Consider the following 56074-nt stretch of genomic DNA (forward strand, 5'->3'; position numbering starts at 1 on the left):
GGCTGTACCGTCTAGATTTTGCTACCTTTCAAAAATCTTCAATGCTTCAGTATCTTAAACTCCTCAACATATATTTTTCTTGACTTTATTCCTATTTCCTGTTAACACTCAAACCAGTTGATGGAGCGCCGGGAGGCGCTGGGCCCTGCCTTATTGGGCCCGCGCGCCTCCCAAAGGAAAGTCGTGCACGGCTTTCTTTTGCGAGGCGCGCGGCGGCCGTCCGTCAATCGGCCGCCAAAGGGCGTCTCGCAAACGCCCTGGCGCCATCGCAAGTCGGGTTTACCCGACTTGCGCACGATTGATTGGCTGATCTCGGGTAAACCCGAGATCAGCGGCGCTCCATTCCTCTTTTGAGGAAGGAAAAAAGGGAAAGCAGACGCGCCCGCGTCTTAAAGAACAGGGCGGGCGGAGCTTGAGCAAAAGCGCCCCAGCCTTCGCAACAGCGTCATCAGAACAGCCAACAGACTTAATTGCAACTCATTCGCAATAGCAATACGATGCCTGGAAAAGAACAAGCCATTCAATCTCAGAAGCAAAGAAACTAACCCTCAGGGAGAAACATCATGCGTCCGGGACTCATGCCGCTGCTCTGCCGCATCATCGTCGTGATGGCGCTTCCACTCACCGCCTTCATGTCTGCCGCTAACGCCGCCGGCGATCTCTCGCGTCAGGATCCGATCACGGTCACCGTCGATCTCGGTTCACCCGGCACGCATGAATTCATCCCGAACAAGCTGCGCTTCGAAACCGGCAAGCTCTATAAGCTCGTGCTGCGCAATGCGAGCGACGCCCCGCATTACTTCACCTCGCATGCGTTCTCGCAGTTGATCTTCACACGCAAGGTGCAGGTCACGCAGGAGCGCGACGGCAAGATGGTGACGCTCGCAGAAATCAAAGGCGCGATCCGCGAGATCGAGGTCTATCCGGGCCACAGTGCGGAATGGTGGTTCGTGCCGGTGGCGACCGGTCGCGTCACCGATCTGCATTGCGGCGTTCGCGCCGCCGACGGAAAGACGCATGCCGAGCATGGCATGACCGGAGAGATCGTGATCGAGTGAACACGACGTGACAACGACAAACGTCGTCACATTCCAGCTTGACAACGCATCATTGCGCTCTAAAGCCTGCTCTCGTATCTTTTTACATATGCGGAGGGGCCAATGCCTTACACATTCGAAATCTACAAGGACAAGAAGGAAGAGTTTCGCGTTCGCTTCAAGGCGTCCAATGGCGAGAAGATGTTCTCGTCGGAAGGCTATTCGTCGAAGGTCGCTGCTAAGAACGCGATCAAGTCGATCCTGAAAAACGGCCCGACCGCCGAAGTGGTCGACAATTCCAAGGCCGTGAAGAAGGCCGCTGTGAAGAAGCGCAAATAAGCGTTTCGCAACTCGTATCGTGACATGACCCGCCTCATCGGCGGGTCATGTCATTTTCGGAGAAAGGCTTGTCTGCTCAGAAACCCCAATAGGGCAATGCGCGCCAATAGTCGTGGATGCGGCGGCCGCGTTTCAGGTCGGTCCAGTCCCATGCTTCCGGCGAGGTGAATTTTGGCGCGCCTTTCAGATGCTCGTCGCTGACATCGAATTCATAGCCGCCAAGACGGTCGTTATACGTGAACAGACACCAGGGCAGCGGATAGAAGTCGTGCCCCTGACCCATAAAGCCGCCGGCGCTCATCACCACATAGGCGATGCGACCGCTGACCTTGTCGATCATCATGTGCTCGATGCGGCCGACACGCTCGCCATTGAGGCGGTAGACATTGCTGCTTTGCACCTTCGCGGATGAAATCAGCGCCGCCCGATCGTAAGCCTCCGTCCTGCGGTCCGCATGCATGAATGCGATGGTCATCTGCGCCCCTCTCTCCTGGCCGTCCTGGTCATCCTGCACCGTCGCCCGCACGGCATGGAGGTAACGGCATGAACGTCGTAAGCGCGGCGGCCGACACCGAACGCGTCATACACAGGAGAGTTCCAACGCTCCGGGCGATGGTACCGCGATAAAGCGTTTTCGAGCGAATGGGTACCGGTTCGCGTGACGAAAACGCGTCAATACAAAAAGCGTCTATTCCGCTTTGACGTCGCTGATCTGCACTTCGGCGGTCTCACTGGTGGCGCCTTCGGCCTTCGCCTCAACCTTCGGCCGCGGCGCGAGATCGGCCGCGCGCGTCACCGGTTCTATGATGATGCGCGTATTGGCCATGCCGCGTGTCTTCACGAGATCAAACAGCTTGGCCGCATTATTAGGATGCAGCCGCACACAACCATGCGAGGCGCGCTGGCCGAGCTTCCTGACCGCGTTGGTGCCGTGAATGGCGAAATGTCCGTGAAAGAAAATCGAATAGGGCATCGGCGCCATATTGTAGAGACGCGAGTGCCATTTGCGCTCCAGCCGCTGCGGCTTGAATCTGCCGGTCGGCGGGCCGCCGGCAAGACCGGTCGACACAACGAATTTGTGACGCACCTCGCCATCGACCAGCACATGCATGCGCTGCGCCGATTTATCGACCCGCACCACAATTTCAGCATGAGCCGCTGTCACCGCCGCAAGCGTCATGACTGCGGCGGTCACCCATCCGGATATCCGCATCGCTTCGCCTCAGCCCCTTTTTTGCACCCGGCTCGTTGTGCCACGCAGATGATTGCGCCAAACGCAATTCCGGTGACCCGATCCGGTATCGCTTGAGAGACATGCTAGCGCTGCCGCGTTCATGATCTGTCAACAGGCGCAGTTGCTGGATAACTTTGTCAATGCAGACGTCTTGAAGAACAATCGAGGCGTCTTCGTAAACCAGCAGTAACCGCAACGTCATCCGACCGTGTGCCATGACAACGTAAAGCGGGCTGACAAATCAGCGCTGCGAGGTTAAACGAGCTACATGGATTCCGGCCGACTCCTGCTGAAGCTTCTGCTCCTTTCTGCATTGTGCGGGCCCGCCGCCGCGCAGGATCGCGGCACGCTCAATCCAAAGCCCTTGCCGCCGCTGGCCAATCCGAACGATCCCGCAACGCCGGCCAAGGAATTGTTCGGCCGCAAGCCGACGCCCGCCAATCTGCAGGCGCGCTCGATCGGTTTCTATACCCGCGGCTGTCTCGCCGGCGGCATTGCCCTGCCGGTGAATGGCCAGAACTGGCAGGTCATGCGGCTGTCGCGCAACCGCAATTGGGGCCATCCAAACCTGATCGCTTTTCTTGAGCGGCTCGCCGCCAAGGCGCCGAAGGTCGGCTGGAATGGCCTTTTGGTCGGCGATCTGGCGCAGGCGCGCGGCGGCCCGATGCTGACCGGCCATGCCAGCCACCAGGTGGGACTCGATGCCGATATCTGGCTGACACCGATGCCGAACCGCGAATTGACCCGGCAGGAACGCGAAGAGACATCCGCCACCATGGTCGTGCGTCCGGACCGGCTCGATGTGGATCCGAAAGTCTGGACACCGGGCCATCTCGGCATCCTGCGCGCCGCCGCACAGGATCCGGCCGTCGAGCGTGTGCTGGTCAATGCGGCGATCAAGAAGGCTTTGTGCCGCGAGGCCGGCAGCAACCGCGCATGGCTGCACAAGATCCGTCCCGTCTACGGGCACGACTACCATTTCCACGTCCGCATTTCTTGTCCGAAGGACAGCCCGACCTGCAAGCCGCAGGACCCGACCCCCGACAGTGACGGTTGCGGCGAAGAACTCGCCTATTGGTTCAAACCGAAAATCCTGTTCCCGCCGCCGCCGGATCCGACCAAGCCACGCAGATACGCGACGATGAAGGATCTGCCGCAGGAATGCCGGCAGGTGCTGGTGGCGGAGTAATCAAATCGGCAGCACGTTCGTGTACTTCACCTGCTCCAGTGCGAAACTCGATTCAATCGAGGCAATGCCATCGAGCCGTGTCAGCTTCTGTTTGAGGAATTGCTCATAGGCAGCCAGATCGGCGACCACGACCCGCAAAAGATAATCCCGCGGCCCGGTCATCAGGTAACATTCCAGCACTTCCGGCCAGCGCGCGATCGCCTTGCCGAACTTGTTGAGCGCATCCTCGCGCTGGCTTTCCAGCTTGATCGATATGAACACGCTGACCGGCAAACCGACCGATTGCTGGCTCAGCACCGCGACATAGCGCGAGATGATCCCCGCCTTCTCCATGATGCGGACGCGGCGCAGACACGGTGATGGCGACAGCCCCACCTTGTCGGCAAGATCGGCCAGGCTCATGCGCCCGTCCTGCTGCAGCAAAGCCAGGATCTTGCGGTCGATGTCGTCCAGCCGATGTTGCATGATCCGACCAATATATCATCAAGAATGGGTTGAATATACCAATATTGATCGACTTATTGGTCGATTTTGAACACCCCTGCCAAAGGCGTCATGCGACAACTATGTCATCCCAACGACGCCTTGAGGATCGCGCCATGCAGCCGTCCCGTCTGGAAATTCTGTCCGAACTGGAAAAGAAGGTTCTGTGGCTCGCAAGCTGGACGATCCACAACGCCAACCACATCCGTGACAATGTCGACGGCCTGAAGGTCGGCGGCCATCAGGCCTCGTCGGCCTCGCTCGCGACGATCATGACCGCGCTTTATTTCGACGCGCTGCGGCCGCAGGATCGGGTTGCGGTGAAGCCGCATGCGTCACCCATCTTTCACGCGATCCAGTATCTGCTCGGCCACCAGACGCGCGCGAAGCTGGAGAATTTCCGCGGCTACAAAGGCGCGCAAAGCTATCCCTCGCGGACCAAGGATACCGACGACGTCGATTTCTCCACCGGCTCGGTCGGCCTCGGCGTCGCGCAGACGCTCTTTTCCTCACTTGTGCAGGATTACGTGCACGCGCATGGCTGGGCGAAGGACAAGCCCGAAGGCCGGATGATCGCGCTGGTCGGCGACGCCGAGCTCGACGAAGGCAACATCTTTGAATCGCTCCTCGACGGCTGGAAGCAGGGCCTGCGCAATTGCTGGTGGATTATCGATTACAACCGGCAAAGCCTCGATGCTGTCGTGCGCGAAGGATTGTGGGAGCGCTACGAGCAGCTCTTTCGCAATTTCGGCTGGGATGTCGTCATCGTCAAATACGGCTCGCTGCAGCAGGCAGCGTTTCAAGAGCCGGGCGGCGAGAAGTTGCGCGCCTGGATCGATGCCTGCCCCAACCAGCTTTACTCGGCACTGGTGTTTCAGGGCGGGGCAGCCTGGCGCAAGCGTCTGCTCGACGACATCGGCGATCAGGGTGATGTCACCGCACTGATCGAGCGGCGCAACGACGACGAATTGGCGCGGCTGATGAACAATCTCGGCGGTCACGACCTGCCGGCATTGACGCAAGCTTTCGCGAAAATCGATCACGACCGCCCGGTCTGTTTCATCTGCTACACCGTGAAAGGCTTCGGCCTGCCGATGGCCGGGCATAAGGACAATCACGCCGGACTGATGACGCCGGCGCAAATGGAAACATTCCGCACGCAGAACAATGTGCGGCCGGACCATGAATGGGATCTGTTTGAGGGGCTGACCTTGCCCGAACAAACGCTGCGGGACTTTCTGAAAAAAGTGCCGTTCGCACAGCGCAAGCCGCAAGGTCCGGCGCCGCAGCTTGAAATTCCCGACACACTTCCCGTTTCGATTCAACCGACGATGTCGACACAGGGCGGGTTCGGCGCGCTGATGAACGAGATCGGCAAGGCGAAGGACGATTATACGTCGCGCATCGTCACGACGTCGCCGGATGTCACCGTCTCCACCAATCTGGGCGGATGGGTGAACCGGCGCGGCCTGTTCGGACACGACACCGTGGCCGACACCTTCAAGAACGAACGCATCCCATCGACCTTCGCGTGGGAATTCTCGCCGAAGGGCCAGCATATCGAACTCGGCATAGCCGAGATGAACCTTTTCATCCTCTTGTCCGCGCTCGGACTGTCGCATGCGATCAATGGCGAGCGACTGCTCCCGATCGGCACGCTGTATGATCCATTCATCGCCCGCGGTCTCGATGCATTGAACTATGCCTGCTATCAGGACGCGCGTTTCATCGTGGTGGCGACGCCATCCGGTATCACGCTGGCGCCGGAAGGCGGCGCGCATCAATCGATCGCACAGCCCTTGATCGGCATGGCGCAGGATGGCCTCGCCTCGTTCGAGCCGGCCTTTGTCGACGAGCTGGCCGCCATCATGCGCTTTGCGCTGGACTATATTCAGAAGAACGGCGAAGGCGCCGCGTCGGAGAAAAACTGGCTGCGCGACGAAACCGGCGGCTCGGTTTACTTGCGTCTCTCCACGCGGCCGATCGAACAGCCGCAACGCACGATGACCGACGAGCTGCGTCAGTCCATCGTTGATGGCGCCTATTGGCTGCGCAAGCCCGGACCCAATGCTGAAGTGATCGTCGCCTATACCGGCGCGATTGCGCCGGAAGCGATCGAAGCCGTCGGTCTGATGGCGGAAGATCGCCGCGATATCGGACTGCTCGCGGTCACGTCGGCGGATCGCCTCAATGCCGGCTGGACGGCGGCACAACGCGCGCGCGAACGTGGTCTTGTTCATGCGCGCTCGCATATCGAGCGGCTGCTGGACGATGTGCCGTCGCATGCCGGCATCGTCACCGTGCTCGACGGTCACCCGGCAACCTTGTCATGGCTTGGTGCCATCCATGGCCACCGCGTGCGCGGGCTCGGCGTCGAGCATTTCGGTCAGACCGGCTCGCTGCCGGATTTGTATCGCCACTACGGCATCGACGCGAACGCGATCATCGCCGCGGCGCAGGCGCTGACGGCCGGCCGGCCAATCCGTTACCTCAAGGCGCTGCCGTAATAAACGATCACGGCCTGGATCAACGCCATTGCGAAAACGATGACGAAGGCAACGATGGCGATGGCGATCGAATACCGCAGCACCTGATGGCGTGGCGCGCCCATCAGGGGATGCACGCCGGTCCATAATAGCCGCAGTGCATAAATCCCAAGCAATGTGAAGAAGCGCGAATTCGGAAACATCAGTACAATGCCGATGAGCCAGACCGGCGTGAATGAGTACGCCGCGAGCTTCAGTGCGTTGATGAAATGCCGTTGCGCACCGAAAAACGGCGCCATCAGGTCAATGGCGAGCGCGGTCAGGCAAACGATGGCAAAAGAGAACAGGTAGCTGAGCACAGCCTTGAACACGCCGAGCCAGATCGGGTCGTGAAAGGTGCCGATCGACACCGATGTGCCGATAAATGTCGAGCCGATGAAGCCGGCCATCGCCGGGATCGCCGCCAGGATCGCGACATAACCGAGCAGCACCCGCAACGCGCTGCCCTGCTCGGTCGCGATCAGCGGCCATTCGGCCCGCGGCTCCAGCATGATGTTTTTGATGCGCGCGAGAAGCGGCGGCATGCGTTAGCTCTTTCGAATCGCGGAGGATCGTCGCCGCAAGTTATCACGTGTGTATTTTGAATTAAGACCCCTCAGCCGCTCGTTCCCGCGAAAGCGGGAATCCAGAATGTCAGACACGACTGGAGCTTTTCTGGGTCCCCGCGTTCGCGGGGACGAGCGGAGGGTATTACCGATCGCCATCGACTGACTGTCGGATCGATCCCCGCGTTCGCGGGGACGAGCGGAGGGTATTACCGCGCATACTCGCGGATCATCATCGCACCCTTTTCGGCAATCATGATTGTCGGCGAATTGGTATTGCCGGAGGTGATGGTCGGCATCACCGACGCATCGATCACCCGCACATTCTCAAGGCCGATCAGCCGCAAGCGCTCATCCACCACGGCCATGGCGTCATCCGTGCGGCCCATTTTCGCCGTTCCGACCGGATGGAAAATGGTCGTGCCGATATCGCCGGCCGCCTTCGCCAGCGCTGCATCGTCATCATTGCGCACCTGCTCGCCCGGCAGATATTCCACCGGCTTGAATTTTTGCAGCGCCGGCTGCGCCACGATCCGGCGCGCGACGCGAACGGAATCGACCGCAACCTGTTTGTCTTCCGGCGTCGACAGATAATTCGGCTGGATCGCCGGCTTGTCGGCCGGATCGGCGGATCGAAGCCGCACGAAACCGCGACTGGTCGGGCGCAGATTCGCCACGCTGGTGGTGAAAGCCGGAAAGTCGTGCAGCGGATCGCCGAACTTGTCGAGCGACAAGGGCTGCACATGAAACTGGATATTGGGCCGCTCTTGATGCGGATCGGAACGCGTGAAGGCGCCGAGTTGCGACGGCGCCATGGTCAAGGGTCCGCGACGGCGCAGCGCATAATCAATCCCCATCAGCGCGCGATTGAACAGCGACTTGTAAGTTTCGTTCAGCGTTTTCACGCCGGTGACTTTATGGATCAGCCGCAATTGCAGATGGTCTTGCAGGTTCTCGCCAACGCCCGCCTTGTCGAGAACAGGCGTGATGCCTTGCTCGGCAAGATGCGCAGCCGGCCCGACACCGGATAGCAACAGCACTTGCGGCGAGCCGATCGCACCGGCCGACAGGATCACCTCGCCGCGGCAGCGCGCGAATTTCGCCTCGCCATTCTGACGGAAACGAATGCCGGTCGCGCGTTTGCCGTCGAATTCTATCTTCTCAACGAGACATCCCGTCTCGACGCGCAGATTGCTACGGCCGAGCGCCGGCTTGAGAAAGCCTCGCGCCGACGACCAGCGCCGCCCCATCTTCTGGTTGACGTGGAAATAGCCGCAGCCCTCGTTGTCGCCGGTGTTGAAGTCGCTGCATTTCGGAATGCCAGCCTGCGCCGCGGCGTCCTGAAAGGCGTCGGTGATATCCCAGCGCAATCGCGGATATTCGACGCGCCATTCGCCGCCAACGCCGTGATGCTCGCCCGCACCGAGAAAGTGATCGACCTGCTTACGAAACAGCGGCTTCACATCGTCCCAGCTCCAGCCGGTGAGTCCAAGCTGACGCCAATGATCATAATCGCCCGATTGACCGCGCATATAGATCATCGCGTTGATGGCGGACGATCCGCCCAGCACTTTGCCGCGCGGATAGGCGAGACTGCGGCCATTCAGGCCGGGCACGGGTTCGGTGCGAAACATCCAGTCCGAGCGCGGATTGCCGATGGCGAACAGATAGCCGACCGGAATATGAAACCAGATCCAGTTGTCGCGCCCGCCGGCTTCCAGCAGCAGAACCTTCTTTGCCGGGTCGGCCGACAGGCGATTGGCCAGCACACAGCCGGCCGAACCCGCGCCGACAACGATATAGTCGTATTCGCCCTCGATCGGCCCCGGCGCGTTCATGGTTCTCCCCTCATCTCTTCTTGTTCTAGCGCGACGTGATCGCGATTTTATGTTCAATCTTAAAGGTCATCTTGGCAAATGCCGGAAGGTTGCTAAAGTCCGCTCGCGATCCGGGCAGCGCTGCGCGCGCATCCGGTTGAAACGGAACGGCGGTTCCTGACGTCATCGCATCCCATATTATGATGTGTCATCCCGGCGTGGCGAAGCCACCCGGCCCCCTCCCTACCCTCCCCCGCAAGCGGTGGAGGGTAGGGAGGGGATGTTTTGGAGAACCGCCATGCTGAGACGTGCCTTCAACATCTGCCTTTTTACCGCGCTGCTGGCCGGCGTCATCGGGTTCGCTCCGCAACTCGCGACGGCACAGGACAAGACCCTCACGGTCTTCGCCGCCGCGTCGATGAAGAATGCGCTCGATGACGTGAACACCGCCTACACCAAGGCGACAGGCATCAGGGTGGTATCGAGCTATGCCGCAAGCTCGGCGCTGGCGCGGCAGATCGAACAGGGCGCACCGGCCGATGTGTTCGTCTCCGCCGATCTGAAATGGATGGATTATCTCGCCGAGAAAAAGGCGATCAAGGACGGCACGCGCGTCAACCTTCTCGGCAACAAGCTGGTGCTGATCGCGCCGAAGGATTCCAAGATCGGCAACGTCACCATTGGCCAGGGCTTCGATCTCGCCAAGCTCGCGGGCGACGGCCGCATCGCTACCGGCGATGTGAAGTCCGTGCCGGTCGGTCTTTATGCCAAGGCGGCGCTGGAAAAGCTCGGCGCATGGCAAGCGGCCGCGCCGAAATTCGCGATGGCCGACAACGTGCGCGCCGCCTTGCTGCTGGTCTCGCGCGGTGAAGCTGCCCTCGGCATCGTGTATGAAACCGATGGCAAGGTCGACCCCGGCGTGAAGATCATCGGCACCTTCCCGGACAATTCGCACGAGCCGGTCATCTATCCCGTTGCCGCGGTCGCAACCGCGAAGCCGGATGTCGCGGGCTATCTCACCTTCCTGCGCACGAAAGCCGCGAAAGATATTTTCGAAAAATACGGATTTAGCTTTCTGATCCGTCCGGTGTCTTAAGAGCGTGCCGGACCTCACTCCTGAAGAATGGACCGCGGTCCTTCTGTCATTACGGATCGCATTGGTTGCGACGCTGGTCGCGCTGCCATTCGGCATCGCGGCGGCGTGGCTGCTCGCACGCAAGCACTTTCCCGGCAAAGCCCTGCTGGACGGCTTGATCGTCCTGCCGCTAGTGCTGCCGCCGGTCGTCACCGGCTATCTGCTGTTGATCTCGTTTGGCCGCCGCGGGCCGATCGGCAGTTTTCTGGACCAACATTTCGGCATCGTGTTCTCTTTCCGATGGACTGGAGCAGCACTCGCATGCGGGATCATGGCCTTTCCCTTGCTGGTGCGGCCGATCCGGTTGTCGTTCGAGGCCATCGACCGCCGTCTTGAAGATGCCGCATCGACGCTCGGCGCCAATGCCTTCTGGCGTTTTGTTACGGTTACGCTGCCGCTGGCGATGCCGGGCATCATCGCCGGCAGCATCCTGTGCTTCGCCAAGGCGCTGGGCGAATTCGGCGCCACCATCACTTTTGTGTCGAATATTCCGGGCGAAACGCAGACGATCTCAGCGGCGATCTATACCTACACGCAGATACCGGATGGCGACGCCGCCGCGCTGCGCCTGGTCGTGATCGCCATCGTCATTGCGATGGCCGCGTTGCTCGCCTCCGAAATCCTCGCCCGCCGCGCCACGCGCCGGCTGCATGGGGAATGACGATGCTCGCCGTCGACATTCAAAAGCGCGTCGGCGATCTCGACATGGCCATCGCGTTCGAGAGCGAAGGTCTGGTGACCGGATTGTTCGGACCATCCGGCGCCGGCAAATCGACATTGGTGAACATGATCGCCGGCCTTGTCGCGCCGGACCGCGGGCGCATCGCGCTCGACGGCACCGTGCTGTTCGACGTGCAAAGCGGCATCAACCTGCCGGCGTACCAGCGGCATATCGGTTACGTTTTTCAGGAGGGCCGGCTGTTTCCGCATATGACAGTGCGGAAAAACCTCGATTACGGACGCTGGATGGCCGGCATTGCGCCCGATCAGGACGGGATGAAGCGCATCGTCGCCATGCTCGATATCGAGCCCTTGCTGCAGAGGCGACCCGGCAAACTCTCAGGCGGCGAACGCCAGCGTGTCGCCATCGGCAGGGCCTTGATGATGAAGCCGCGTTTGCTTTTGCTCGACGAGCCGCTCGCCTCGCTCGATCCGGCGCGCAAGGCCGAGATCATGCCCTATCTGATTCGATTGCGTGACGAGGCCCGCATTCCGATGGTCTATGTTAGCCACTATGCCCGCGAACTGAAACGCATCGCCAATGTGATCGTGCGCATCGAGGCGGGGCGTGTCACCGCCTTTGGCGGCCCTGACATCCTGACGCGCAGCGACGAGGAAGCGTTCGCGTAACACATGGCTTTCCCGTAACATCACCGCATGTTCCCGCCACGGCGCATCGTCTGCCTGACCGAAGAGACCGTGGAGACGCTGTATCTCCTCGGCGAGGATCATCGCATTGTCGGCGTCTCGGGCTATGCGGTGCGCCCGCCACAGGTGCGGAAAGAAAAGCCGCGCGTCTCCGCCTTCATCAGCGCCGATGTGCCGAAGATCCTGGCGCTCGAACCCGATCTCGTTCTGACCTTTTCCGATCTGCAAGCCGATATCGTCGCCGCGCTGATCCGTGCCGGCATCGCCGTGCATGCTTTCAACCAGCGCGACATCGCCGGCATCTTCGCGATGATCCGTACGCTCGGCGCACTGGTCGATACACGCGACAAGGCCGATGCGCTCGCGACCGCGTTAGAGGCAAAGCTTGACGATACGCGCGCGGCATCAGCGCTGCACGAACACAAGCCGCGCATCTACTTCGAGGAATGGGACGAGCCGATGATATCCGGCATCCGCTGGGTCTCCGAATTGATCGCGATTGCCGGCGGCATCGATGTGTTTCCCGAACTCTCGATGAAGAAATCTGCGACCGAGCGCATCATCTCAGCCGAAGCGGTAATCGCCGCCGCGCCCGACATCATCATCGGCTCATGGTGCGGCAAGAAATTTGTGCCGTCGAAGGTCGCCGCACGTCCTGGCTTCGATACCATTCCCGCGGTGAAGAACAATTGGCTGCGCGAAATCAAATCGACGCTGATCCTGCAGCCCGGCCCGGCCGCACTGACCGACGGCCTCGACGCCATCGTTGCGATCATCGAGGAATGGCGGGCGTTTTAATCCACCAGCTTGTCATTCCGGGACGCGCGAAGCGCGGGCCCGGAATCCAGAGCGGAGGGCTCGGTGTTTGTGGCTCTGGATTCCGGGCTCGCGCCTTTCAGGCGCGCCCCGGAATGACAGCGATATATGAGAGAGCCTGCACATTGCGCGAGAAGGTTATTTTCCCACCCGCGCCATCTCATCGGCCATGTAGTCGAACGCTGCAACCAGGGCCGGTCCGCCGCACATCGTGTAGCGTGTTGGCAAGGCAAAGCGGCGCTCCGGCGGATAGAGATCGCGCAAGGCCGGATGCACAAGAAACATCGCGCCCTGATCGGTCGGAGCATTCGGCGGATCTTTGAGGAAAACCAGATCCGGCTTCAGCACCAGAAACCTCTCCAGCGCAATGAAGCCGCCATAGCCCGCAGGCGCGCCCGCAGGCGGCTTGAGGCCCGCTTCGGCGAGCAACGTCGCGGCAAGGCTCGACGGCCCCTGCGTATAACCGCCGCGCTCGACCACCATCGCCGTCTTGCCGTCCTTGCGCGCCACCGCTGCCAGCCGTCCGCGTGCGCGCTCAAGATCGGCGAGCAGGGCTTCGCCGCGCTCGGGATGCCCGAGCAAAGCGGCCATGTCGCGGATCTGGGTGCGCGCCGAATCGAGATCGCTGACAAACGGCGTCTCTTTGAAGCGAAGTCCCTGCGCGGCCAGCATGCGCCGCGTCACCGAGCGGTCATTCGGGCCGACCAGCACCAGATCGGGCTGCAAGAGAATCGTAGACTCGGCCTGCCAATCGACTTTTCTGAAGTGCCGCGCCTTGTCCGCCACCACCGACAGCGAGGGATCGGCCGCATAAGGCGAGAGCCCGGCGATCTGCTCGGGGTCGGCCAACGCCACCACAAGCTGGTCAGCGCAGAGATTGAAGGATAAGACCCGCTTCGGCGCATCTGCCGCATGCGCCCCGTTAACCCAAAAGCCCGCGCACACGACCGCGCATAACGCCGTGCACAGCGCGATCCGCAGGCTCGCTGGCACAAACTCCGTCACGCGGGCATAGTGCATCTCTTTGGTTCTCTCATCATGCAAGCGATAACGAAAAATGCCTGGCGGCTCAATGCGGCGCTTATAAGCCTTGTTCTCATCTTGATGCTGGTCTCGCTCATGGTCGGTCCGGCGGGTCTGCCGGCGCGAACGGCATTGGCGGCGCTCTGGAGCGGCGACGGCCCCGCCGCCATCATCGTCCGCGAAATCCGGCTGCCGCGCACGCTGCTGGCCGCCCTGATCGGCGCGACACTTGGGCTCTCCGGCGCCGCCTTGCAGGGACTGTTCCGCAACCCGCTGGCGGAGCCGGCCATCTTCGGCGCACCGCAAGCAGCCGCCGCCGCCTCGTCCTTCATGATCGCTTTTGGATTGTCGTCGGCCACGTCGCTGGCGGTGCCGGTCGCCGGCATCCTCGGCGCGCTCGCATCGGTCAGCGCCCTGGTGCTGATCGCGGGCCAGCGCACCAGCCTCACAGTCGTGCTGCTGGCCGGCTTCGCACTCGCAAGCTTTGCCGGGGCCGCCACGGCGCTCATTCTCAATCTCGCGCCCAATCCCTTCATCGCACTTGAAGTTGCGTTCTGGTTGCTCGGCTCGCTGGAGGATCGCTCGCGCGATCATCTTCTGATCGCCATGCCGTTCATGATCGCAAGCTGGATCATCCTGCTCCTGCCCGCCCGCGCCTTCCGCGCGCTGACGCTCGGCGAAGATGCCGCGGCATCGCTGGGCGTCGATCTCAAACGTTTGCGGCTGATGGTGGTTGGCGGCACGGCGCTTGGCGTCGGCGCCGCCGTTGCTGTCGCCGGTGCCATCGGTTTCGTCGGACTGGTGGCGCCGCATCTCGTTCGGCGTTATGTGAAGCATGATCCGGCGCGCGTGATGCTGCCGGGTGCGCTCGCCGGCGCGGCCCTGCTGCTGGCTGCAGATATCACCGTGCGCATCGTCCCGTCCGCCATCGAATTGAAGGTCGGCGTCGTCACCGCACTCATCGGCGTGCCATTCTTCCTGTCGATGATCTTCAGCGAACGGAAATTTCTGGAGGGCGATTCGGAATGACCGCCCCTCTCCTGACCGCGCGCAATGTTTCCGTTCGGCTTGGCGGACGGACGATTGTCGATGATATCAGCCTCACATTGCAGGCGAATGAGTTTGTCGTATTGGTTGGCCCGAATGGCGCCGGCAAAACCACACTCATCAAAGCCTTGGCCGGACTCGTCGCGGCTTTCGGCGAAGTCGAGATCGAAGGCCGTGCATTGTCGTCCGTTCCGGCGCGCGAACGTGCGCGACGCCTCGCCTATCTACCGCAAGGGCACGATTTTTCATGGCCGCTACCGGCAGCGGAGATCGTGGCGCTCGGACGCTATCCGCATGCCGATCCGTTCTCGCCGGTGTCGCAAGGCGATCGCGATGCCGTCATGCATGCGCTGGAGATCACCGGCACGAAAGCCTTTGCCAATCGCATCGTCACCACGCTGTCTGGCGGCGAACGCGCCCGCGTGGCCTTGGCGCGCGTGCTGGCCACGCAGGCGCCGATTGTCCTTGCCGACGAGCCAACCATGTCGCTCGATCCGCGACACCAGTTCGTGGTGATGGATTTGCTGCGGCACGCAGCTCATGAAAGCGGCGCCGTGCTGGCCGTGGTGCACGACCTTGCGCTCGCGGCACGTTATGCGGATCGCGTGATTGTGCTGGAGCAAGGCCGCGTCGTTGCCGATGGCAAGCCCGACATTGCGCTGAGCACCGAGCGCATTGCCCATGTGTTCGGTGTCGAAGCGGATATGATCGAGATCGGCGGCGCGAAACTGCCGCTGGTGCGAAGACCGTTATAGAAACACGTTGTAGAAACAAAAAACACGAGTCAGACTTCTCTCCGTTCGTCCCCGCGAAACCGGGGACCCAGAATCATAAAACAATCTCATCATAGAGATCACGCCAAGCAGGATTTGTGGTCTCGATCATCTGAAGCTTCCAGCGTCGATTCCACTTTTTGATCTGGCGCTCCCTCACGATGGCTGCTTCGCGCGATTCATGTATCTCGTACCACACGAGTATCTTGATGCCGTATTGCTTCGTGAAGCCTGGAACAACGCCCTCAAGATGCTGCCATACCCGCACAATAGATTGTCCGTCATCCCGACGTAAAGCGTCCCATTTCGGCGGTTTGCGAGAAGATAAACATAGAAAGCCATCGCATCACCCTGGGTCCCCGCTTTCGCGGAGACGAACGGAAAATGACAGGTTGGTTTGACGGAATAGCTCACCCCAATATCTTCCGTAGCCATGCGCGCACGTCACCGCCCGCAAGGCATCGAACGCACGGCGGCTCTCCCCACGCTCATACCTATAACCAAACACATATAACTGACATCCACCCCGTTATTAGACTTGTCCTCGCCGGTCACTAACCTTGACCGCAACAAAGAAATAAGCTCGCGGAGGAAAACCAATGTCGCGTCCGAATGCCCTCACCCGCCGTCAGGTTCTCAAGACCACTTTGGCCGGTTCGGTTGCCATCGGCAGCGCGGGACTGAACGGCGTGGCGCGAGCGCAGTCGGGGCCGCCGAACATTGTTTTCATCATGGCCGACGATCTCGGTTACGCCGATGTGAGCTGCTACGGCCAGCGTGATTTCGAAACTCCCAATATCGATCGGATCGCGCTCGAAGGCCTGAAGCTCACGCAAGGCTATGCAAATTCATCGGTCTGCTCGGCGACCCGCATCGGCCTGATCACCGGCCGATACCAATACCGGCTTCGCGCCGGCCTTGAAGAGCCGATCAGCGGATCAGCGCGCGGCAATCCGGACATTGGCTTGCCGCCACAGCATCCCAATCTCGCATCCATTCTGAAAAAGGCGGGATATCACACGGCGCTTGTCGGCAAATGGCATATGGGCTTTCTGCCCCATTTCAGCCCGATCAAAAGCGGCTATGACGAGTTCTACGGCATTATGTCCGGCGGCGTGGATTATTTCAGCCACAAATCCAACCCTGCCGACGAGAAAGGCGAACTCTACGAACAGGAGACGTCGATCGAGAACCACGGCTATCTCACCAATCTTCTCGGCGACCGCGCCGTCAAGGTGATCAATGAGAGGGCGCGCAACGGCAAGCCGTTTTTATTGAGCCTGCATTTCACCGCGCCGCACTGGCCGTGGGAAGGGCCGCATGACGAAGCGGAATCGCGCCGCATCCGCCGTCTCATGCATTATGACGGCGGCACCCAGAAAACCTATCGCGAGATGGTCAAAAGCCTGGACTTGAATATCGGACGCGCCCTTCAGGCCCTCGATGCCAATGGTCTTGCGGATAACACCATCGTCATCTTCACCAGCGACAACGGCGGCGAACGCTTCTCCGATGTTTGGCCGTTTACCGGAACAAAGGCTGAATTGCTGGAAGGCGGGTTGCGTGTCCCCATGCTGGTCCGCTGGCCACGTCGGATCGCAGCCAATTCAACCAGCGATCAAGCGATGATATCCATGGACTGGATGCCGACGCTGCTCGCGGCGGCCGGCGCCGCGCCCGATCCGGCCCATCCACCCGATGGCGAGAACCTTCTCGCGGTGCTCACCGCTCAAGCACAGCCGCATCCGCGTAAGCTTTACTGGCGCTACAAGGCATTCGGTCAACGCGCTCTGCGCGACGGCGACATGAAATATCTCCGGATCAACGGCAACGAGTTCCTGTTCAACGTTGCCGACGATCCGCGCGAAAGAGCCAATCTCAAGGCGCGTGATAAGGACACGTTCGAGCGGCTCAAAGCCGATTATGAAGCCTGGAACCGCACCATGCTTCCGGAAATTCCGGAATCCAACACCCATGCCATACCAGGTCGGGTCCGGGCCGATCGTTATGGCAATCCGAGCAAGGATTAAGCGACAGCATTTGAAACAAGCACAGAGTTGAACCGCAGGGTCTTATCCCGTCACCTGCTTGCGTAGCCACACCACCGCACGATCCCACCAGGGTTTTGACTCTTCCTCCGCGAGCTGCAGCCCGACAGTGACAACACGATCGTCGCGGACGCGATGCGCCACCAGCGCGACATCGCCGACCCGTACGCTGTCACCCGGATGCGGTGCGCGGCCGAGCCGCTTGGCAAAGAGGTCGGACACTGTGATCGCCTGCTGATCGGGCGTCACCGTCAGACCATAGATTTCCGCGAGCGCCCCGAGCGTCGCATCGCCGCCGACGAAGAAATCGCCGAGCAATTGCGGATCGGGTGACGACGGCGGCGGCAGATCGGCGAAGAAACGGTCGAGCGCCGACGCCTTGTCCTGCGGCGCCAGGAGATAGACGTGATCGCCTTCATGCACGCCGCGCGCCTCTTCCGGCGTCATCACCTTTTCGTCGCGCACCACCAGCGCGATCTTGGCCCAAGGCGGAATGATGCCGCCGCGCAGATAGGGACTGCCCGGCGTCACGGCATAGCCGACCAGCTCCTGCGCCCGTTGTCCCGGAAGATCGAGTTCGATGCGCGGCTGAAACACTTCCGGCCGCTTCTTGGCGATGCGCAGCCAGCGCGCGGCCGGCGCGATGGTCCAGGCTTGCACCAAGAGCGAGACCAGCACCACGATGAAGCCGACATCGAAATAGATCAGCGCATTAGGCAAACCGACAAGGAGCGGCATCGACGCCAGGAAGAAGCCGACGGCACCGCGCAAGCCAACCCACGAGATGAACAATTTCTCCCGCACCGAAAAACGGTACGGCCACAACGACAGGAACACAGCGGCCGGTCGCGCGACCAGCATCAACACCAGCGCCACGCCCAAAGCCGGCAGAAGCAGCTCCGGCAGCCGTTGCGGCCAGGCCAACAGGCCGAACAGCACGAACATCGCGATCTGCGCGAGCCAGGTCGCAGCATCGAGAAACGCGACGATGGCCGTCCGTGCGCGCTGCGAGCGATTGCCAACGATCAGTCCGGCCAGATAGACGGCCAGAAATCCGGATGCGTGAAGCGACTGGCACAGGCCGAAGGTCACGATGGCGCCCGTTGCGACAAACGGTGCATGCAGGCCTTGCGGCAATTCCACGCGATTGAGCACGAACACGATCGCCGTCCCGCCAACGAGCCCGATGACCGCGCCCAAACTCGCTTCGCGGAGCAGCACCAGCACCATCTCGACGAACGGCTTCTGCCCCTGCAGCAGAATCTCGACCAGTACCAGCGTCAGGAAGACCGCAAAGGGATCGTTGGTGCCGGACTCCACCTCGATCGTTGACGCCACACGCGGCCGCAGGCGCAGGCCACGGGCATGCATAAGGAAGAACACGGCGGCAGCGTCGGTCGAGGCGACCGCCGCGCCGAGCAGCAAACCTTCGACCCAGTTCAGATTGAACAGATAGACCGCCGCTGGGGCGACCAGCACCGAGGTGACCAGGACACCGAGGGTGGCCAGCGTGGCGGCGGGCGCCAGCACACTGCGAAAGGTGGCGAACCGCGTCCGCAGACCGCCATCGAACAGGATCAAGGCCAGCGCGAGTGACCCGACAATGAATACGAGCCGCACATCATTGAACGGGATGCCGCCCGGCCCGGATTCGCCGGCCAGCATGCCGACCAGGATGAAGATCAGCAGCAAAGGTGCGCCGAAGCGGAGCGCGATGAGGCTGGACAGGATGCCGGCCATCGCCAGCAGGGCCCCAAGCAGAATCAGAATATTGATGTTGTCGAGCGCGCTCATGATGTTCGTTCAATGTCCCATAGAAAGGACAGAACGGTGATCCGGCAACGGAAATCGTCCGTGCGAACGCGACTATTTTCGTCGAATCCGATTCAATCGAATCTGACTCATGGCATCCAGCCGGTCGGCCCCGCGGACTCGGCGGGCGAAACATCGACGCGCTTTGCGGGCTGTTCTGCCGAAGCGACCACCGGCACGTCGGCGGGCTGGTGGGCCGCAGGCGCGTCCGCCGGGGTGGCCAGGGGAGGCAGACCGGCGATCATCGCCTTGGCGATCTCATGCTCGCCCATCACCACCTCCGTGGCGCCGTGCTTCAAAAGATGCGCGGTCTCTTCCTCCGAATGCGAGCGGGCGATGATTTTCAGCGACGGGTTGGCCTTGCGGCCAAGTTCGACCGCATAGCCGCCCTCAAAGGCGTCGGGCACGGCGACAAGCAGGCAGCGCGCGGCGCCGAGATTGGCGGCGGCGAGCACGTCCTTGTCGGTGACATTGCCGGTGATGGTTTCGATGCCCCGCTGCTTCAGCGGCGCCAGCACGTCAGAGTCAGTATCGATCACCAGCAAGGGCGTCTTCGCGTCCAGCAGCGCGCGGCCGACGAAGCCGCCGACGCGGCCATAACCGATCAGGACCACGTGATCGATGAGCGTCGTCACCGGGATCGGTTCGCGCGCGGCGCGCGTCTTGTCCTCCGCCTGGTCCGGCTCCGCCGCCGAACTGTCTTTCGCCAGATAGCGGTCGAGCAGCGCGAAGAAAATCGGGTTGAGCAGGATCGACAGGATCGCACCCGCCAGCACGAGATCGCGGCCGCGCTCCGGCAGCAGCGCCAGACTGACGCCGAGACCGATCAGGATGAAGGAGAATTCGCCGATCTGCGCGAGGCTGGCCGAAATCGTCAGCGCCGTCGGTGCCGGATAGCGGAACAGGCGGACAATGACATAAGCCGCAACCGATTTTCCGACGAGGATGATCAGCAGCGTCGCCAGCACCGGCAGCGGATCGCGCCACAGGATCGCCGGATCGAACAGCATGCCAACCGAAACGAAGAACAACACCGCGAAGGCGTCGCGCAGCGGCAGCGTCTCCTGCGCCGCGCGCTGTGAGAGTTCGGATTCGGCGAGGATCATGCCGGCGAAGAACGCGCCGAGCGCGAAGGACACATCGAACACCGTCGCCGCACCGAAGGCGAAGCCGAGCGCGATCGACAGCACCGCTAGCCGGAAGAGTTCGCGCGAGCCGGTATGGGCGACGTAATGCAGGATCCACGGAATGATGCGCTTGCCGAGCACCAGCATCACCAGGACGAAGCCGGCAACCTTGGCCAAGGTGATGCCAAGCGGCCAAAGATAGGTCTCGTAATTGTAAAGGTCAGCGTTGCCGCTCTTGATCGCGTCGGCCATCACCGGCAGCATCACCAGTGCGAGAACCATGGCGATGTCTTCGACGATCAGCCAGCCGACCGCGATGCGCCCGCGATCGGTCTCGATCAGCCGCCGCTCCTGCAGAGCGCGCAGCAGGACCACCGTCGAAGCAACCGACAAGGCCAGACCAAACACGACACCCGCGCCGATCGACCAGCCGAGCAGATGCGCGAGGCCCATACCGAGCAGGGTCGCCGCCGCGATCTGCGCAATCGCACCGGGGATGGCGATGCCTTTGACTTTCAGCAGATCATTGAGCGAGAAATGCAGCCCGACACCGAACATCAGCAAAATGACGCCGATCTCGGCGAGCTGGTTGGCGATATTCTGGTCGGCGACATAGCCCGGCGTGAACGGCCCCATCAGGATGCCGGCGACCAGATAGCCGAGCAGCGGCGATACGCGCAGACGCTGGGCGATGACGCCCAGACCGAATGCGAGCACGAGACCGATAACGATCGTAGAAATCAGCGGCGCGTCATGATGCATGGATCATGTCTTAGCCGCTGATTTTAACGATGGCGAGCCTGCGCGACGATGCGTAGCAATGCTCGTCAGGTCGCCACAATGCGGACTAAAACGCGACCTTGTCGCCGCCCTTGAGCGAGAGGATTTCACGCGCCTCGTCGGGGCCTGCGATCTCAAGACCGAGCCCTTCGAGAATCTTGCGCACCTGCGTCACCTGTTCGGCATTGGTCTTGGCCAGTTGGCCAGGTCCGATCCAGAGCGAGTCTTCAAGACCGACGCGGACATTGGCGCCCATGGCGGCGGCCATGGCCGCAACCTTCATCTGGTTGGAACCAGCGCCGAGCACGGACCAGTGGTAATTGTCACCCAGAAGTCTATCCGCCGTGCGTTTCATCTGCATGACGTCTTCCGGATGCCCGCCGATGCCACCGAGAATGCCGAACACCGACTGCACGAACAGCGGCGGCTTCACCAGCCCGCGATCGAGGAAATGCTTCAGCGTATAGAGGTGGCCGATGTCGTAGCACTCGATCTCGAAACGTGTGTCATTGCCGGCGCAGGTGGTGAGAATGTATTCGATGTCGGCGAAGGTGTTCTTGAACATCCCCTTCTTCGATCCTTCGAGATACGGCTCCTCCCAGTCGTGCTTGAACTTGCCCTTGTAGCGCGGGATCATCGGGTAGAGCCCGAAATTCATCGTCCCCATGTTGAGCGATGCTACTTCCGGCTTGAACGTTGCGGCCGGACGCACGCGCTCTTCCGCCGTCATCGTCGGCGCACCGCCAGTGGTAATATTCACCACGACATTCGAGCGCTGCTTGATCACCTTGAGGAACGGCGCAAACGCTTCCGGCGTCTGATCGGGCCGTCCGTCTTTTGGATCGCGCGCATGCAGATGCACGATGGCGGCGCCCGCTTCCGCCGCGCCGATGGCAGCATCGGCGATCTCCTCCGCCGTGACCGGAAGATGCGGTGACATCGATGGCGTATGAATCGAGCCGGTGACGGCGCAGGTGATGATGACTTTGCGGGCTTTCGCCATGTTTCGACCCCAGGGCATTTTTCTTGGCTATGAAGGGCCGGGATTGAGCACGCTGGCAGGCATGTTCGTCAAGCCATGATCGCGCTGACATCCTATGTCATTCGTCACGATCTGACTTGACTTGGCAGTCCATCGTTCAAATCGAGCGCAAACGGCGCAACAATCGCGTCACGTCATCCGCATTGTGATACAGACCGAAGCCGACGCGCAGCCGCGTGTCGCGAACATCGACCACAATGTTGCTGCGCTTGAGCCGAGCCTGCCACTGCGCGGCGTCGGGATGATCGAAGGTGAGAAAATTGCCGCGCGATACTTCGTTCGCCGGCACGACAAGACTGGCCGTATCGAACAGGCCGAATGGCGCCTTGATCAGATCGGCGAGAAACATGTCCTGCAAGGCGATGACATGCGCGTGGATTTTCGCCGCATCGAGGTCATGCGCCGCGAACCATTGCAGCATCGCCCGCATGCGATACAGACCGCTCGGATCGAAGGTCGATCCCATGAAGCGCTGACCATCGGTGGAATAGCGGACGCGATCCTGCGGACCGGTCAGTGTTGCAAAGCTGGCATACCAGCCGGTGTTGCGCGGACGCGGCGCAAAGCCCGGCGGACAATGCATGAAGCAGGCGCCCTCGCCGGCCATCGCATATTTGTAACCGCCCGCAAGATAAAATGCGCGATCGGCGATGCGCGACAGATCGACTGGCCGCGCCAGAAAGGCATGATAGCCATCAATCACCACGAGGCGCCCAGGCGCCGCAACAGCATCGACCAAAGTATCGAGATCCGGCAGCGCGTAGCCCGAATTGAAAAAGACCTGGCTGACGAACACCATGTCCGGCGATTTTGCACGCACCATCTCGATCAGCCGCGCCGGCAATGTCGCGAAGGGCTCGGTCGGCACGACAACGAGGTCGATCAGCTTGTCTTCGGCAAGCCGCTCCGTCTGCCGCTTGAAGCTGTGAAACTCGCCATCCGTGGTGACGATCACCGGCCTGCGGTCGAACGGCAGCGCCGAGAGCAGCCGGTTGACGAATTCATGGGTGTTCGGCGCCGGCACCAGCGTTGACGGATCGGGCAGGCGCAGATGATGCGCGAGGCCGTTTGCGACCGCCGGCCATACCTCGCCCAGCACATGCGACCATTTCTCGTCCACGAGCCGCGCCGCATCGTCCCAGACCTTAAGTTGCGCATCGCGCGTGACATCGGGCCAATAGGCATGGCTGTGCGCGGCGAAATGCAGCCGGTCGGGATCGGCATTGCGGAAACGGGAAAACTCTGCCGTCAGATCGAGCGGAAAGCCGGACGAATTGGCTGAATGAGAGGCAGACATATTGGCTCCAAACGCATCATTTGCACCACCGGCATGGCATATTAGACTGAACATTCAAACCACTTAGAAAGCAGCCCTGTGTCCGCAAAAGACCCGTTACCCGAAAGCCGTATTGGCGATGACATCCATGTCGATCTCGCCGGGCGCATGACCTATGGCGATTACCTTCAGCTCAAGACGCTGCTGGCCGCCCAGAAGCCGCTGACCAAAAAACACGACGAGCATCTGTTCATCATCATCCATCACGTTCAGGAATTATGGCTGAACCTGATGGCGCATGAGCTGAACGCCGCCATCGATTTCATCGAACGCGATCAGTTGCCGCCGGCCTTCAAATCGATGGCGCGGATGACCCGCATTCTCGAACAGATGATCTCGGCCTGGAACGTGCTGTCGACCATGACGCCGTCCGACTATCTGGAATTCCGCAACGAACTCGGCCAGTCGTCCGGCTTCCAGTCCTTCCAATACCGGATGGTGGAATTCCGGCTCGGCGCCAAAGATCCGAAAATGCTGCTGCCGCACCGGCACGACACCGAAAATTATGAACGTCTGAAAGCGGCGCTGGAGGCGCCAAGCCTCTACGATGTCGCCCTGATGCTGCTGAAGCGCCGTGGCTTTGCAATCCCCGACGATATCGTGAACCGCGATTTCTCCGTGCGGCACGTCTTCAGCGATGCGGTGCGTGACGCCTGGCTCAAGGTCTATCGCAACTCAAAGGAGAATTTCGAGGTCTATGAACTCGCCGAAGAGCTGGTCGATCTCGAGGACTGGTTCCAGCAGTGGCGCTTCCGCCACATGAAGACGGTCGAGCGAATCATTGGCTTCAAGCGGGGCACCGGCGGCTCGAGCGGCGTCGCCTTCCTGAAATCGGCGCTGGACCATTCCTTTTTCCCTGAATTGTGGGCGGTCCGGACCGAATTGTAGGCGGCTGTGGCCTCCCGGTACTGGTTAACCCGCCATTTAGGATGGCAAGTAAAGGATTGCGGTCCTTAAGCCGCCGCAAATCGATCATGGTTTTCATGCCAGTCTTGGGGCTGGGGCTGGTTGGGGGAAATACGGCGTATGCGTTTGCGTACACAAGGTTACGCGCGCCTGCTGTGGGTCCGGCAGGCGGTGGCGCTCGTGCTGTGCGCCGTACTGGTATCCGCCTGTGCCGGCATCGAGCGCATTCCCTATACGCAGCAGGAACAGCAAGTCGCCGTGATCCCGGGCATCCCGGAGGCCCGGATGTGGGCCGACGATCCGGCATTGGCCCGCAACAATCCGCTGCTCGATGCGCCCGGGCGTGATCGCCCGGTCGTTCTCGCGCTGTCCGGTGGCGGCGCCGATGGCGCTTTCGGCGCCGGCCTGCTGACGGGATGGACGCAGCGTGGCGACCGCCCGCAATTCACCATCGTCACCGGCGCCAGCGCCGGCGCGCTGATCGCGCCCTTCGCATTCCTCGGCTCCGGCTACGATCCGGTGCTGACCTCGGTCTTTTCCAGCGGCGAGATGGAAGGCTTTCTGAAATTCCAGGGCTTGCGCGGATTGTTCGGCACCAGCCTGTTCGAGGCCGCGCCGCTGCGGCAGCTCATTGCCAAATACATCACGCCGGATGTCCTCGCCGCGATCGCCGAGCAATATCGCCGCGGCCGCCGGCTCTATATCGTCACCACCAATCTCGATGCGCAGCGCACCGCGATCTGGGACATGGGCCGCATTGCGTCCAGCAGAGACCCACGCGCACCTGAACTCTTCCGCCAGGTGATCGCGGCCTCCGCCAGCGTCCCCGGAATTTTCTCGCCGGTGCTGATCGATGTCGAAGCGCAGGGCAAACGCTTTGCCGAAATGCATGTCGATGGCGGCATCACCTCGAACGTGCTGGTGGTGCCGGAGGCGATGCTGGCGTCGAACCAGCCCTTGCCCGCGAAGCTGCAGCCGCGCATCTACGTCATCCTCAACAGCAAGCTCGGTCCTTATTTCGAGGTCGTGCCGGCCAATACCATCCGGATTGCCGTGCGTGCCTTCGAAACGTCGGTGCGCGCCAACACGCGCAACACGCTGCTGGCATCTTATGAATTCATCCGGCGGCGCGGCTGGGACATGTCGCTGGCGGCGATCGACGACAGTTTTCCTTCACAGGAGAAGCCCGGCTTCGACACGACCTATATGCGCGGCCTGTTCGAATTCGGCATGGCGCAGGGCCACAGCGGCACCGTCTGGCGCAGCGGTGCGGGAGGCGATGCACCGCTGCCGGTCAACCGCCGCGGCCCGCGCGTCGCGGCACAGTAAGCTATTTTCTCACCGCCGCCAGAAAATCAAAATCGCAGCCTTCGTCCGCCTGCTGCACATGCTCGCGATAAAGCTTCGCATAACCGCGCTGCGCATCGTCCGGCACCGGAGGCGCTTTCCAGTCGCGTTTGCGCTTTTCCAGCTCCGCATCGTCCACCAGCAATTCGACACTACGGTTCGCGACATCGAGCCGGATGCGATCCCCGTTGCGCACCAACGCCAGCGGCCCGCCGACCGCCGATTCCGGCGAGATATGCAGCACGATGGTGCCGAACGCGGTCCCGCTCATCCGCGCATCGGACATCCGCACCATGTCCTTGATGCCCTTCTGCGCGATCTTCTTCGGGATCGGAATGTAACCGGCTTCCGGCATGCCCGGCGCGCCGATCGGTCCGGCATTGCGCATGACGATCACATCGTCCTCGGTCACATCGAGCGCCGGATCGTCGATGCGCTTGGTCATGTCCTCGACCGATTCGAACACCACCGCGCGGCCTTCATGCTGCATCAGCTTGGGTGACGCCGCCGCCTGCTTGATGACGGCGCCGCGGGGCGCGAGATTGCCGCGCAGGATGGCCATGCCGCCTTCCTTCTTCAGCGGCGCATTGCGCGGCTTGATCACCGTCTGACCCGGCACATCCTCGAACACCTTGATCGCATCGCCGAGCGTGCCGCCCATGACATGTTTCGCATCGAGCTTCAGCAGGTCCTTCAATTCCTGCATCAGCCGCGGCACTCCGCCGGCATAATGGAAATGCTCCATGTAATGATCGCCGGAGGGTTTCAGATCGACCAGCACCGGTGTCTTTCTGCCGATCTCGTCGAATTCCTCGAGCGTCAGCTGTGTCTGCGTGCGGCCGGCAATGGCGGACAGATGCACGACGCCATTGGTCGAGCCGCCGATCGCCTGCAGCATGACAATGGCATTGTGGAACGCGTCCTTGGTCAAAATCTCCGACGGCTTGATCCCGCCCTTGGTCAATTCCGCCGCGCGTTTGCCGGTCGCTTCGGCGATCCGCACACGATCGGCATGCGGTGCCGGTATCGTCGCCGCGCCCGGCAATGTCATGCCCATCGCTTCCATCATGCAGGCGATGGTGCTCGCGGTCCCCATGACGCCGCAGGTGCCGACCGACGGCACCAGCCGCTCATTGGCAACTTCGATGTCTTCGCCGCTCATGCGGCCCCCGCGATACTCGCCCCAAAGCCTGCGGCAATCGGTGCAGGCGCCCAGCACTTCACCCTTGAAGTGACCGACCAGCATCGGCCCGACCGGCAGCACGATGGTCGGGCGATCCGCACTCACCGCGCCCATCACCTGCGCCGGCGTGGTCTTGTCGCAACCACCGATCACCACCACCGAATCCACCGGCAGCGCGCGCATCATCTCTTCGGTGTCCATCGCCATCAGATTGCGCAGGAACATCGAGGTCGGATAGGCGAAGCTTTCGTGAATCGAAATAGTGGGGAACACCATCGGCATGGCGCCGGCCAGCATCACGCCGCGCTTCACCGCTTCGATCAGTTGCGGAACGTTGCCGTGACAGGGATTGAAATCAGAATAGGTGTTGGTGATGCCGACGATCGGACGATCCAGCGCATCGTCGGAATAGCCCATGCCCTTGATGAAGGCTTTCCGCAAAAACAGCGAAAAGTCCTTGTCGCCGTAGCTGGTCAGCCCTTTGCGCATGCCGCTGGTCACATCGCAACTCCCCTCACCGTCATTCCGGGGCGCGGACGAAGTCCGCGAACCCGGAATCCAGAGCCCAAATGCCGAACTTGCAGCCCTGGATTCCGGGCCCGCGCGTTTCACGCGCGTCCCGGAATGACATTTCATCAAATCCCGCTTCGCGTAAACGAACGGGTTTGGAGTCTCTGTAAGAAGGAAGCGGCGGCCGCGCAATGGGCTTAGCGTGCGCTTATTCGAGCGCAATATTTCCTTTTTTCACAGTGTCGGACCAAAGCGCGGCTTCGGCCTTCAAACCGGCGGCAAACTGCTCCGGCGTCTCCTTCGGAATGGCGAGACCCAGCGCCTTGTAGCGCTCGATGACATTGGGCTCGCGCAAGGCGTCCTGCACAGCCTCTCGTAGTTTCTTGATGATGGCATCCGGCGTTCCGGCCGGCGCCGCCAGCCCCCACCAGTTGGCGCCGGTAAATCCGGGAAGCCCGCTTTCGATCAACGTCGGCACATCCGGAATTTCCGGCAGGCGCTCCTGCGTCGCGACCGCCAGCGCATTGAACTTGCCCTCTTTCAGGTGGCCGATGCCGGCTGCGAGTCCGACGGTGAACAATTGAATGTCATTCTGCAGCAAAGCCATCACGCCCTGCGGCGAACCGCGATAGGGAATGTGCTGCATGTCGAGCCCGCGCGCCTGCTTCACGCGTTCGAGCAGCAGATGATTGACCGTTCCGGGCGCGGGCGAACCGAAATTGACCTTGCCCGGATTGGCTTTCACATACTCCATGAATGCGCTGAAAGTCTTCGCCGGGATCGTCGTATTGGAGAACAGCACCAGCGGCACGTCGGCCAGTTTTGCAATCGGCGCCAGCGCCGTCAGCGGATCGATCGGCATCTTCATCGTGAACTGGTTGATGACGAAATTGTTCGTCGCCGTGATCACCAGCGTATAGCCGTCGGGTGCGGATTTCGCGACTTCGACGACGCCGATATTGCCCGCCGCGCCGGGCTTGGCCTCGATGATCAGTTTCTGCCCGAGCTTCTCTTCCATCTTCGGCGCGAGAAGCCGGATGACGGCTTCGGAGACGCCACCCGCGGTGTAGGTCATCACCACGCGGATCGGACGATCGGGATAGTCCTGCGCCATGCCGGGCAAGGCGGACAGGAACAACAGGCCGGCAGCGATCGCTGCGCGGAAGACGCCGTGACAACGCATAACCCCTCTCCTGATTTTTTATCAGTTCATCTGCAACGGCACTCCAAAGCAGCGATCCCTCTGAGTTTTCTTCATGCCCGGCGGCGATCAGAATTTCGGAAACAATTGCTGGTCGGCGAGCCAGCGCGACATCTGCAGCCGCTGCTTGCGCGAGCCGGACAGGAACGACGAATGCTCCTTTTTGTTCGGCCAGACATGGTCGGGCGTCACCGCCATGCGCACCAGGATTTCGTCCTTCGTCACATTGAACACCATGAGATCCTGCGCGAGCGACAGCGGCCCCTGCCAGCCTTGGCGCACGTCGCGTTCCATCTCGCCCGCGGTGTCGAAATCGTTGAAGAAGTGATAGATCACGGCATGCCGCGGCTGCGTCCGCGCAAACACATGGCCGACTTCCGAAGGCGCGGTATGCGCGATGGTGCCGATGCCTTTGGCCATGCGCTCGTCGTATCCCGATCGCTCCATCAGTTGCGACACAGTGTTGAAGGCTTCATGCACCATCAGGTCGGCGCCCTTGGCATTGTCGACGAAGAACTGGCTCGGCGTGGTATCGCCCGAGAAGACAAAACAGAGCCCATTCCACTCAAGACGAAAACTCACCGGCCCGTCATAGATGTGAATCGCCGGAAAGCTTTTGATGACGACGCCGTTCCTGTCGTAGATCACCTGGGTCCTGGCGAAATCGAATTCATGCACCTCGACCTCGGCGCCGGCATCGGGAAGTAGACCAAGCCGCGTATCGGTATCCCACGCGAACGATTCCACCTGCTTCTGCACGAAATGCTTCATGCCGTATTTCGGCTCCGGACCTGACGGCCCGTACATGACGAGCGGCTTCGAGCGACCGCCGGCCCAACTTCCGATCCACACCTGCGCGAAGTCGCCGACATGGTCAGCATGCAGATGCGTCGCAAAATACGCGGTGACATCCTGGTGCGGGATTTCAAGCGCGGTGAAATTCACCTGCGAGCCTGAGCCGAAATCCCAGACGAACTTGTCGCCATTGCCGAGCTCGATCAGCCACGAGCAATTGGCCTGCGCACGCCGCACGAATGGCCGTCCGGTGCCGAGCGCAGTAATACGCATCTCGTCCGGCGCCAGCTCCTCGGTGTTCGGAAAGTAATAGTCGCGCTTCGTGCTCATGGATACGCCTTCACGCCTCAACATTGTTCGTCTGGCCGACCGTGTCCCGCGCCTGCGATTTCGGCCCCGGCCCGCGCATGTAATGGCGCTCGGGGCGATACGTGTCCCGCGCGCGGGCGCGTTGAAGGATCTTTCGCAGCAACGTTCTCAGCATCTCGACCAGCATCGCTCATCCATCGTTGCCGGTTCGGCCGGCACTATTCCGTTTCGAGATCGGTGATATCGGACATCATGCGCGTATTCGCCTTGATGCGGCGGAGCACGCGCATGAGCGTTTCAAACTCTTCGGGCGAGACGCCCTTCAGCACATTGCGGTAATGGCGCTGCACCAGCGGCAGGCTGGCTTCGAATGTCTTGCGGCCTTTCGCCGACAGCTTGATCGAAAGCGCCCGCCGGTCGTCCGGCAAGGGTTCACGCTCGACAAGGCCATCCTTGGCCATCTCATCGAGCAGACGGCCAAGACTTGAGCGGTCGAGCACGGAAAGCTGGGCGATTTCGCCGATGGTCTGCCCGTCCTTCTGATGCAAGGCCGCCAGCGCGCGCCACATCGGCACCGACAGGCCGAATTCGCGCAAGGACCGCGCCAGATTGAGCTGGTTCTGCCGCTGGATCGCGGCGAAGTAATGCATCGGATAGTCGGTGATGCGATAGGGCGGCGTGCCCGCATCGGCGGACGCAGCGCGAGGCCCTTCCGACCCTCCGCTGCCACGACGCTCTTTCTTCCGCTCGGTCGCCTTCGTCATGCAATATATAATATAAGTATTATATATCGCATGCAACGCCAATCTGTTGATCTAACCTTGCCTCTTCGCACTTGAATTCGGGGGGCTGGGCTTGCGCGGATTCGGCGTTGCCGCAGCGATCTGCGGCTTCTTGACATGCAATGATTTCATTGCATATTGGGCGTCACTAACAATGAACGACGATGACCTCGATCGCATCTTCAAGGCGCTCGGCGACCCGACCCGTCGCAATATTATCGATCGCCTGAAGACGCGTCCGAAGCAGTCGCTGTTCGAAATCTGCGCCCTTTCGGTTGCGGAGGGCGGGACGGCACTCTCACGTCAGGCGATCACTCAGCACCTCGACCTGCTGGAGAAAGCCGGGCTTGTCCGTGTCGAATGGTCGGGCCGGACCAAGCTTCATTCTTTCGATCCCGGTCCGCTGCGGAAGGCCGTGAGTCTTTGGCTCCGCAAGCATCTTTGAAGGGAGATAACGATGAGGATCTGGGTGACCAGCGTCCTGGTGGACGACCAGTCGAAAGCCCTGGACTTCTACACGCGTGTGCTGGGCTTCAAGGTAAAGAACGATGTGCCGATGGGAGACCATCGCTGGCTGACCGTTGTGTCGCCGGGCAATCCCGAAGGGACCGAGTTGCTTCTCGAACCGAGCGAACATCCCGCTGCAAAGCCGTTCAAAACCGCGCTCGTCGAGGACGGAATCCCGATCACGTCATTTCAAGTCGATGACATCGACGCCGAATATCAGAGGCTTCTGTCACTCGGGGTCTCCTTCACCCGGGAGCCCATCGATGCCGGCCCCGTCAGAATGGCCGTGCTTGACGATACCTGCGGAAACCTGATCCAGCTCGTCCAGATGAAGGCAGCCGCCTAGCGGGCGCAGCACGCCACGGCCCGCCTTGACAAATTCCTATAGGACTATATACCTTCCATGTCTCGCTCAGGTGAGGGGCGCCGTCCGGAGGCGTTCTGAATGGCGGAGCGGGATGCAGCGCCTGCGGGCGGGCTTCGCAAGCCAGCACTCGGGCGGCACCGGGGCTCCGCCCGAGGCCACTAAGAGCCTCTGCCAGGAGCTGGCTGACACGGATGGAGTGTGCGCGGGAGACGGTTTGAGCCCGCGACAAAACATCCGGCGTAAAGCGCGGCCCGGTGGCCGCATAATCGCTGCCGACGATGCGCCGGGAGGCGGCTGCACGGTGAAAGCCGCGCAGCATCACAAGGACTGACCTGCGCTTGCCGGCGCATCGTCGTCCCTCACTTTCATAAAGCCGCGCGCATTCGCGCCGCGGCGACGATGACGCGTGGCTGTTTGAAAGTTGAATCGGAGAGTGACGACGTCGCTCCCTCTTTACCCTCCCCTGGAGGGAGAGGGTCGGCGAGTGTCGAACGTCAGTGAGATACGAGCCGGGGTGGGGTGAATTTCGAAAGCAAGTCACCCCACCCCGCTGCTCGCTTCGCTCACAGCGACCCTCCCCCTCCAGGGGAGGGTGAAAGACCACCACTCCGGCGCATCATCGCACCGAGCATTGTACTCTCCGCAAGGATTTGAAAGAAAAGGGACAAACAGGACATCGCTTTCCATGACCGAGCCGGGCCGATCCCTGAGCGAAAGCGTGACAGCGGTCACGCAATCTCCGTCCTGGCTCGTTCGGGGGGCACTTGGCGTTGCGTTGGTCGTCCTGTTCGTTGCGCTGGAATGGCTGAGCTCGCTGCATGAATTCATGAGCGTGCCGATCACGCCCTGGAATCCCGGCCTTGGCGTTGTCTTCGCCTTCATGCTGCTGTCGGGACCGGTTTACTGCCTGGCCCTGTTCATCGGCGTCATCATCGCTGAAACGCTGGTTGTCGGCACGACACTGCAATGGCCGCTCATCATCGCCATCGCCGCGATCATTGCGCTGGTCTACGGCGTTGCCGCCGCGGTGACGCGCCTTGTCCTGCAACTGGATGCCGGCCTGTATCACCTGCGCGATCTGTTCGTTCTTCTCGCTGTGGCGGTTACGGCCGCACTTCTCACATCGGCGCTGGTGGCCTTGCTGCTTCTGATCGATGACCGGATCGCACTCGACAATATCCTTACGGCGTCCACACCGCTGCTGGTCGGCGATATCATCGGCATCGCGGTGATCACGCCACTCATCTTGCGCCTCGTCATGCTGTCACAGGGGCGCGCGTCGCTATCCGGCTATTCACGTCCATTCGCGGTGGAGGTCATTCTGTTCGTCGGCTTCGTCTGCGGTGCGCTCTGGGTCATTCTCGGCGGCGAGGGCGGCAGCGGTCTCAAATACTTCTATCTGCTGTTCGTGCCCGTTGTGCTGGCCGCGGTGCGCGACGGATTCGACGGCGCCTGTGTCGCGCTGGCGGTGACGCAATTCGCGCTGGTCGGGCTGATGCATTATTTCGGCTATGACGCACAGACCTTCACGGAGATGCAGACCCTGATGCTGGTGCTGACCGGCACTGGCCTTGTCGTTGGCGCGGTCGTCAGCGAACGGCAGAACGCGGCGCATCGGATGCAGATTGCGGAGCAGCGACTGCGCGAGAAGGAGGCTGAAGCCGATCAGGCGGCCAGGTTCAGTCTGGTCAGCGGCATGGCGGCCGCGCTCGCACATGAACTCAATCAGCCGATGACGGCGGCCCGCGCTCTGGCCCGCTCGGTGCAACATCTGCTTGAAGGAAATGCGCCCGATCTGCCGCGCGCCAACAGCAACATTACCAACGTGATTGCGCAGATCGATCACGCCAGCGGCGTCATGCGGCGGATGCGCGACTTTCTGCGACGCGGCCGACCGCATGTCTCGACATTCGACGTATCGGAAATGCTGCACGACACAGTGGCGCTGGCACGGCCGGATGCAAATGCCCGCGGCATCGATCTCATCATTCTGCCGGGCGAAAAACTGCCGTTGGCGCATGGCGATCGCATCCAGCTGCAGCAGGTCGTGCTGAACCTAGTCAAGAACGCGATGGAGGCGCTGACCGAAGCCAAGCGCAAGGACGGGCAGATCCAGCTCGCTGCCAGCGAGGCGTCAGCACCCAGCCGGATCGAGATATCCGTCAGCGACAACGGTCCAGGCGTCACGCCGGAGCTCGCCAAGAGCTTGTTCGAACCGTTGACAACCTCCAAGCACGAGGGACTTGGACTTGGCCTCTCCATCAGCCAGACCATCGTGGAATCGCATGGCGGCCGGATCTGGCTGCAGTCGGGCGAGCCAGGGCAGACCGAATTCCGATTTTCGTTACCGCTTGAAGTTGCGCACGACCCTCAATAACGGGCATTAGGCACGAGAGAAAAAATGGCGACGAACGCCCCAACCATATTCGTGATCGACGACCAAGCCTCCGTCCGGCATGCGATCGGCGAGATGCTGAATGTCTTCGGCTTTGTGGTCGAGACTTTCGATTCAGCCGAGACCTTTCTGAAAGACATCACCGCCGGACGTCCGGGTTGCGTCGTCGCCGACGTTCGCATGCCCGGAATGGACGGCATCGCGCTGGTCAGCGAACTGGCCCGCCGCAACCTCAGCCTGCCCGTCGTTTTGATCTCCGGCCATGCCGACGTCCCCATGGCGGTCGCCGGCATCAAGGCCGGGGCCGAGGATTTCATCGAAAAACCTCTGGATGACGCCAAGCTGGTCGCGGCCATCAACCGGGCCCTGTCCCGCGTTTTTGCCGAGCAAGACGCGCGCCTCACCCACGACGATCTGGCCGAACGCTTCGCCCGGCTGACCCCACGGCAGGCCGAAATCTTCGATCTCGTCGCCGGCGGTTTCACCAGCCAGGCCATTGCCGGAAAGCTGGATCTCAGCACCCGTACGGTCGAAAGCTATCGGGCACAGATCATGGAAAAGATGCAGGCGGAGAGCGTCGCCGTGCTCGTCCGCCAAGCGATCCGCCTGAAGCGGATTTCCGTCTGAACCAGCGATCTTCCCGCCTACCACTGTATTTCTACGCCCCAAGAGATGCGAATGCCCGAGCGCGTAGTCACCGCTTAGGGTCCGCGTCATCGGAAGCCGCTGCGCATGTCGCGCAGGCACTTGCCGATGGAGCGGCCGATGTCCCGCGGGATGTCAAATCGGAATGCGGAGCTGGGAACACGGTCGTCGATCGACGTGCCGCTGGTTGCCGCGCTTGCCGCCATGCCGCTGGTTCTGGTCGTCGCCCATGTTCCTTCGGATCTCTTGCTGCCGGCCATTGCCGCTTTGGCTTTCGCCATCGCCGCGCTGACGGCTGCAATCGGCTGGACCATGCGCACCGATCGCAACACCGGCAATGTCACGGTTTGGGATTTCGCCGGCGCCTGCACATTCATCGGCGTTGCCGCCGGGATGTTCAGTGAGCCGCTTCAAGTTGCACAGTTTTTCGGAGCCGTCACCGCGGTCCCGTAACACAGGAGCAAATCAGCCAGGCCGGGCCCCTCTGGCAATCCAATTGGATTGCGATGTCGGACTGGAATTCCGCAAGGAATGGGCTTGTTTGGCTGCCCCATATCGAAAGTGCCTTTGCTGGATTTTTAAATCCGCAGCGGTGCTTCCGGTTATCAGCAAGTCATCGGGACCCATTCCTCAACATCAGAGAGGAGTCCGGTCTTGTTTGACATGATCACACCACAAGTGCTCGCCGCGTTCTTCCAGGTCATCATGATCGACCTGGTGCTGGCCGGCGACAACGCCATCGTTATCGGCCTCGCCGCCGCCGGCCTTCCGGCCAGTCAGCGCACCAAAGCCATTCTCATCGGCATCGCCGCTGCGACCGTCCTGCGCATCATTTTCGCAGTGATGACCACCCAGCTTCTGCAAATCGTCGGTCTGTTGCTTGCGGGCGGCATCCTGCTTCTTTGGGTCTGCTGGAAGATGTGGCGTGAATTGCGCACTACGCATGAAGAGGAGGTCGAGGCTGCCGAAGCATTGTCGGAAGAAGACATCAATGCAGACGGCACGATCGGGTCGAAAGCGCCGCGCAAGACCTTCGCACAGGCCGCCTGGCAGATCGTCATCGCCGACGTATCGATGTCGCTCGACAACGTGCTCGCGGTTGCCGGCGCCGCCCGCGATCATCCTTATGTGTTGATCTTCGGTCTCGTGCTGTCGATTGCATTGATGGGCTTGGCCGCGAGCTTCATCGCCAACCTGCTGCAGAAGCATCGCTGGATCGCATATGTCGGACTTGCGGTCATCCTCTACGTCGCAGGCGACATGATCTATCGTGGCTTCATCGAAGTGCTGCCGGTCGCGACAGCGTACATGAACGGCTAGCGGACGTTCACAAGACGGACGACAGGGCATCAGCCCTGTCGTCTGGTTTCATAAGTGAAGTTTTGTCGTGCGATTGAGGTGGCATACGAGCTATGCTGCCCACCAGCGCAGTTGCGCGCATGGCATGCGAAATGCCAATAACCCTGCCTTCGGTATTCTGAAATTCGGACCTGAGGGTAATGGCGGACAAGAAAGTTCTTATCGTTGGTGCGGGCCTTGGCGGGCTTGCGGCTGCATCCTGCCTGATGAAGGCTGGCTATGACGTCGAGGTGTATGAGCAAGCCCCCGCTTTGGCGGAAGTGGGCGCCGGCATCCAGATGAGCGCCAATCCCATGCACGTCCTCCGTTATCTCGGTCTGGAGGAAGAAGCGCTGAAATTGGGTGTCAAACCCGGCGGTTATGTCTTCCGGCTGCACGATACGGGCGAGATCATCCAGCAATTTTCGCTGTCGGACGAGCACGAACGGCAGCACGGCGCACCATATTTGCAACTCCATCGCGCCGATCTGCACGACATGCTGGCGAGGGCCGCGCGTCAGCTCAAGCCAGACGTCATTCATCTGAACCGTCGCGTGACCAAATTCACCGAGGACGACGGTGGCGTCACCTTGCATTTCACAGACGGATCGACGGCCCGCGGCGACATTCTTGTCGGCGCCGACGGATTGAAATCGGTCGTCGCCCGGCAGATCGTTGGCGAAATTCCCGCGACTTATACCGGTGACGCCGCCTGGCGCGTCACCATTCCGGTCGAGCGGTTGCCAAAGCCGTTTCTCGATCAAGTGATGTCGGTCTTCATGGGACCGGGCGGCCACGTCGTCTGTTATTATCTGCGTGGCGGCGCCATCCTGAACTTCGTCGGCATCATCGAGACCGACGATGTCTCGGAAGAATCCTGGACCGTGAAATTTCCCTGGGAGCAGCTCAAGGCAGATTATGCCGGATGGCATCCGGACATCCAGACGATCATTGACGCGGCCGACCACGACCAATGCTATCGCTGGTCGTTGCATAACCGTCCGCCCGTCCGCAACTGGAGCACGAAACGCGCAACGCTGCTGGGCGATTCTGCACACGCCACATTGCCCTATCTGGCGCAAGGCGCAGCGATGGCGATCGAAGACGGCGCTGTGCTGGCGCGCGCACTCAAACAGGCGCCCAGCATTGCAGAAGCGCTCGACCTCTATCAGCGCAACCGCGTCGATCGCACCGCACGGATTGTCGAAATCTCGACACAGAACCGGCGGCTCTTTCACCTGCCCTCGCAAGAGGCGATCCGCGCCGAGTTCTCGAAGCGTAATGAAGGCGAGAGCCGCAATGCGTGGCTTTACTCTTACAACCCGCTGACCGTCGAATTGAAATAGCCGGCAGCGCCGGCATCCCGCGATACGCTTCACGGCTTTGAATGGCAAAAACCCGGCCTCTTGCGAGACCGGGCTTTGCAACACCGGGAAACGGGAGACCGAGGTCTTAGTATCCGTAACCGTAGTATTTGTAGGACTTGTAGTAGCCGTACGGCTTGTATGAGTAGTAGTAGGGCTTGTAGTACGAGCGGTAGCCGTAGTTATAGCCATAGCTGTTGCCGTAACCGTAATAGTGGGCCGACGCAGCGGTCGGAGCCATTGCAGCGGTTACGAGGGCGGCACCGGCAGCCAGTCCAAGAATGGTCTTGCGGAACATCGTTCTCTCCTGTGTTTCCAGATGTGACCCTCACATCTTGAACATCAGTCGTGTCCCGCGCGGACCTGGTTCAAAGCCGGTTCACCCGCCCTGCGATCACAGGGCCGTGAAAGCCACCGCCCAAGGCGGCGTGTCCACCTCCGGCCGGCCAGGCCACCGATCGTTAGAGCGTTTTCAAGCGAAGTGGGTATCGGTTCGCATGAAGAAAACGCGTCAAAACAAAAAGCTAGAATCCCGGCTTTGATTTCATCAAAGCCGGGAAAACTCTAGACTGTGCGTCGCCCGGTCAGGGCGTGGTACAGCCAGAGCACCACGACCGAGCCGATGACGGCGACGATCAGGCTATAGATATTGAAGCCGGTGACGCCGGAGGCGCCAAACAGGCTGAAGAGAAAACCACCGGCGATCGCGCCGACGATGCCGAGAACGATATCGAGCAACATACCCTGGCCGCTGCTGTTCACGATCTTACTGCCAAGGAAGCCGGCGACCAGACCAAGCAGGATCCATCCTAAAATCGACATGACGCGTACTCCTTACAATGTGTACCGGGGGGCTTATCGCTGCGGCTGGGTCAGAGCAGCGGCGACTTCCTGAAGCGTCGGAAGGCGGCCATTCGCCGTCAGCTTGTCGACGAGACCCGGCAGGTTTTGCGCCAGTTGCGACAGCAATTCCTGTTCGCTGACACCTGCCTGTTGCGCCGCATTGCTAACCGTTTTCTGACCGAGCGCTGAACCAAGCTGGCCGGGATCGATCGGCTTGTTCTGGCCGGAGCCGACCCACGAATCGACTTTGTCGCCATGCCCTGACGCTTGAAGTTGATTCAGGAGGCCACCCAGACCACCCAGCAATCCACCATCCGGCGTACCGGCAGCGCTGTTCGCTTCCGGTGTCGCCGACGGCTGTAAGGGCGCAGCATTGCTGCCGCTGAACATCTTATGCACCAGCAGTGTTCCAAGCGCGATCATCAACGGTTTGGCGATATTGCCACCCGGCGTCGAATTATTCACCGCATCAAGCAGTCCCATCATAACTCTCCGATTGCACTTACAGATGAAAACAGGCGGGCTCCTGTCGGCGTCCGCCTGGTATCGAGCAATTGCGCCAATGCTTTCGGCTCAATCACGATCTCACCGACCGCCCAGCCGCTTGTTGCATTCGCTGTAATAGCCGCCGCCCTTCTGAATCCATTTAAGACCAGCGTTGCCGCCACTCGCCTTGTTGGCCCTGTACTGATCGAGGCAGGTATGCATGCGGGCTTTGCCGACGGATTCGCTGGCGTATTTCGGAGAAACGCCCATTGGGAATTGCGCATCGCCGGCCCGAGCAAACGAGTTGGGGGCGTAGTCACGGGGTGCTGGCCTGGCGGCCCATGGTGATGGTGATGGTTGCGCCGAAGGTTGCGCCGCCCACGGTGATGGTTGCGCCGCCGGAGGTTGTGCCGCCCACAGTGACGGCGTTGGCGCTGCTGCGGGAGCCGGGGCGGTCATAGCGGCGGATGCACCGTCGCCGCATTGCGCCCTGCGAAAATCATTCCACTTCATGCCGCCGAGCGTACCCGCCGACCGGGCTGCCTTATATTTCAGGCTGCATTCGTGCATGGTCAGGGCATCAGCCGGCAGCGTAAACGTCAGCACCGCAAACGTGGTCGCGGCGGTGAGAATTCCAGACAACCGAATTGACATCGTCTCCTCCTAATCGCAGAACGCCGTGAGCCAGCGATCGATCACTAATCAATACAGTGATCGTATTCATCTGCCTCGCGCGAAATTACGCTCGCCCGAAACAAACCGTCGAAACGGTTCACACCGCATAAAAAAAGCATTGCTCATTTGACGATTGGTCGAGGCTTCGTCGCGCACGCGTTCCTTGCTCATTCGAACGCGAAGGATTTGCAGAAACCACTTGGAGCAGAACAGACAAAGACCACCGTTTCCGGTGGCCTTTGCCCTGCCGCGGATTGCAGCCAGCATCCGCAATGCTTCCACGCCTGGCTTTGCTCTTAGTAAGCAGAGGCCGAGCGACGATAGCGGTTGCCGTAGCTACGGCCTTCGTTGATGTAGACGGTCTTTCCCGTGTTGATCGTGCGCGCGGGAAGCATCTGGGTTTCACGCAGATTCACGGTCTTGGAGGTCACAACCGGACGATCGTGAATGCGCGTGACAACGTTGGTGTGGATCACCGGCTGGACGCGGGTAACATTCACGATGCGATGGATGTTCTTCACGTAACGAGTACGGGTGAGATCCCGGTAGCGGGTCACGTTATTCACGCGCTGCACGGTGTTGTAGCGATAGCTCGTGGTCACCCTCGGAGCCGGGATATGACCACCCATGTTGACGGTCTTTCCCGTCATCGTGGATTTGGCCGGAAGCATCGCAGTCCGATTCGCACGCTGTGTTTCATTCAAAACAGCGGTACGGTTATGGATGCGTGTCACCGTGTTCACCCGATTGATCGGCTGAATACGGGTGACATTCACGACGCGATGAACGTTCGTCACATGACGCGGGCGACTGACATCACGATAGCGCGTGACGTTCTGGACTCTCCGCACCGTATTGTAGTTGTACGATGTGCTGACCTTCGTGCTGCTGATCGGCCGCTTACAATTGTCGCCAACGCAGCGCGCCTGAGCGGGGGCCGACGCCGTGAGCACTGCTGCGCCAATCACAGCAGCAGCCGTAAAGGCGCAAAGCCCTTTCAGATTCGCCATATCCATCTCCATCTTTCTTTCTGCGAAAGCCCTTTCGGGCATTTTTGAGATCCGTCCAGATCCCGGGTGGAAGTACTCGCGAGTGCAGAAATCGAACTGCGAGGAGACGCATTTAAGAGGGCAGGTGTAACCGCCCGATTTGCGAAAAAGCGAGATTTAAAGGCCCAATTTCGCTATTCTCTGGTCGAATTAACCGAAAGAATCGAAAGACCATTGCGCCCCATTAGCGCCTTTGTTTCGTAGCATTGTAATCAAATTAGCCATCCATTTTTGTGGCTCACCCAAAACTTCAATAATCATAAGGTTCATGTGATGCGTAAGCCGTTTCAGGCCGCTGCGATGCTTCTTATTGCTATCGGCATGTCCCAGCCGACTTTCGCAGCCCCACAAGCCAAACAATCCGGATGTCAGAACCAGGCGCTGGGCAATCTCGAACGTCTGTCGCCGGAGGGTTACGCGATCTACAAGGCGATGAGCGACAAGAAACAGTTTCTCGTGTGGCTCACCTGCGACGACATTCAGCTTGGCCTGGCAACCAGCGTACACGAATCCGTCCACGTCCTGACGCAAGAGCAGGACAGCTTCCCGCTGATCAACGGCGAGAAAATCCGCCGGCCGCATCAAGTCTCGAAGTTCTTTGCGCCGAAGCAGGTGGCGAAGAATTTTGGCGCGCGCGATTCATACGTGCAGACTTATCTGCGGCCGGGCAGCGCAACGTCGGCAGAGGACTTCCTCTATATGCTTGATGAGCTGAATGCCTACAGCCACGACCTGAACTCGGCGGCGAAGCTTGTCTCACTGCAGCGGCGCGACCGCCAGATCGATCATCGCGATGGGCTGACAGCGATCATGGCCTTTGTCGTGAGCTACACCGACACCGCAAAGAAAAGTCAGCCGGCCACGTGGCAGGGCTTGCAGGCGGCCGAGCCGAAGCAGGTGATCCAGACATTGTGGGCCCAGGCGGAAACGGCTCTCAATTCGTCCTGCGATATTCCGGCATTCGGTCGGAAGGACAAGGATTACATCGCCTTCATCAGCAATTCGAAAAACAACACGGCGATTTCGGAGCTGATCGGCCGTTCGCCGAAGATATCGGACGAATGCCTGTCGCCGAGCGTGACATCATCGACGAAAAAGTCGTCCTGACAAACGCGAAGCCGGCGGTTAACCCGCCGGCTTCCTGGATCACGGTGTGATCGATTCTAATAGTTGAGCATGATGTCGACCGAAACCCGCTTCGCACTTTTCGGCATCATGCTTTTGCGTTAGCGGGCCTGAACAAACCAGCCGAACGGAAAGAAGAATTGCGGTGCCTGCGGCACCTGCGCTTGACGGACGACCCTTTGGCGAACCCTGCGGCCGGCATCAGCCATGTAAGGCTGCCGCTTTCTCGTAACCGTGGCAGCTCGGGTAGTGGTACGCCTGACATTGGTCGTACGCCGTGGCGCTACAGCCGGCTTCGCCTCTGTCTCTTCCGAAAGACGGAATGTCCGAAGCGACTGGCGCCTCTGTGATGAACGCACGGATCTGGATGATGGCGATGCGTACTGGGGGGCAACGGGTTGTGCCGGCATCGTTGATGTTTGGGTCTCGACAAGCTTTGACGGCGCAACGTCGGGGGGCGGCGCCGGCGTAGCATTCGGGACCTGCTCAGACTCCATATCCTCATCAACATCCGCGTCGCGCGCGGCAACACCATCCGTCGCGTTGACCTTTGGTGCGGCGCGAACGATAGCGGTCGTACTGCCGATGGGGCCGCTCGTTTCGGGAGCCGGGGGCCGGGGTGTGGATCCGATCATGCGCGGACCAATTTTGTTCTCGGCCCTCGCCTCGCTCCTGGCCTCGTCTTTCACGAGGCAGCGCTGGTCGATATAGGGCCATGTGCCCTCACTGCATGACATCTTCTTGTCCCACGACGGATCGACGATCCGGACGCCGGCAAGCGCATCGCTCTCTTCCGCTATGCCGGCCGGCGCGCCTTGCGCTGGCGGAACGGCGGGAGCTGCAGCAAGCGTTGCAGGCTTCTCTGCCTTCTGCGCCGTTGCGTCTGATTCTGGCGCATCTGCAAGGATGACGATGGTGGTCAGGGATATGCCGAGCAAAATGGCCGTCATGACCAATCCTGCGGACTGCCGATGACGGCGAAGCACACCCGCAGTCCGCGATGCCGCTCGCCCAACGCTTGAAAGGGAAACCCGCCAACGCCTCCGCGCAGCCGGGATTCTGCGATTGTATTCCACCGGGACCGGCAGCGAGGCGCGAAGCGCCACGATCTGCGGCGTGAGAGCTGCAGGCCTGACGGGCTTTGGCGGCGTGGCTGGGAAAGGCGAACCAACGGGAACAGCAAGCTTGATCGGCGTGGTCTGACCGGAGACGATCGGATCGGTGGGGACGATCATGTTGGCAGAAGCCTCAACTTTCGTTTTTCGCTTTCGCGGCCGTCTTGATCTTTTTTTGTTTTCGAATGGGAGGGCGAGCTGATCCGTCCAGTCGTCGCCACTCGTTTGCGCAAGGATTGAAGGAGCGGAAGGACCATCTGTTGCCGGACAGTCTTTCCGGGATTTGCGAACACGCCTTTTCTTCGGCGGCACAGGCGGTGGGGAATCATTCATGGTTCGCTCATTGCGCAGGAGCTATTCAGGTACGGCGCTATTGAAGCGACACGGCAGCCTTTATGATTTTGCCAGCGTGTCGAGTTTGGCTCGCAAGGCATCGATCGTCGGCTTCGTCAATTCGGCGGTCTGCGGTGAAGCCAGCACGCGATCGAACAACTGATTGAGCATCGGCATCGAACGCGTCACCACCGACGCCACACCCCTGCGGGCATTCGGCGGCAGCGACGAAATCGCATTGCTGATGTTGTCGAATTGCGTCGAGACCTGCTGGAGCTTCGGCAGCGCCGCCCGCGCCGAGAGCGGATCGGATATTCCCTGCAGGGCGGATCTGGTGGCGCTGACCGACGATGTCAGCTCCGCCGCAAGATCGGTCAGTTTCTGGTCGGAAACACCGACACCTGTCGTTTCGCTTAAGCGCGACGTCGGTGACAATGGCCGTTCGGCAACGCTGAAGCTCTCATCGTGGTTGAAAAGATACCAGCCGAGACCCGCCAGCACCGCCAGCGCCGCAATGACCCAGGGCCAATGGCTCGCCGATACGCTTTTCGCGCTGGCCTGCGCCAGTTGACCCGCACTCGCGGCGGCTTGTCCCGGCATGTCGGATATCCGATTGGCCGCGGCAGCGCTGCTGCGCCAGCTATCGCCCAAACCATTGAGCAGGCCGGTGCTGCCAAGCAGACTGGCAAAGCCCGCCGGCATCGCCGACATGATCTGGCTCGAATGCGAGGTCAGAAGATTGGCGAGACCGCTGGCGTTGAGGCCCTGACTGCGCTGCTGCTGCCCGACGACACCAGCCGTCAGCGGCGCCAGCATGCCGAGCAGCGACTTGGTCGTGCTGGGATCGATCCCGGCAAAACGACCGACAGCGCCGGCCAGCATGTTCACCGTTTCGCCGCCGAGCAGAGACGACAACAGGTTGTTGCCGGTCTCAGCGACAGCGCCCGGACGGCCTTCGTTGATGGCGCTTTTGGCCTGATCGAGCGTCGTCGATTGCTGTACCATCATGTCCGACAATTTCTGCTGGTTCTGCGGCTTCGCTGCAGCGCTTGCAAGTCCCGCAAGAATGGCAGGAACACCCACTCCAACGGCTTTCTGGGTTTGGTCGCGATCAAGACCGAGCGCGCCGCCCATCTTCGATACCAAGCTTGGAGTGATGAACTGCATGATGAGCGAAACGAGATTCACAGCCATGGTCTTCCTGATCTCCCTTGGCGCATCGCGAATGAGACGCTTTGAGGCATCACAGTATTCCGACGCCGCGCGGAGCGGATATGACCAATCCCGTCTTTCGACCACGTGAATCGAATTGAGCAGCTAAGTCAGAGATTTGAATCAGATAAAAATCAACGATAGCGATTAAACGCGCGAGATATCATGACAACACGAGCTATCGCTCGAGGCTCACCGCCGCCTGCCCGGCGCGAGGGCCGCCATCACGACAATGAGCAGATCCTCGAAAAACCAGGAATGATGGGCTTGGATCGCGCTGGACCCTTTATCCACTCTTCGGCGGCTCTGGCGTTTGCGCGACCGCGGCCTCCGCTGCGTTATCCAATGTGCGTCGCTGCAGCAGCACGTGCGACGGACGCCGGTTCCCGCTGCCAGCAGCTGCACCGGTCACGGTCATTTGTAGAATTTTGTAAATGCCGCTCTCCGATATCCTATATCGGAGCGATGACGAGATCGTCGGCCGCTGCGATCACAACAGGCCAAAGACATTCGTTCCATGGGCGAGGATCGGAGCACAAACCGACAAGACAAACTCGCTCAGGCACGCATCGCTTCGAAGGCGGTGAAATCCGGATCCTCGTTGTGCTCGCCGAGCGTCGGTGGCGGTCGCATGTCCACACACCGGGAACCGTCGAAGTAAAGCGGGCTGTTGATTCCGTTGACAGCCCCTTCGACCGGATGAGACAATTCGTAGAATGTCTGAAGGTGCTTCACCTGTGAGTCCTGCATCACCTCCGATATTGTTTGAACCGGTGCGAATGGCACATCCGCGCGCTGCAGCCTCTCCTCCCAGCATACGCGATCTTTGCGGACAAAAGCGGCCGCAAGCTCGTGCTGCAGATCCAGATAGTTTCGAACACGTGCGTCGCGCTTGCTGAACCGTTCGTCCTCGGCAAGCTCCGGCCGCTCGATCACCTCCGTCAGTTTTTTCCAGAACTTGTCGGGCGACGACAGATGAATGGCCAGCAAGGCGCCATCCTTGCAACGAAAGGCATAGGACTGCGAGCTGGCAACACGCGTCAGCGGCCCGCTTTCGATACCGAGACGGGTAAAATTGCTGAAGGTGTCCGGTATGAAGGATATCGCCGCCTCCAGCATATTGACTTCAACGCGACGGCCTTTGCCGGTCCGCTCACGTTCGTAGAGCGCGCCGAGAATGCCGTAGGCTGCATACATTCCGGTCACGTTATCCGATATCGTCGGCCCGCTCGCCTGTGGCGCTCCGGGATCGACCATGATGCTGGCGAGACCCGATAAGGCACCGGCGACGGCATCGTAAGCGGGCCGGTCGGCGTAGGGTCCGTCCGCGCCAAAGCCTGTGATCGAGCACCAGACCAGCCTTGGAAAACTTCGCCGCATCTCGGCGGCATCGAAACCGAGCCGGTCCATGACGCCTTGCCGAAAGTTTTCAAGCAGCACATCGGCGCCGGACAAAAGCCGGCGCAACGTGGCCTTGCCGTCATCTGTCCGAAGGTCGAGCGTGATACTGCGCTTGTTGCGATTGAACGCGACGAAGTGCGGACTGTAGAGCCCGCCCCGGAAACTGCGAAACGGGTCGCCGCCATCAGGACGCTCGACCTTGACGACGTCAGCGCCGAGATCGGCGAGCATCATGCCGGCGAGCGGCGCAGTGATCATCGTGCCAAGCTCGATGACACGAATGCCTTGCAATATCTTGGTCACAGCGCCCTCCGGGACTTATTTGGCGGATCCGTTCGTCAGCGAAACGATCTTTCTGAACTTCGAAAGATTGTTCTCGAGGAAATCGGCGAATTGCTTTTGTGTGCCCCCGGTGATCTCTGCGCCTGTCGGATCGATCTTGGACCGCACGTCCGGTAATTGCAGCGCCTTGTTGACCTCCTGGTTCAGTTTCGAAACGATGGCCGGCGGCGTGCCCTTGGGAGCCGCAAGACCATAGAACGTTGTGAAATCGTATTCCGGATAGCCCTGCTCGGCTATGGTCGGAATATCAGGCGCGCTTTTCAAGCGTGTCGTTGACGTGACGGCGATCGCGCGAAGCTTGCCGGACTTTATGAATTCGTCGGCAACGGCAACGCCAAGGAACATGCCCTTGATCTGCCCTGCGATGACATCCTGCAACGCTGGATTCACACCGCGATAGGGCACGACCAGCGCATCCATTTTGCTGATCGCCTTGAGCCACAGAAACCCGATCTCATGAGGACTGCCCGGTCCAAGCGAGCCGAACGTGAACCAGCCCGGATGCGCTTTGGCATAGGCGACGAGCTCCGGCAGTGTTTTCATCGGCACCTGCTCGGCATTGACGATCAGAACAAGCGGGACATTGGCCAGATGAATGACCGGCACCAGATCCGTCTCCGCCTTGTAGGGCAGCGCCATACCGGACGCGGCGTTGATCGCGAGCGAGTCGAACACCATGCCGACGGTGTATCCGTCAGGCTGCGCCTGTGCCAGCGCCGCCGTTCCCGTCACCGTCGATGCGCCGGGCTTGTTTTCCACCACGATCGGCTGACCGAGCGACTTCTCGAGATAAACCCCGAGCGTTCGCGCCATCAGGTCTGTTCCGCCGCCCGCCGGATAAGGCACGATCCAGCGAATGGGTTGTGATGGCCATGACTGTGCGACCGCCAGCGCGGTTGAACTGAGCACAAGCAAAATGGCTAAAGCCGCCGAACGTATTCGCATGACTTCCTCCCGATGTTATCTTTTCTCTCCGCCTCATTGCGGGCGTCTCTCCGCCTCATTGCGGGCGGTTATCGAAAACTTCTTTCTCCGCGCGTTCCCAGATTTCCCGCGCCAGCGGATTGCGCATTTCCTCGGCAAGGTGGCCGACCAGTCCGACCGCGCGGGAAATGACGGCGATGCCGCGACAGATGCGCCACGGAAATCCCAGTTCGCACAGGATGGCGCCGATGGCTCCTGTCGCATTGATGGGGAGCGGGCGGTTGAGTCGCGTTTCCGCTTCCGCGCAGATCGCTTCAAGGAGCGCGATGTAGCGGCCGCGGAAGCCGTTCTGCTCGGCGATGGAAAACAGCACTGGCGTGCGCGGATCGATCGGTTTGTGAAGCGGGTGGCCGATGCCTGGAATCGGTTGCTTGCGTCCGACATGCTCGTCGACGATACGCCGTGCGATGGCCGGAAGATCCGCGTCCGGCGCCGCATCGCGCAGCCCATCCTGCAGCACCTTGGCGATCTGCTCCGAGCCGCCGGCAAACACACTTCCGACGCCACACAATCCGGCGGCGACGGCCGCCTGCAACGCTTCGGGCGACGCGAGGTAAACCAGCCGCGAGGTCATCGCCTGCGGCGTCATGCCGTGTTCGACCAGTGTGACCAGCAGCGCGTTGAACACACGCGCCTCCTTGTCCGACGGCATGCGCCCCTGGATCTCCAGAAAGGCCATCGCGCCGAGATCGATCTTACCGAGAAGATCGTTGGTGAAATCGCGCTCCTGCACTGTGATGGTGTCGGCGGTGCTCCATCCCATGCGCGATTGCAGCGCTTTGCCTTTCTTCACGATGCCATTCCTCTCAGCAAGAGTTTTGCGAGCGCCGTTCGGAGGACTTCCGTCGGCCCCTCCGTGATCATGAAGCTGCGCTGATCGCGCCAGAATTTTTCGATCGGTAATTCCGTGGTCAGGCCGATGCCGCCGTGCAGTTGCAGACAGCGATCGGCGACGCGAAACCCCATCTCGTCTCCGTAGGTCTTGACCATGAAGGTCTCAGCGCGCGCATCCAGGCCGGCATCGAGCTTCTCGGCCGCATCCCGGACCATCAGTTTCGTGGCATGCAACTCCGTGAAACAGTCGGCCAGAATCCACTGAACGCCCTGGCGCTCGGCGAGCGGTTCGCCAAACGTACGGCGCTGCTTGGCATAGTCGATGGTCAATTCAAGACAGCGCTCGGCGACACCGCAGGCGCGCGCGCCATGGCGGATACGGCCTTCGTTGAGCCATTTCTGCGCGAAGGCGAAGCCCTCACCTTCGGCGCCGACCCGGTTCTCTTCCGCAACCTCCACCTCTTCGAAGGAAATCTCGCAGGGACGATCGCCCATCATCGTCTGGTGCTGCGCCGATATCTTCAGCCCCGGAGTCTCCATGTCGACGAGGAAACAGGAGATACCGCTCCTTGCACCCTTGCCGGGATCGGTGACCGCAAGCACCTGCGCAAAATCCGCCTTCTCCGCATGGGTGATGAAGCGCTTGACGCCATTGAGCACATAATGCGCGCCTTTGCGCACGGCGCGCGTCCGCATCGATGCAGGATCGGAACCCGCATCCGGTTCGGTCTGCGCGAAGCAGGCGATTTTTTCGCCGGCCAGCACCGGGTCGAGATAGCGTCGCCTCTGCTCGCCCTGCAGCGACAACAGGATCGGACCAACGAACGGACCGAACAGCGAGTGATCGCGTGCGGGCACAGCAATCGTGCGCGATATCTCGTGCCAGAACACGACCATGCCGGACAACCGCAAGCCCTGGCCGCCGAATTCCTCCGGCACATCGAGAAGCCAGAAGCCGGCATCTTGCGCCTTCTTCTGGATCGCGCGGCGATCCGCCTCCTCCATCGTTTTTCGTTCGAATGGAAGCAGCTCCCGTTCGACGAAACGGCGCAGGTTGCGCCGAAACTCGTCGAGTTCGGATTGTGATGGAACGGCAACGCTCTCAGCGTTCAATGCAGACGTCAGCAAGCCAAACCTCCCCCAGCGGGAACGTTGCGAAGCGGCGTTACCGCTTCTTGCTGCCATGCGCTTCCAGTCCCGGACGATATTCGCCTTTCAGGAAGTCGCCAATGCCTTCGGTCCGCCAGGCATCGCCTTGACGCAGCACAAGCTCCATCTCCTTGGCCGATGAATAGCTCATCGCCGCTTCCCACGACATTTCGAGCGAGAAGCGATATCCTTCCTTGGTCGCCTTCAGCGCCCATGGATCTTTCTGTGCGAGCTCTCGCGCAACCGTCATCGTCTCGTTGAGCAGCTCCGCCGCGGGCACCGACTTGTTGATGAAGCCGATCTCGGCTGCGATCTGCCCGCCAAACGGGCGGCCCAGCATGCCGTACCAAAGCGCGTCGCGCGGCCGCAGCAGATTGGCCAATGACTTGCTGACGCTGCCGCCGGGAAACAGTTTGAAATTGATTTCCGACAGGCCGAATGTCGCCTCATCGGCGGCGATCGCAAGATCGCAACCTTCGACCAGCGAGAACGCTCCACCGAAACAGAAGCCGTTGATCATGGCGATCGTCGGCTTGGGATAATAGCGCAAGGTCCGCGTGCGCCACTCCGTCGCGATGCGCCAGATCCGATCATATTCCTGCGGATGCGGCTTGAGGTCGGTGAAGAACTCCTTGAGATCCATTCCGGCGCAGAAGGCCGAGCCGGCGCCGGTAATGACCAGCACGCGCGCTGCATCGTCGTAGCGCAGATCGTCGAGAAGACGCACCATCTCCTCGTGCAATTGCGGGCTCATCGCGTTTTTCTTTTCCGGACGGTTGAGCGTAATGGTCGCGATGCCGTCCTTCTTGTCCAGGAGCAGCGTCTTATAAGTCATCCTTTTCCTCCGCTGAGCGGCGCCGGCTCGGTTTCAAACTGCCGCGCATTTTTACTTAGGTTCCTAACTATTATTAGACCTCCCCGCCGCCATTGTCGAGAGCAAAGACGAAGCTCGCGCGCGGCGAATTTTTTGCGATCGGCCCGATTGGTGATAATCCTGCGCCGCCTCAGGATTTCATTGATGAAAAAAACCAAGCCGCTTGCGCCGACCGCCGACGATTCGCCTGTCGACCCCGATTCCGTTTTTGCCTCGAGCACCGGCTACCAGATCCGCAAGACACAACGTATGCAGGAGCGCTTCCTGCAGGAGCTGATCGCACCGCACGATATTCAGGTCGGCATGTGGTACTTCCTGCGCGTTCTCTGGTTCGAGGACGAGATCACCCAACGCGAATTGAGCCGCCGGGTCGGCGCGTCGGAACCGACGACGCTCGAACAGCTCAAGAAAATGCAGCAACGCGGCCTAATCAACCGTCTGAAAAGCAAGACCGATCGGCGGGAACTGCGTGTCGTTCTGACTCCGGAAGGACGCGCTTTGAAAAACGTGCTTTTGAAATACGTCGTCACAGAATCCAATCGCGTTCCGCTGCGCGGCTTCTCGAAAGCGGAGATCGATCGCTTTCATGACTATCTGCATCGCTTTCGGGAGAATATCCGCGCGGCCCGGTTGGCTTCGGCGCCCAATACATCCAAGACGACTTCGCCCAAGGCGCCTCCAACGAAGGCGCCTCGGAAGGTCAAAACGACCTGACACCGCCTCAAGCAACCTGTCTGTTTTGCGCGGACCAATAGGGCGCTCGCAATGCTTTCTTGTCGATCTTACCATTGAACAGACGCGGCAGCACCTCGACGAATTCCACCGTGCGCGGTTTCTTGTAGCTGGCAATGCGCGAGCGGCAATGGGCGATCAATGCTTCCGCGAGCGGTTTCGCGCCCGGCCGCACCACGACGAATGCCTTGACCGATTCTCCCCACTCGTCATCCGGAACGCCGATCACCGCGGCCTCCGCGACATCGGGATGCGATCGCAGCGCCTCTTCCACCTCCCAGGAATAGATGTTCTCTCCTCCTGAAATGATCATGTCCTTCTTGCGATCGACAATGAAGATGAAACGATCCTCGTCGGCATAACCGAGATCGCCCGTATGCATCCATCCGCCGCGCAGGGTCGGAACGGTGGCGGTGTGGTTATTCCAGTAGCCCGTCATCAAGCCGGGGCTGCGCACCAGAATTTCACCGATCTCGCCCGACTGAGCGTCGTTTCCGTCGGCCGTAACGATGCGCACGGTGCAGCCAAGAAACGGCTGGCCGGCTGAACTCAGGCGCCGGACCACCCTCTCGTCGCCATCCAGGATATGCTGCGCCGGCGTCAGCAGGCTGACCACAATGCACTCGGTCAGGCCGTAGATCTGCGTCAGAATAGGGCCGAACGCAGCGATCGCTCGCCGCAGGACAGGCGCCGGCATCGGTGCCGAAGCATAATGAATGCAGCGCAGCCGGTCGCGCCGATAGTTTTGCAAGTCGGGCGATTCCAGCAGCCGTTGCACCATGATCGGCGCAAGATGTGCCGCTGTGACGTTATGCATCTCGAAGGATCGCAAGATCTCGCTCGCATCGAATGCGGAATGCAGCACCGTCGTCGCGCCGAGAATATTAAAGCCCAGCATTTCGATGCGGCCGCCTATATGAAACAGCGGCATGACGATCAGCATGACATCGCTGGTCATCGCTCCGCCATCGTGCGAGATCGATCGCGCCGATTCCGCGATCGCGCGATGGCTCAGCATCACCCCTTTGGGCCGCCCGGTCGTCCCGCTGGTGTAAATCAGATAGGCAATGTCCTCGTCATCGATCGCGACGGGAGGCGGCTCGCTTGATGAACCAGCCAGAACCTCCTCATAAGCCCGCGCGCCGTGCATCGTCGTTTGAATGCCGATGACGGTTTCTATTCCGGCCGCGGCTTTCAGCAACTCTCCGGCAAGCTCGGCATATTGCTGATGGAAGATCAACGCCTTCGGCTCGCAATCCCGGCAAATCTCGATCAGTTCCTTCGCCGAGAGCCGATAATTGATATTCACAACAATCAGTCCGGCGCTCTCGCACGCCGCAAAGGCTTCAAGATATTCGGGGCAATTCGGCGCCAAAATCGCGACGCGGTCCTGATGCTTGAGCCCGCTTGCAAGCAGCGCGTTCCCCAGCCGGCATGCGCGGCTCGTGTAATCACGAAATGTCAGCCCGCGCCCTGCAAAGACAATGGCGTCCTTATCGGGATAGAGCTGCGCATTCCTGAAGATGATATCGCGGAGATTCATTCTGTCGGCTCTCAAATCCTAGTGCACCAGCGCGCAACCGCTGTCCTTCAAGGGCAGGAACGACTCTTCGCCGGAGGTCTTGGAGACGAGTTCATAGTAATCCCACGGCGATTTGGATTTGTCGGGCGATTTGACCCGGAACACGTATTGATCGTGAATCTTGCGGCCATTGGGTCGGATGTAGCCTTGACCGAACAAAGGATCGTCGGTCTTGAGCTCTTTCATTTTGGCGACGACCTGCCGGCCGTCATCGGGCTTGCCGAGCGCCTTCACCGCCTTGAGATAATGCAGCACGCCGGCATAGACGCCCGCCTGCATCATCGTCGGCTTGCGCTGATTGTTGCGATCGCCCCATTTCTTCGACCACGCACGCGTGCCGTCGTTCAGATCCCAATAAAACGTCTCGGTGACGAACAAGCCCTGCGTCGTTTCGAGGCCCAGCGCGTGGATATCGGTGATCATCGTCGACAGGCCGACAATGCCCAGCCCCGCTTTATGCAACTGGAATTCTCGTGCCTGCTTGATGGCGTTGGCCGTGTCGGCGCCGCCATTGGCGAGCGCGACCATCTTTGCGCCGGAGGACTGGGCCTGCAGAAGGAACGAGGAAAAATCGGAGGAGTTGATGGGATGGCGCACGGAGCCGAGCACCTTGCCGCCCTGCTTCAACACCACGGCCGTCGTTTCGTCGCGCAGATTATAGCCAAAGGTGTAATCAGCGGTGATGAAGAACCATGTCGGATAACCCGCCTTCACCAGCGCTGAGCCGATCGCATAGGACTGCGACCATGTGTCGTAGGTCCAGTGAATCGTATTGGGTGAACAGGCTTTGCCCGTCAGCGCCGTTGAGCCGCCCGCCGATACGACGATTGCCTTGTTCTTCTCACGCGCAATCTCGTTGACCGCCAGCGCGACAGCGGAATTGCCGAGATCGACGATCACGTCGACCTTCTCCAGGTCGAACCATCGTCGCGCAATATTGGAGCCGACATCCGGCTTGTTCTGGTGATCCGCCGAGATCACTTCGATCGGCATATCGCCGATCTTGTTGCCGAACTCTTCCGCCGCCATGCGCGCCGCCAGCACAGAACCGGCGCCGGTGCTATCGGCGAACACGCTGGACTGGTCATTCAACACACCGATCCTGATGACGCCATCGCTGCCAAAAGCCGCGATCGGAAAAAGCGACAGGTACACGGCGAAAAAGGCCAGCAGCCCTTTCTTCTCCATGGCAACTCTCCCTGGGCATGGCTTTCGTAGCCACTTGTTATATACTTAGCTCCCTAACCATTGTACGCTTCGCCGGCTGTTTGTCCATAGCCGGGCATCGGCGGAGAACGATCGGATAACGGGATCTGCGGATGGCAGGCACAACCCTTACGACACAGACGGATGATCGGGGCGTCGCAACCCTCATCTTGAATCGCCCTGAAAAGGCGAACGCGATCGATCGCACGCTGCTGGTCCTGCTACGCGACACATTGCAGGACGTCGCGGCATCCAGTTCGGTGCGCATTGTCGTGTTGCGCGGTGCGGGAAAGCATTTTTGTGCCGGAGCGGATCTCGGCGATCTTCGCAGCGGCGACACCAAGGCGACCGTGCCGGAATTGTGCGAGGCCCTGGATCGATTGCCCAAGCCGACAATCTGCGTCGTTCACGGCGCCTGTGTTGGCGCCGGGCTCGCGCTGGCCGCCTGTTGCGATACAGTGATCGCGACGCGGGACGCGCATTTCTCCATTCCGGAAGTCCGTCTCGGCATCGCGCCGGCGCCGCTGATGCCAGTGATGGTTCGCGCCTGTGGCGAACGCTTCCTGCGCCGTCATCTCTTGAGCGGCGGCCGTTTCGACAGCCTTGAAGCGCATCGCGCGGGGCTCGTTCACGAGATCTGCGATTCCTCCGATCTTGAAGGCATGGTCGCGCAATCGATTGACGATTATCTACGGGCGGCTCCCGGCGCGGTGCGGGCCGCGAAGGTGTTGCTGCAGCCATCATCCCGTATGGATCGAGCTCATTCGAGTCGCGAGCTCGAAGAGATTTTCGAAAAAATGTCGACCTCCCCTGAAGCAAAGGAGGGACTTGCAAGCTTCAGGGAGCGCCGCTCACCCGCCTGGTACCCCGGTTAGGACAACAAGAAATCGCCAAACAAGGCGTCAGAAATTCGAGAGAGGAAACACAAGGTCATGACACATCACCATATCTTCGCACGTCAACATGTTGTCCTGAAGCGTCTCATTGTGGGAGCCACATTGTCGTTGCTGACGCTCATTGCAGCGTCAGCGCTGCCGGCCGCCGCGCAGGACTGGCCGACCCGGCCGATCCAGATTGTCGTTTCATCCGGCGCGGGCGGCACCGCTGATATCCTCGCTCGCCTCATCGCCGAACAATTGTCGCCGGCGCTCGGACAACCGGTCGTCGTCGAAAACCGTCCCGGCGCCGGCGGGCATGTGGGCGCAGCCGCCGTCGCGCGCGCCAAGCCCGACGGCTATACGCTGTTGATGAGCGGCAGCCCGACGCATTCGGTCGGACCGCACATGTTCAAAAATCTGAGCTACGATCCGATGCGCGATGTGCCGCCGGTGGCGATGATTGCGATCGCACCGAACCTCTTGGTGGTCAATGCATCGCTGCCGGTCAAATCGGTGAAGGAACTGGTTCAATATGCCCGCGAGAAGCCGGGCCGTCTGACCTATTCATCGGCCGGGCCCGGCACATCCGGCTTTCTCGCCGCCGAACTCCTGAAAAAGAGCGCGGATCTCGATATGGCGCATGTTCCCTACAAGAGCGGACCGGAAGCCGTCACCGGCGTTCTGTCGGGCGATGTCGGGTTCATCTTCTTCACGCTGCCCTCGCTGCTGCCGCAGGTGGAAGCCGGAAAATTACGCGCTCTCGCCATCACCGGCGCAGAGCGCAGCGCGCTGGTGCCGAACGTGCCGACTGTCGCCGAGGCGGGATTCTCTGATTTCGAGGTGCTGGCATGGTTTGCCCTGTTCGCGCCGCGCGACACGCCGAAGGCGATTGTCGACAAGCTCAGCGCCGAGATCGGGACAATCGTTAACCGGCCGGAGATGCGCGCGAAAATGGCGCAACTGGGCGCCGAACCTCGCTACATGAATCCCGAGCAACTCACCAAATTCGTCGCCGCCGAGTCTCCCAAGTGGAAGGATCTGCTGAAAGACTCCAGCGCGGCCGCAAAGTAAATCCGTCAGCATCATGCGTCTCGCCGATTATTCGCTGCATCCTTACCGGCTGCGATACGCAAGGCCCGTGCAGTGGAGCGATGTCGTCGAAGACAGCGCGCCGATGATGCTGCTGCGCCTGATAGCCGACACCGGCGCGGTCGGTGTCGGCGAAATCACGGTGAAGCCGACCTGGTGCGGCGCGACAGCGCGAAGCCTTGCGGCTTGCATCGAAGAGATGTTCATCCCGCTGCTGCGGACACTCGACCTTGACGACCCGACGCTTGTTCGCGCCGCGCTCGACCGCATTCCGGAAAATCTCGCGGCGAAAGCCATCATCGACAATGCCTGCTGGGATCTTGTCGCAGCCCAGCGGGATCAAGCGTTGTGGCGCCTGTGGGGCGGCGCGCAGGAGATTGAGCTGTCTTGGGCCGTCACCCGGCAACAACCGGCCGTCATGGCGAAGGAAGCCGCGGCAATGGTGTCGCGCTATGGCTTTAAAACCTTGAAGGTCAAAGGCGGCCAGGGATTCAGCACGGACCTGCAGGGCATTTCCGAGATTCGCGCAGCGGTCGGTGACGATATCCAGCTCTATGTCGATGCGAATGGCGCTTACGCGATGGATGAAGCCTTCGATTACGCAAAGGCGCTCGCAGATGCCGGAATAACGTATCTCGAAGATCCCTGCGCTCTCGTTCCGGATGCCGCCTTCAAGCAACTCCAGCAAGAAAGCCCGATTCCGCTGCTGGTCGATTTCGGCTGCTGGTCGCCGCGCGATGCCGCGCTGTTCACGGCACAGGGCGCACAGACGCTGAGTATCAAGCCGGGCCGGTTCGGGCTGTCCTCTTGCCGGCAGATGCAAACCATCGCGCAATCGTCGAACTGCGGTGTGGTCGCCGGCCTGATGGGGGAAAGCGCACTCGGCACGCTTGCCGCGCTGCAGTTTGCGGCAACAATCCCGAGCCCGGCATTGCCCGCCGAACTAACCTGGTTCCTCGCTATGGAAGAGCAGGTGCTGTCAGTGCCGCTTGCGGTGTCTGACGGGAAAATAACGCTGC

General features: G+C 60.8%; 55 protein-coding genes (1 of these 55 running past the window's edge). 25 read left to right on the forward strand and 30 right to left on the reverse strand.

Annotation, left to right across the window (positions count from 1 at the left end):
• Nucleotides 1-563 precede the first annotated feature (563 nt).
• Both CAK95_RS06930 and CAK95_RS06935 read left to right on the forward strand, forming a co-directional pair.
• Complete coding sequence (locus tag CAK95_RS06930; RefSeq protein ID WP_183044298.1) at nucleotides 564-1058, forward strand: cupredoxin domain-containing protein; 495 nt, start codon at nucleotides 564-566, stop codon at nucleotides 1056-1058.
• A gap of 102 nt (nucleotides 1059-1160) precedes the next feature.
• Complete coding sequence (locus CAK95_RS06935; RefSeq protein ID WP_086087252.1) at nucleotides 1161-1376, forward strand: YegP family protein; 216 nt, start codon at nucleotides 1161-1163, stop codon at nucleotides 1374-1376.
• Nucleotides 1377-1452: 76 nt separating this feature from the next.
• On the opposite strand, the gene CAK95_RS06940 is transcribed toward CAK95_RS06935, so the two are convergent.
• Both CAK95_RS06940 and CAK95_RS06945 read right to left on the reverse strand, forming a co-directional pair.
• Nucleotides 1453-1851, reverse strand: a complete 399-nt coding sequence (locus CAK95_RS06940; RefSeq protein WP_245303653.1) for a PRC-barrel domain-containing protein — start codon at nucleotides 1849-1851, stop codon at nucleotides 1453-1455.
• Between the two features lie 213 nt (nucleotides 1852-2064).
• A complete protein-coding gene (locus tag CAK95_RS06945) occupies nucleotides 2065-2589 on the reverse strand; it encodes a L,D-transpeptidase (RefSeq protein WP_183044297.1) in 525 nt (174 codons plus the stop codon).
• A gap of 289 nt (nucleotides 2590-2878) precedes the next feature.
• Between CAK95_RS06945 and mepA the strand changes: the two genes are divergently transcribed.
• Entirely contained in the window at nucleotides 2879-3799 is a 921-nt protein-coding gene (gene mepA, locus CAK95_RS06950) for a penicillin-insensitive murein endopeptidase (protein WP_086087253.1), read from the forward strand.
• Here mepA and CAK95_RS06955 read toward each other — a convergent pair whose 3' ends face one another.
• Nucleotides 3800-4264: an Lrp/AsnC family transcriptional regulator gene (locus tag CAK95_RS06955; protein ID WP_086087254.1), complete on the reverse strand. Its 465-nt coding sequence runs from the start codon at nucleotides 4262-4264 to the stop codon at nucleotides 3800-3802. It abuts the gene before it with no gap.
• A 134-nt stretch (nucleotides 4265-4398) separates the two neighbouring features.
• Between CAK95_RS06955 and CAK95_RS06960 the strand changes: the two genes are divergently transcribed.
• Nucleotides 4399-6789, forward strand: coding sequence for a hypothetical protein (locus tag CAK95_RS06960; protein ID WP_086087255.1), 2391 nt, complete (start codon nucleotides 4399-4401; stop codon nucleotides 6787-6789).
• Here CAK95_RS06960 and CAK95_RS06965 read toward each other — a convergent pair.
• Complete coding sequence (locus CAK95_RS06965) at nucleotides 6768-7352, reverse strand: Yip1 family protein (RefSeq protein ID WP_086087256.1); 585 nt, start codon at nucleotides 7350-7352, stop codon at nucleotides 6768-6770. The genes CAK95_RS06960 and CAK95_RS06965 overlap by 22 nt on opposite strands.
• A gap of 230 nt (nucleotides 7353-7582) precedes the next feature.
• The gene (locus tag CAK95_RS06970; RefSeq protein ID WP_086087257.1) at nucleotides 7583-9211 is read right to left on the reverse strand and encodes a GMC family oxidoreductase; all 1629 of its coding nucleotides are present in this window, start codon (nucleotides 9209-9211) and stop codon (nucleotides 7583-7585) included.
• 277 nt (nucleotides 9212-9488) lie between these two features.
• Between CAK95_RS06970 and modA the strand changes: the two genes are divergently transcribed.
• From modA to CAK95_RS06990, 4 genes are read left to right on the forward strand one after another with little or no spacing between them, the layout of a single operon-like run.
• Nucleotides 9489-10286: a molybdate ABC transporter substrate-binding protein gene (modA, locus tag CAK95_RS06975; protein WP_086087258.1), complete on the forward strand. Its 798-nt coding sequence runs from the start codon at nucleotides 9489-9491 to the stop codon at nucleotides 10284-10286.
• A 4-nt stretch (nucleotides 10287-10290) separates the two neighbouring features.
• Entirely contained in the window at nucleotides 10291-10986 is a 696-nt protein-coding gene (modB, locus tag CAK95_RS06980; RefSeq protein WP_086087259.1) for a molybdate ABC transporter permease subunit, read from the forward strand.
• 2 nt (nucleotides 10987-10988) lie between these two features.
• Nucleotides 10989-11675 (forward strand): molybdenum ABC transporter ATP-binding protein, encoded by a 687-nt coding sequence (modC, locus tag CAK95_RS06985; protein WP_086087260.1) that lies wholly within the window; start codon nucleotides 10989-10991, stop codon nucleotides 11673-11675.
• A 27-nt stretch (nucleotides 11676-11702) separates the two neighbouring features.
• Nucleotides 11703-12491, forward strand: coding sequence for a cobalamin-binding protein (locus CAK95_RS06990; RefSeq protein WP_086087261.1), 789 nt, complete (start codon nucleotides 11703-11705; stop codon nucleotides 12489-12491).
• 156 nt (nucleotides 12492-12647) lie between these two features.
• Here the strand turns inward: CAK95_RS06990 and CAK95_RS06995 are convergent, their stop codons facing one another.
• Nucleotides 12648-13529 carry an ABC transporter substrate-binding protein gene (locus tag CAK95_RS06995; RefSeq protein ID WP_086087262.1) on the reverse strand — a complete coding sequence of 294 codons (882 nt, stop codon included), beginning with the start codon at nucleotides 13527-13529 and terminating at the stop codon, nucleotides 12648-12650.
• A gap of 18 nt (nucleotides 13530-13547) precedes the next feature.
• Between CAK95_RS06995 and CAK95_RS07000 the strand changes: the two genes are divergently transcribed.
• Complete coding sequence (locus tag CAK95_RS07000; protein ID WP_086091253.1) at nucleotides 13548-14561, forward strand: FecCD family ABC transporter permease; 1014 nt, start codon at nucleotides 13548-13550, stop codon at nucleotides 14559-14561.
• Nucleotides 14558-15334 carry an ABC transporter ATP-binding protein gene (locus CAK95_RS07005; RefSeq protein WP_086087263.1) on the forward strand — a complete coding sequence of 259 codons (777 nt, stop codon included), beginning with the start codon at nucleotides 14558-14560 and terminating at the stop codon, nucleotides 15332-15334. The genes CAK95_RS07000 and CAK95_RS07005 overlap by 4 nt, the downstream gene beginning before the upstream one ends.
• A 73-nt stretch (nucleotides 15335-15407) precedes the next feature.
• Here the strand turns inward: CAK95_RS07005 and CAK95_RS07010 are convergent, their stop codons facing one another.
• The gene (locus tag CAK95_RS07010) at nucleotides 15408-15620 is read right to left on the reverse strand and encodes a GIY-YIG nuclease family protein (protein WP_425349676.1); all 213 of its coding nucleotides are present in this window, start codon (nucleotides 15618-15620) and stop codon (nucleotides 15408-15410) included.
• A 331-nt stretch (nucleotides 15621-15951) separates the two neighbouring features.
• Here CAK95_RS07010 and CAK95_RS07015 point away from each other — a divergent pair, with 331 nt between their 5' ends.
• Nucleotides 15952-17382, forward strand: a complete 1431-nt coding sequence (locus tag CAK95_RS07015) for a sulfatase-like hydrolase/transferase (RefSeq protein ID WP_086087264.1) — start codon at nucleotides 15952-15954, stop codon at nucleotides 17380-17382.
• Between the two features lie 42 nt (nucleotides 17383-17424).
• Here CAK95_RS07015 and CAK95_RS07020 read toward each other — a convergent pair whose 3' ends face one another.
• The 4 genes from CAK95_RS07020 to CAK95_RS07035 all read right to left on the reverse strand — a co-directional run bounded on the left by CAK95_RS07020 (nucleotide 17425) and on the right by CAK95_RS07035 (nucleotide 23458).
• Complete coding sequence (locus tag CAK95_RS07020) at nucleotides 17425-19194, reverse strand: potassium/proton antiporter (protein ID WP_086087265.1); 1770 nt, start codon at nucleotides 19192-19194, stop codon at nucleotides 17425-17427.
• Between the two features lie 107 nt (nucleotides 19195-19301).
• Nucleotides 19302-21101: a YbaL family putative K(+) efflux transporter gene (gene ybaL, locus CAK95_RS07025; RefSeq protein ID WP_086087266.1), complete on the reverse strand. Its 1800-nt coding sequence runs from the start codon at nucleotides 21099-21101 to the stop codon at nucleotides 19302-19304.
• 85 nt (nucleotides 21102-21186) lie between these two features.
• Complete coding sequence (kce, locus tag CAK95_RS07030) at nucleotides 21187-22122, reverse strand: 3,5-dioxohexanoate:acetyl-CoA acetone transferase (protein ID WP_086087267.1); 936 nt, start codon at nucleotides 22120-22122, stop codon at nucleotides 21187-21189.
• A gap of 136 nt (nucleotides 22123-22258) precedes the next feature.
• Complete coding sequence (locus CAK95_RS07035; protein WP_120265421.1) at nucleotides 22259-23458, reverse strand: aminotransferase class V-fold PLP-dependent enzyme; 1200 nt, start codon at nucleotides 23456-23458, stop codon at nucleotides 22259-22261.
• A 78-nt stretch (nucleotides 23459-23536) separates the two neighbouring features.
• Here CAK95_RS07035 and kynA point away from each other — a divergent pair, with 78 nt between their 5' ends.
• Both kynA and CAK95_RS07045 read left to right on the forward strand, forming a co-directional pair.
• Nucleotides 23537-24385 (forward strand): tryptophan 2,3-dioxygenase, encoded by an 849-nt coding sequence (kynA, locus tag CAK95_RS07040; protein ID WP_280949851.1) that lies wholly within the window; start codon nucleotides 23537-23539, stop codon nucleotides 24383-24385.
• Between the two features lie 138 nt (nucleotides 24386-24523).
• Nucleotides 24524-25732, forward strand: a complete 1209-nt coding sequence (locus CAK95_RS07045) for a patatin-like phospholipase family protein (protein WP_086087268.1) — start codon at nucleotides 24524-24526, stop codon at nucleotides 25730-25732.
• A gap of 1 nt (nucleotide 25733) precedes the next feature.
• Here CAK95_RS07045 and CAK95_RS07050 read toward each other — a convergent pair whose 3' ends face one another.
• From CAK95_RS07050 to CAK95_RS07065, 5 genes are all read right to left on the reverse strand, one after another.
• The gene (locus tag CAK95_RS07050; protein ID WP_245303654.1) at nucleotides 25734-27434 is read right to left on the reverse strand and encodes an IlvD/Edd family dehydratase; all 1701 of its coding nucleotides are present in this window, start codon (nucleotides 27432-27434) and stop codon (nucleotides 25734-25736) included.
• A 217-nt stretch (nucleotides 27435-27651) separates the two neighbouring features.
• Nucleotides 27652-28626 carry a Bug family tripartite tricarboxylate transporter substrate binding protein gene (locus tag CAK95_RS07055; RefSeq protein ID WP_086087270.1) on the reverse strand — a complete coding sequence of 325 codons (975 nt, stop codon included), beginning with the start codon at nucleotides 28624-28626 and terminating at the stop codon, nucleotides 27652-27654.
• Between the two features lie 87 nt (nucleotides 28627-28713).
• On the reverse strand, nucleotides 28714-29769 hold the full coding sequence (gntH, locus tag CAK95_RS07060) for a guanitoxin biosynthesis MBL fold metallo-hydrolase GntH (protein ID WP_157699563.1): 1056 nt from the start codon (nucleotides 29767-29769) through the stop codon (nucleotides 28714-28716).
• Between the two features lie 10 nt (nucleotides 29770-29779).
• On the reverse strand, nucleotides 29780-29935 hold the full coding sequence (locus tag CAK95_RS29580) for a hypothetical protein (RefSeq protein WP_183044296.1): 156 nt from the start codon (nucleotides 29933-29935) through the stop codon (nucleotides 29780-29782).
• 31 nt (nucleotides 29936-29966) lie between these two features.
• Complete coding sequence (locus tag CAK95_RS07065; protein ID WP_086087272.1) at nucleotides 29967-30512, reverse strand: MarR family winged helix-turn-helix transcriptional regulator; 546 nt, start codon at nucleotides 30510-30512, stop codon at nucleotides 29967-29969.
• Nucleotides 30513-30684: 172 nt separating this feature from the next.
• Here CAK95_RS07065 and CAK95_RS07070 point away from each other — a divergent pair, with 172 nt between their 5' ends.
• From CAK95_RS07070 to CAK95_RS07105, 7 genes are all read left to right on the forward strand, one after another.
• The gene (locus tag CAK95_RS07070) at nucleotides 30685-30975 is read left to right on the forward strand and encodes an ArsR/SmtB family transcription factor (RefSeq protein WP_086091256.1); all 291 of its coding nucleotides are present in this window, start codon (nucleotides 30685-30687) and stop codon (nucleotides 30973-30975) included.
• A gap of 12 nt (nucleotides 30976-30987) precedes the next feature.
• The gene (locus CAK95_RS07075; protein ID WP_086087273.1) at nucleotides 30988-31383 is read left to right on the forward strand and encodes a VOC family protein; all 396 of its coding nucleotides are present in this window, start codon (nucleotides 30988-30990) and stop codon (nucleotides 31381-31383) included.
• A gap of 706 nt (nucleotides 31384-32089) precedes the next feature.
• A complete protein-coding gene (locus CAK95_RS07085) occupies nucleotides 32090-33781 on the forward strand; it encodes an ATP-binding protein (protein ID WP_086087275.1) in 1692 nt (563 codons plus the stop codon).
• A gap of 24 nt (nucleotides 33782-33805) precedes the next feature.
• Complete coding sequence (locus CAK95_RS07090; RefSeq protein ID WP_086087276.1) at nucleotides 33806-34426, forward strand: response regulator transcription factor; 621 nt, start codon at nucleotides 33806-33808, stop codon at nucleotides 34424-34426.
• Nucleotides 34427-34564: 138 nt separating this feature from the next.
• Nucleotides 34565-34897 (forward strand): hypothetical protein, encoded by a 333-nt coding sequence (locus tag CAK95_RS07095; RefSeq protein ID WP_147413683.1) that lies wholly within the window; start codon nucleotides 34565-34567, stop codon nucleotides 34895-34897.
• A 210-nt stretch (nucleotides 34898-35107) separates the two neighbouring features.
• Nucleotides 35108-35764 (forward strand): TerC family protein, encoded by a 657-nt coding sequence (locus tag CAK95_RS07100; RefSeq protein ID WP_425349699.1) that lies wholly within the window; start codon nucleotides 35108-35110, stop codon nucleotides 35762-35764.
• A 179-nt stretch (nucleotides 35765-35943) separates the two neighbouring features.
• Nucleotides 35944-37128: an FAD-dependent monooxygenase gene (locus tag CAK95_RS07105; RefSeq protein WP_086087279.1), complete on the forward strand. Its 1185-nt coding sequence runs from the start codon at nucleotides 35944-35946 to the stop codon at nucleotides 37126-37128.
• Between the two features lie 106 nt (nucleotides 37129-37234).
• Here CAK95_RS07105 and CAK95_RS29585 read toward each other — a convergent pair whose 3' ends face one another.
• The 5 genes from CAK95_RS29585 to CAK95_RS07130 form a co-directional block, all read right to left on the reverse strand.
• Nucleotides 37235-37387 carry a hypothetical protein gene (locus CAK95_RS29585; RefSeq protein WP_183044295.1) on the reverse strand — a complete coding sequence of 51 codons (153 nt, stop codon included), beginning with the start codon at nucleotides 37385-37387 and terminating at the stop codon, nucleotides 37235-37237.
• Nucleotides 37388-37710: 323 nt separating this feature from the next.
• Complete coding sequence (locus CAK95_RS07115) at nucleotides 37711-37968, reverse strand: GlsB/YeaQ/YmgE family stress response membrane protein (protein WP_086087281.1); 258 nt, start codon at nucleotides 37966-37968, stop codon at nucleotides 37711-37713.
• A gap of 33 nt (nucleotides 37969-38001) precedes the next feature.
• Entirely contained in the window at nucleotides 38002-38472 is a 471-nt protein-coding gene (locus CAK95_RS07120; protein WP_086087282.1) for a YidB family protein, read from the reverse strand.
• A gap of 102 nt (nucleotides 38473-38574) precedes the next feature.
• Nucleotides 38575-39129, reverse strand: coding sequence for a hypothetical protein (locus CAK95_RS07125; protein ID WP_086087283.1), 555 nt, complete (start codon nucleotides 39127-39129; stop codon nucleotides 38575-38577).
• A 317-nt stretch (nucleotides 39130-39446) separates the two neighbouring features.
• Nucleotides 39447-40202 carry a hypothetical protein gene (locus tag CAK95_RS07130; RefSeq protein WP_210190732.1) on the reverse strand — a complete coding sequence of 252 codons (756 nt, stop codon included), beginning with the start codon at nucleotides 40200-40202 and terminating at the stop codon, nucleotides 39447-39449.
• Nucleotides 40203-40472: 270 nt separating this feature from the next.
• On the opposite strand from CAK95_RS07130, the gene CAK95_RS07135 reads away from it, so the two are divergent.
• On the forward strand, nucleotides 40473-41306 hold the full coding sequence (locus CAK95_RS07135) for a hypothetical protein (protein WP_086087285.1): 834 nt from the start codon (nucleotides 40473-40475) through the stop codon (nucleotides 41304-41306).
• A gap of 119 nt (nucleotides 41307-41425) precedes the next feature.
• Here CAK95_RS07135 and CAK95_RS07140 read toward each other — a convergent pair whose 3' ends face one another.
• The 7 genes from CAK95_RS07140 to CAK95_RS07170 form a co-directional block, all read right to left on the reverse strand.
• Complete coding sequence (locus tag CAK95_RS07140; RefSeq protein ID WP_147413682.1) at nucleotides 41426-42274, reverse strand: hypothetical protein; 849 nt, start codon at nucleotides 42272-42274, stop codon at nucleotides 41426-41428.
• Nucleotides 42275-42832: 558 nt separating this feature from the next.
• The gene (locus tag CAK95_RS07145) at nucleotides 42833-43966 is read right to left on the reverse strand and encodes a DUF937 domain-containing protein (RefSeq protein WP_086087287.1); all 1134 of its coding nucleotides are present in this window, start codon (nucleotides 43964-43966) and stop codon (nucleotides 42833-42835) included.
• A 576-nt stretch (nucleotides 43967-44542) separates the two neighbouring features.
• Nucleotides 44543-45688 (reverse strand): CaiB/BaiF CoA transferase family protein, encoded by a 1146-nt coding sequence (locus CAK95_RS07150; protein WP_086087288.1) that lies wholly within the window; start codon nucleotides 45686-45688, stop codon nucleotides 44543-44545.
• Nucleotides 45689-45703: 15 nt separating this feature from the next.
• Nucleotides 45704-46672: a Bug family tripartite tricarboxylate transporter substrate binding protein gene (locus CAK95_RS07155; RefSeq protein ID WP_086087289.1), complete on the reverse strand. Its 969-nt coding sequence runs from the start codon at nucleotides 46670-46672 to the stop codon at nucleotides 45704-45706.
• 55 nt (nucleotides 46673-46727) lie between these two features.
• Nucleotides 46728-47504, reverse strand: a complete 777-nt coding sequence (locus CAK95_RS07160; protein ID WP_198343814.1) for a citryl-CoA lyase — start codon at nucleotides 47502-47504, stop codon at nucleotides 46728-46730.
• Entirely contained in the window at nucleotides 47501-48673 is a 1173-nt protein-coding gene (locus tag CAK95_RS07165) for an acyl-CoA dehydrogenase family protein (protein ID WP_198343815.1), read from the reverse strand. The genes CAK95_RS07160 and CAK95_RS07165 overlap by 4 nt, the downstream gene beginning before the upstream one ends.
• 37 nt (nucleotides 48674-48710) lie before the next feature.
• Nucleotides 48711-49529, reverse strand: a complete 819-nt coding sequence (locus tag CAK95_RS07170) for a p-hydroxycinnamoyl CoA hydratase/lyase (RefSeq protein ID WP_086087292.1) — start codon at nucleotides 49527-49529, stop codon at nucleotides 48711-48713.
• Nucleotides 49530-49712: 183 nt separating this feature from the next.
• Here CAK95_RS07170 and CAK95_RS07175 point away from each other — a divergent pair, with 183 nt between their 5' ends.
• A complete protein-coding gene (locus tag CAK95_RS07175) occupies nucleotides 49713-50282 on the forward strand; it encodes a MarR family winged helix-turn-helix transcriptional regulator (RefSeq protein WP_086087293.1) in 570 nt (189 codons plus the stop codon).
• 7 nt (nucleotides 50283-50289) lie between these two features.
• Here the strand turns inward: CAK95_RS07175 and CAK95_RS07180 are convergent, their stop codons facing one another.
• Nucleotides 50290-51843, reverse strand: a complete 1554-nt coding sequence (locus tag CAK95_RS07180) for a class I adenylate-forming enzyme family protein (protein ID WP_086087294.1) — start codon at nucleotides 51841-51843, stop codon at nucleotides 50290-50292.
• 18 nt (nucleotides 51844-51861) lie between these two features.
• Entirely contained in the window at nucleotides 51862-53070 is a 1209-nt protein-coding gene (locus tag CAK95_RS07185) for an ABC transporter substrate-binding protein (RefSeq protein WP_086087295.1), read from the reverse strand.
• A 131-nt stretch (nucleotides 53071-53201) separates the two neighbouring features.
• On the opposite strand from CAK95_RS07185, the gene CAK95_RS07190 reads away from it, so the two are divergent.
• The 3 genes in view from CAK95_RS07190 to CAK95_RS07200 are tightly spaced (at most 57 nt apart) and all read left to right on the forward strand, a layout consistent with a single transcriptional unit that may run on beyond the window.
• Nucleotides 53202-53963, forward strand: coding sequence for an enoyl-CoA hydratase/isomerase family protein (locus tag CAK95_RS07190; protein WP_086087296.1), 762 nt, complete (start codon nucleotides 53202-53204; stop codon nucleotides 53961-53963).
• Nucleotides 53964-54020: 57 nt separating this feature from the next.
• Complete coding sequence (locus CAK95_RS07195) at nucleotides 54021-55037, forward strand: Bug family tripartite tricarboxylate transporter substrate binding protein (protein ID WP_086087297.1); 1017 nt, start codon at nucleotides 54021-54023, stop codon at nucleotides 55035-55037.
• Nucleotides 55038-55050: 13 nt separating this feature from the next.
• A protein-coding gene (locus tag CAK95_RS07200) for a mandelate racemase/muconate lactonizing enzyme family protein (RefSeq protein ID WP_086087298.1) crosses the window boundary here: on the forward strand, nucleotides 55051-56074 show its 5' portion. It continues 68 nt past the right edge of the window; the window shows 1024 of its 1092 coding nt (coding positions 1-1024); it begins with the start codon at nucleotides 55051-55053; its stop codon lies off the right edge, out of view.

The sequence above is a fragment of the Pseudorhodoplanes sinuspersici genome (assembly GCF_002119765.1).
Lineage (GTDB): Bacteria > Pseudomonadota > Alphaproteobacteria > Rhizobiales > Xanthobacteraceae > Pseudorhodoplanes > Pseudorhodoplanes sinuspersici.

What these genes read in the sequence shown, in the direction of transcription:
- CAK95_RS06930 (WP_183044298.1), top strand. Translation starts at nt 564, where the DNA reads ATGCGTCCGGGACTCATGCCGCTGCTCTGCCGCATCATCGTCGTGATG.
- CAK95_RS06935 (WP_086087252.1), top strand. Translation starts at nt 1,161, where the DNA reads ATGCCTTACACATTCGAAATCTACAAGGACAAGAAGGAAGAGTTTCGC.
- CAK95_RS06940 (WP_245303653.1), bottom strand. Translation starts at nt 1,851, where the DNA reads ATGACCATCGCATTCATGCATGCGGACCGCAGGACGGAGGCTTACGAT.
- CAK95_RS06945 (WP_183044297.1), bottom strand. Translation starts at nt 2,589, where the DNA reads ATGCGGATATCCGGATGGGTGACCGCCGCAGTCATGACGCTTGCGGCG.
- mepA (WP_086087253.1), top strand. Translation starts at nt 2,879, where the DNA reads ATGGATTCCGGCCGACTCCTGCTGAAGCTTCTGCTCCTTTCTGCATTG.
- CAK95_RS06955 (WP_086087254.1), bottom strand. Translation starts at nt 4,264, where the DNA reads ATGCAACATCGGCTGGACGACATCGACCGCAAGATCCTGGCTTTGCTG.
- CAK95_RS06960 (WP_086087255.1), top strand. Translation starts at nt 4,399, where the DNA reads ATGCAGCCGTCCCGTCTGGAAATTCTGTCCGAACTGGAAAAGAAGGTT.
- CAK95_RS06965 (WP_086087256.1), bottom strand. Translation starts at nt 7,352, where the DNA reads ATGCCGCCGCTTCTCGCGCGCATCAAAAACATCATGCTGGAGCCGCGG.
- CAK95_RS06970 (WP_086087257.1), bottom strand. Translation starts at nt 9,211, where the DNA reads ATGAACGCGCCGGGGCCGATCGAGGGCGAATACGACTATATCGTTGTC.
- modA (WP_086087258.1), top strand. Translation starts at nt 9,489, where the DNA reads ATGCTGAGACGTGCCTTCAACATCTGCCTTTTTACCGCGCTGCTGGCC.
- modC (WP_086087260.1), top strand. Translation starts at nt 10,989, where the DNA reads ATGCTCGCCGTCGACATTCAAAAGCGCGTCGGCGATCTCGACATGGCC.
- CAK95_RS06990 (WP_086087261.1), top strand. Translation starts at nt 11,703, where the DNA reads ATGTTCCCGCCACGGCGCATCGTCTGCCTGACCGAAGAGACCGTGGAG.
- CAK95_RS06995 (WP_086087262.1), bottom strand. Translation starts at nt 13,529, where the DNA reads ATGCACTATGCCCGCGTGACGGAGTTTGTGCCAGCGAGCCTGCGGATC.
- CAK95_RS07000 (WP_086091253.1), top strand. Translation starts at nt 13,548, where the DNA reads ATGCAAGCGATAACGAAAAATGCCTGGCGGCTCAATGCGGCGCTTATA.
- CAK95_RS07005 (WP_086087263.1), top strand. Translation starts at nt 14,558, where the DNA reads ATGACCGCCCCTCTCCTGACCGCGCGCAATGTTTCCGTTCGGCTTGGC.
- CAK95_RS07015 (WP_086087264.1), top strand. Translation starts at nt 15,952, where the DNA reads ATGTCGCGTCCGAATGCCCTCACCCGCCGTCAGGTTCTCAAGACCACT.
- CAK95_RS07020 (WP_086087265.1), bottom strand. Translation starts at nt 19,194, where the DNA reads ATGAGCGCGCTCGACAACATCAATATTCTGATTCTGCTTGGGGCCCTG.
- ybaL (WP_086087266.1), bottom strand. Translation starts at nt 21,101, where the DNA reads ATGCATCATGACGCGCCGCTGATTTCTACGATCGTTATCGGTCTCGTG.
- kce (WP_086087267.1), bottom strand. Translation starts at nt 22,122, where the DNA reads ATGGCGAAAGCCCGCAAAGTCATCATCACCTGCGCCGTCACCGGCTCG.
- CAK95_RS07035 (WP_120265421.1), bottom strand. Translation starts at nt 23,458, where the DNA reads ATGTCTGCCTCTCATTCAGCCAATTCGTCCGGCTTTCCGCTCGATCTG.
- CAK95_RS07045 (WP_086087268.1), top strand. Translation starts at nt 24,524, where the DNA reads ATGCGTTTGCGTACACAAGGTTACGCGCGCCTGCTGTGGGTCCGGCAG.
- CAK95_RS07055 (WP_086087270.1), bottom strand. Translation starts at nt 28,626, where the DNA reads ATGCGTTGTCACGGCGTCTTCCGCGCAGCGATCGCTGCCGGCCTGTTG.
- gntH (WP_157699563.1), bottom strand. Translation starts at nt 29,769, where the DNA reads ATGAGCACGAAGCGCGACTATTACTTTCCGAACACCGAGGAGCTGGCG.
- CAK95_RS29580 (WP_183044296.1), bottom strand. Translation starts at nt 29,935, where the DNA reads ATGCTGGTCGAGATGCTGAGAACGTTGCTGCGAAAGATCCTTCAACGC.
- CAK95_RS07065 (WP_086087272.1), bottom strand. Translation starts at nt 30,512, where the DNA reads ATGACGAAGGCGACCGAGCGGAAGAAAGAGCGTCGTGGCAGCGGAGGG.
- CAK95_RS07070 (WP_086091256.1), top strand. Translation starts at nt 30,685, where the DNA reads ATGAACGACGATGACCTCGATCGCATCTTCAAGGCGCTCGGCGACCCG.
- CAK95_RS07075 (WP_086087273.1), top strand. Translation starts at nt 30,988, where the DNA reads ATGAGGATCTGGGTGACCAGCGTCCTGGTGGACGACCAGTCGAAAGCC.
- CAK95_RS07085 (WP_086087275.1), top strand. Translation starts at nt 32,090, where the DNA reads ATGACCGAGCCGGGCCGATCCCTGAGCGAAAGCGTGACAGCGGTCACG.
- CAK95_RS07090 (WP_086087276.1), top strand. Translation starts at nt 33,806, where the DNA reads ATGGCGACGAACGCCCCAACCATATTCGTGATCGACGACCAAGCCTCC.
- CAK95_RS07095 (WP_147413683.1), top strand. Translation starts at nt 34,565, where the DNA reads ATGTCCCGCGGGATGTCAAATCGGAATGCGGAGCTGGGAACACGGTCG.
- CAK95_RS07100 (WP_425349699.1), top strand. Translation starts at nt 35,108, where the DNA reads ATGATCACACCACAAGTGCTCGCCGCGTTCTTCCAGGTCATCATGATC.
- CAK95_RS07105 (WP_086087279.1), top strand. Translation starts at nt 35,944, where the DNA reads ATGGCGGACAAGAAAGTTCTTATCGTTGGTGCGGGCCTTGGCGGGCTT.
- CAK95_RS29585 (WP_183044295.1), bottom strand. Translation starts at nt 37,387, where the DNA reads ATGGCTCCGACCGCTGCGTCGGCCCACTATTACGGTTACGGCAACAGC.
- CAK95_RS07115 (WP_086087281.1), bottom strand. Translation starts at nt 37,968, where the DNA reads ATGTCGATTTTAGGATGGATCCTGCTTGGTCTGGTCGCCGGCTTCCTT.
- CAK95_RS07120 (WP_086087282.1), bottom strand. Translation starts at nt 38,472, where the DNA reads ATGGGACTGCTTGATGCGGTGAATAATTCGACGCCGGGTGGCAATATC.
- CAK95_RS07125 (WP_086087283.1), bottom strand. Translation starts at nt 39,129, where the DNA reads ATGTCAATTCGGTTGTCTGGAATTCTCACCGCCGCGACCACGTTTGCG.
- CAK95_RS07130 (WP_210190732.1), bottom strand. Translation starts at nt 40,202, where the DNA reads ATGCCCGAAAGGGCTTTCGCAGAAAGAAAGATGGAGATGGATATGGCG.
- CAK95_RS07135 (WP_086087285.1), top strand. Translation starts at nt 40,473, where the DNA reads ATGCGTAAGCCGTTTCAGGCCGCTGCGATGCTTCTTATTGCTATCGGC.
- CAK95_RS07140 (WP_147413682.1), bottom strand. Translation starts at nt 42,274, where the DNA reads ATGACGGCCATTTTGCTCGGCATATCCCTGACCACCATCGTCATCCTT.
- CAK95_RS07145 (WP_086087287.1), bottom strand. Translation starts at nt 43,966, where the DNA reads ATGGCTGTGAATCTCGTTTCGCTCATCATGCAGTTCATCACTCCAAGC.
- CAK95_RS07155 (WP_086087289.1), bottom strand. Translation starts at nt 46,672, where the DNA reads ATGCGAATACGTTCGGCGGCTTTAGCCATTTTGCTTGTGCTCAGTTCA.
- CAK95_RS07170 (WP_086087292.1), bottom strand. Translation starts at nt 49,529, where the DNA reads ATGACTTATAAGACGCTGCTCCTGGACAAGAAGGACGGCATCGCGACC.
- CAK95_RS07175 (WP_086087293.1), top strand. Translation starts at nt 49,713, where the DNA reads ATGAAAAAAACCAAGCCGCTTGCGCCGACCGCCGACGATTCGCCTGTC.
- CAK95_RS07180 (WP_086087294.1), bottom strand. Translation starts at nt 51,843, where the DNA reads ATGAATCTCCGCGATATCATCTTCAGGAATGCGCAGCTCTATCCCGAT.
- CAK95_RS07185 (WP_086087295.1), bottom strand. Translation starts at nt 53,070, where the DNA reads ATGGAGAAGAAAGGGCTGCTGGCCTTTTTCGCCGTGTACCTGTCGCTT.
- CAK95_RS07190 (WP_086087296.1), top strand. Translation starts at nt 53,202, where the DNA reads ATGGCAGGCACAACCCTTACGACACAGACGGATGATCGGGGCGTCGCA.
- CAK95_RS07195 (WP_086087297.1), top strand. Translation starts at nt 54,021, where the DNA reads ATGACACATCACCATATCTTCGCACGTCAACATGTTGTCCTGAAGCGT.